Here is a 56354-nt window from a genome sequence, read left to right as displayed (position 1 = left end):
GCCGGAATGAGCGTCAGCATTCGTCCTAGCGGGTTGCGTCACATGGGGGATTGGCGGTGAAGCGGCCGCGCAAGCGCGCTAGCAGCGTCGCCGTCATCGATATCGGTTCGAACTCGGTTCGTCTCGTCGTCTATGAAACGATGGCGCGCAGCCTCGTCACGATCTTCAACGAGAAGGCGCTGTGCGGGCTCGGCCGCGAGGTCCAGACCACCGGGTTGCTGGCGACCGACGCCGTCGCCAAGGCATTGACCGCGCTGCGGCGGTTTCGCGCGTTGTGCAAAATCCAGAAGGTCGGCCGCGTCTATGCGATCGCCACGGCGGCCTGCCGCGACGCCTCCAACGGCCCCGATTTCATCGCCAAGGCCGAGCGCATCTGCGGCGCCCGCATTCAAATCCTGTCGGGACCGCGCGAGGCCAAATTGTCGGCGCTAGGCGTCGTCTCCGGCGTGCACAATCCCGACGGCATCGTCGGCGATCTCGGCGGCGGTTCGCTCGAACTGATCGACGTGCACCGCAACCGCGTCCGCAGCGGCGTCACGCTGCCGCTCGGCAGCCTGGCGCTGCAGGATCTGTCGGACAAATCGCTGAAGCGAGCCGAGCGAATCGTCTCCGACGAACTGTCCGACGTCGCCCAGCTCACGGCCGGCCGCGGCCGCACTTTCTATGCGGTCGGCGGCACCTGGCGTGCGCTGGCGCGCATCCACATCATCCAGAGCGACTACCCGCTGCGGGTGATGCACGGCTATTCGATCCCGGCGGCGGACGCGCTCGACTTCGCGCAGCGGCTGCGGCGGCTGGTTGCGGCCAACATGCTGGCCAATATCGAGATGATCTCCGACGCGCGGCGGCCGCTGCTGACCTACGCGGCGCTGGTGCTCGAACACATCATTCGCGTTGCCAAGCCCAAGACCATCGTGTTCTCGACCTTCGGCGTGCGCGAGGGGCTATTGTACGAAAAGCTGCCGCCATCCGAGCGCACCCTCGATGGATTCATCTGCGCCGCGCAGACGCTGAACCAGCTGTTGTCGCGCTCCGCCCGCCATGCCGAAGAACTGGTCTCGTGGACCGATCGTCTGGTCAGGGTCGTTAAGCTGCGCGAAACGCCCGAGGAACGCCGGCTGCGCCACGCCGCATGCCTGCTGTCCGACATCGGCTGGCGGGTGCATCCGGACCATCGCGGCGAAGAGACGTTGAGCCTGATCACCAACGGCAATTTCGGCTCGATCAGTCACCAGGGCCGCGCCTTTGTCGCGCTGTCGGTGTTTTACCGCTACGCGGGTCTCAGCGAGGAAAACGAACCGCCGGCGCGGATCCGCGAACTGGTGCCACCCGCCATGGACGAGCGCGCCAGAATGCTCGGCGCCGCGTTCCGCGTTGCGCATCTGATCTCGGCGGCGCGAACCGGTGTGCTGCCCGCGACGCACTTCCGCAGCCAGGGCCGCAAGCTGATGCTGGTGTTCGAGCACCGGATGGTCGATCTCGTCGCCGACCGGGTCGGCAGCCGTTTCAAGCAACTGGCCCGGCTGGTCGGACGCTCCGGATCGATCGTGCGGCGGTAAAGACAGAACTAGTCTAGAGTCCCTGTCTCATTGCACAACGGCCCCAAGCATGGACGCGACGGATCGCCGAGAGCTCAGGCTCAAAAAACGCCCGGAAGATTCCCGGGCGTTTCCGTGTCGCGATGCGAGCAGTTCGCTACGCGTTCCGCTGTGTGAACCCCTACGCCGCCTTGGCGGCGTGCTCGGCGGCGTGTTTTTCCTGGGCGCGTCTGCGCCACGTCGATCCTATCATCAGCACGATCGCGATGCCGATCAGGCCGCACACCACCTCGGCACCATGACCGCCATTGGCGAAGTGCAAGCCGATCGGGCCGAAAACGCGGTCGAGCGAAACGCCGACCGGGCCATCGGAAAGCGTACGCAAATAGGGAACGACGGCAGGATCGGTGGCCATGACCTCGCCGGCGACCCAGCCGAGCAGGCCTGCACCGGCCCACACCAGAGCGGGCATGCGCGTCAGCAGCGCCATGATCAGCGCCGCACCGGCAACGATCAGGGGAACGCTGATCGCAAGGCCGATCACCAGCAGCGGAATGCTGCCATTGGCGGCGGCCGCAACCGCAATCACGTTGTCGAGGCTCATCACGATATCGGCGATCGCCACGATCCGCACGGCGGCCCACAGATGCGCCGCCGCGTGAACGTCGCCCTCGCCTTCATGTTCGGGCACGAGCAGCTTGGCCGCGATGTAGAGCAGCGCCAGGCCGCCGACCAGCTTGAGGAACGGCAGCGCCATCAGCGACACGACGATGCCGGTGAAGATGATGCGCAGCCCAACGGCGACGCCGGCGCCGAGGATCATGCCCCAGAACCGCTGGCGCGGCGGCAGCCCGCGGCACGCCATCGCGATGACGAGCGCATTGTCGCCCGACAGCAGGATGTTGATCCACATGATCTTGCCGAGCGCGACCCAGAAGGCGGGCTGCTGCATCTCGGCCTGGAACTGCGTGAAGAAGGTCGAGATCGTCGCCGGATCGAAAATTTGCAGCACCCAGTTCACAGCATTTCCCCCCGGCGCGTGGCCGTCCTTGGGCGGCGCTCGCGCGCCGCTCGTTTTGAATTAGCCGACGATTTCGTTGCCGGAGAAGAACTGCGCGATTTCGATCGCGGCCGTTTCCGTCGCGTCCGAACCATGCACCGAGTTCTCGCCGATCGACTTGGCGTGAACCTTGCGGATCGTGCCCTCGGCCGCCTTCGATGGATCGGTCGCGCCCATCACGTCACGATACTTCAGCACCGCGCCCTCGCCCTCCAGCACCTGCACCACGACCGGGCCCGACGTCATGAAGTCGACCAGTTCGCCGAAGAACGGACGCGCCTTGTGGACCGCGTAGAAGGTCTCGGCCTGGTCGCGCGTCATGCGAATGCGCTTCTGGGCCACGATCCGAAGACCCGCCTTCTCGATCAACGCGTTGACGGCGCCGGTCAGATTGCGCTCGGTCGCGTCGGGTTTGATGATCGAGAAAGTGCGTTCCATCGCCATGATTACGTCCTTACAAAACGCTGATTGAGAGTTGGGGGCTTATATCGGCGCAGTCCTGCGACGGCAAGCGACCAATGCCGCGTTTTTGACGCGATTTCGCTGGTCAGCCCCTGCCGCCCCGGATCGTCATCCGGGCCGGGCCTTCGGCCGAAAGCGCTTCGAGCCCTTTACTGCAGCCATTTCACGCCGGCCCGAGGGCGTTCCGCACGTTAGCCTTTCAGGCACTCGGGCGTCGTGGACCGATCCGAAGCGACCTCGCGGATGGCGCCATCCGCGCCGAACCCTCGATCACGCTTCGCAATCGGACGATCGTGTTTCGCAATCGATCGCTTGGCATTGCCGCGGCTTCTCCGAAATTGGCCGAGCCCTCTTCGTCGGCCTCGCTATTGCCCCCGTCGATGCAGGGAACCGGCGGACAGCGTTTCCCCGGCTCGCTTCTGATGCGCGCATACGAGCTCTGCAACCCCGAAACAAATTGCAGTCTCATGACTTTATCCTGCAGCAACTTACTCAGATTTACTCAAAAGCGATGCTGGAACTCGCCATGGATAGCCGAATCAATCCCGTTTTCGAGCAGATCGATCATCGGACTTCGCGATCGATCTGCGATGCCGTCGGCGAACGGTTGCAGCAGTATATGCGTCCGGAAACCGAACTCTCGCCCCGCTTGCAGCAGTTGATCAATGAACTCCACCGGCGCGAGAACGAGCGGTATTAACCTGTATCGAGAGCTTCAGGAGACCCTGTTTCTCAGATAAATCGGTTGCGTTTGGCGGCGGGTCCGGTGACAAGGCCGCATGCTTTCAATCACCGACATCTCGATCCGGATCGCCGGACGGCTTTTGATCGACGACAGCTCCGTGCAAATCGTGCCCGGCGCACGCGTCGGCTTCGTCGGCCGCAACGGCGTCGGGAAATCGACGCTGTTTCACGCGATTCGCGGTGATCTGCCGACCGAATCCGGCAGCATCTCGATACCTCCGCGCTGGCGCATCGGCAGCCTTGCTCAGGAAGCCCCCGACGGGCCGGAAAGCCTCATCAACGTCGTGCTGAAGGCCGACCTGGAACGCGACGCATTGTTGCAGGAAGCCGAGACCGCCGACGATCCGCACCGGATCGCCGAGATCCAGACCCGGCTGGTCGATATCGATGCGCATTCGGCACCCGCCCGGGCTGCTGCGATCCTCTCGGGCCTCGGCTTCTCGACCGCGGATCAGGCCCGCCCCTGTTCGGAATTCTCCGGTGGCTGGCGCATGCGCGTCGCACTCGCCGCGACGCTGTTCGCGGCGCCCGATTTGCTGCTGCTCGACGAGCCCACCAACTATCTCGACCTCGAAGGCACGCTCTGGCTGGAAGACCATCTCGCGAATTATCCGCGCACGGTGATCGTGATCAGCCATGATCGCGATTTGCTGGACACGTCGGTCGACCAGATCCTGCATCTCGATCGCGGCAAGCTGACGCTCTACAAGGGCACCTATTCGTCGTTCGAGGAGCAGCGCGCCACGCGCGAGATGCTCGACGCCAAGCATGCCAAGCGGCAGATGGACGAGCGCAAGCGGCTGCAGGCCTTCGTCGACCGTTTCAAGGCGAAAGCATCCAAGGCGCGCCAGGCCCAGTCGCGCGTGAAAATGCTGGAGCGGATGAAGCCGGTCACGGCGCTGGTGACGCAGGACGTGCGCGAGATTTCATTCCCGACGCCTGAAAAGATGCTGTCGCCGCCGATCATCGCGGTCGATGACGTCTCGGTCGGCTATGATCCCAAAAAGCCCGTGCTCAACCGCGTCACGCTGCGGATCGACACCGAGGATCGCATTGCACTCCTGGGATCGAACGGCAACGGCAAATCGACACTTGTAAAACTGCTGGCGAACAAGCTGCCGCCATTCTCGGGGCGGATCACGCGCGCGGAAAAACTGTCGGTCGGCTATTTCGCGCAGCATCAGGTCGACGAACTCAACCTCGATGGCTCGCCCTACGACCATGTCCGCAAGCTGATGCCCGAGACGCCCGAGAGCAAGGTGCGGGCGCGGGTCGGCGCCATCGGATTTTCCGGCAAGGCCGGCGACACCCTGGTGAAAAGCCTGTCGGGCGGCGAAAAGGCGCGGCTGCTGCTCGGCCTCGCGACGTTCTACGGCCCCAACATGATCATCCTGGACGAGCCGACCAACCATCTGGACATCGACAGCCGCGCCGCCCTCGCCGAAGCGATCAATGAATTTCCCGGCGCCGTCATCATGGTCTCGCATGACCGCTATCTGATCGAAGCCTGCGCCGATCAATTGTGGGTGGTCGCCAACCAGACCGTGACGACCTATGACGGCGATCTCGACGAGTACCGCAAAATGGTGCTGTCGATCCGCGACGTCAGACCCGCTTCGCGCGACCGTGGCAATGAGCGTGCGAAGGAAAACGCAAAGCCCGAACGCTCTCGAGGCGAAAAGCGCACGCCGCTGCGGCAAAAAATCGCCGAGGCCGAGGCCGAGATCGCGCGCATCAACGGCATCATCGCCAAGATCGACACCGCGCTGGCGCTGCCGGACCTGTTCACGCGCGATCCGAAGCAGGCCGCCCAGCTCAGCAAGGCCCGCGCCGGTGCCGCAAGCGCACTACAGCGCGCGGAAGAAAACTGGCTGGAAGCAAGTTCGCAATATGACGAGGCGACGGGCTGAAAGCGATCTTGGGCAAACCGCCCCCGCACCTGCGGAGCCGAGAATGGCGCAGAACATCTACGACAATCCCGAGTTTTTTGCCGGTTACGGCAAGTTGCGCCGCTCAGTGCACGGGCTCGACGGCGCTCCGGAATGGCCCGCGATACGCGCGCTGCTTCCGAATCTCAACGGCAAGCGGATCGTCGATCTCGGCTGCGGCTTCGGCTGGTTCGCCCGGTGGGCAAAGATGCATGGCGCAGCGCATATCCTCGCGCTGGATATTTCCGAGAACATGATTGCTCGAGCCACCGCCGATACAAGCGATCCGGACATCGAATATGCGATCGCTGACCTCGATCATCTCGATCTACCCGAAGCCTCTTTCGATCTGGCTTATAGTTCGCTTGCGTTTCACTATGTGCAGGATTTCGAAAGACTGGTTCGGACGGTGCATCGCTCGCTCACGTCAGGCGCGCACCTCGTCTTCACTATCGAGCATCCAATCTACATGGCGCCGACCCGTCCGGGCTGGTCGGTTGATGGTGATGGCCGCAGGACGTGGCCGGTCAATCAATATTCCGTCGAGGGTCCCCGAACGACAGATTGGCTCGCGAAAGACGTGCTGAAATATCACCGGACGATCGGAACAACGCTAAACATCCTGATCGGTGCCAACTTCACTATCCGACATGTTCAGGAGTGGAGTCCCGCAGACGATGAGGTTGCCAGCAACCCTGATCTGGCTGAAGAACTGGAGCGGCCGATGATGTTGTTGGTGGTCGCTCAACGCTGAGCGGATGCCACCTCCCCGAGCGGGTTGATGATCCGAACTTCCACCATTCCGGCTTACGTCGCCGCCGGCTTTCGCTTCGGCTTGGCGCCCCTCGGCTGTTGCACCGGCTCGGGCCCGCGCTCGATCGACGACAGACGTCCAGCGGTGAAGGTGTAGATGCCGGCGCGCTGGCCGCGCGAATAGGTGACGATCGCAACGCGATCGCCGCGGGGATTATTCGAGAAGTTGACGCTGTCGGGCGCGCCGATGCCGCGCACCACATCGCATTCGGTATGGCCAAGCGCGACGCTACCGGTCGTCGAGGGCGGCGTACCAGCCTGCGCATTGGCGTCGGCAGCGCCTGATGGCGGCGCCATTCCCGGACAGGCGCCGTCGGCGGAGACGAGCTCTTCTGCCGTGACCGGCTTGTCCGGCGTCAGCGGCGGCGTCTCGATCGAAATGCTCTTGATGAAAACGCGGCCGGGACGCGAGAACCAATCGGCATCCTTCGAAAGCAGGTCAGGCGCGCTGCTGCAGCCCGCGATCACGGGACCGAGCAGAAGCAACGCCACCAATGGCTTTCGATTGAACGTTCCGTCTCGCACGCTGGACCCAGGCTCCCCCGCCCTTGATATGTAACTACTTGTCCCAACATCACTTTGCGGCACGACCATGGCTACCCACAAGTCTGCCGGAAGAAACTTCAAATTATCATTAATTGTCTTATATCGCTATTGCCGGCGCTGCCAGCGGCCCCGCTCGTCGGCCTGCCAATAGGTCACCTCGAAGCCGCGGGACTTGCAATCGGTCCAGACGCCACGCGCCGCGGTCAGCGCGTCGGCATCGTCGCCGTTGAACACCAGCACCAGGCGCTCGTAGCTGTCGGAATCCGCAGGGAGTGCGGCATTGTCGATCAGGAACCTGACATTGGCGCGATTCGGATTGCCCTCCTCAGTCGAAAGGATGATGGGCTGATCCGGCGCATCTGCGGCGCGCCAGGTGGCGTGCGGCAGGAACGAATCGTCGCTGTAGGTCCACAGATGCGCATCGAGCGCATCGGTGCGTTCCTGCGAGGTCGATTGCACGACCACGCGCCAGCCCCGCTCCAGCGACTTTTCCAACAGCGGCGGCAGGACGCTTTCGAGCGACATGTTCTGCAAATGGTAGAACAGGACTTCCGTCATGCAGGTTTCTGCTCTTCCGCTAATATTGCGCTGCTATTTCTTGGCTTCGTAATATTCCGAGACCAGCCGGTCGAGCAATCGCACGCCGTAGCCGGAGCCCCAACTTTGATTGATGTCGGTTTTCGGCGCGCCCATCGCGGTTCCCGCGATGTCGAGATGCGCCCACGGCGTATCGTCGACGAAACGCTGCAGGAACTGGGCGGCGGTGATCGAGCCGCCGTACCGTGCACCGGCATTCTTCATGTCGGCAAATTGCGAATCCATCAGCTTGTCGTATTCCGGACCGAGCGGCAGTCGCCAGACTTTCTCGCCAGTCTCGAGGCCGACCTTGCTCAGCCGTTCCGATAACTCGTCATTGTTGGAGAACAGGCCGGCATGTTCGGTGCCGAGCGCGACCATGATCGCGCCGGTCAGCGTGGCCAGATCGACCATGAATTTCGGCTTGAACTTCTTGTTGACGTGCCAGAGCACGTCGGCCAGCACGAGCCGGCCTTCGGCATCGGTGTTGATGATTTCGATGGTCTGCCCCGACATCGAGGTCACGATGTCGCCGGGACGCTGGGCGTTGCCGTCAGGCATGTTCTCGACGAGGCCGATGGCGCCGACCACGTTGATCCTGGCCTTGCGCGCCGCCAGCGCATGCATCAGGCCGACGACGCAGGCGGCTCCCCCCATGTCGCCTTTCATGTCTTCCATGCTGGCGGCGCCCTTGATGGAAATGCCGCCGGTGTCGAAGCAAACGCCCTTGCCGATGAAGGCAACCGGCTGCTCGCCCTTCTTGCCGCCGTTCCAGCGCATGATCACGGTGCGGCTGGGCCGGGTCGAGCCCTGGCCGACGCCGAGCAGCGCACCCATGCCGAGCCTGGTCATCGCCTTGACGTCGAGCACCTCGACATTGACGCCGACCTTCTTGAGCTGACTGGCGCGGCGTGCGAATTCGATCGGGAAAAGCACGTTCGGCGGCTCGTTGACGAGCTCGCGCGCGATGATCACGCCGTCGACGACGTGGGATTCCGGCGCGAAGGCTTTTCGCGCAGCATTAGCGTCGGCCACTGCAATCGAAACATCTGATCGCAAGGCGCCGTTTTCGTCCTTTTTCTTGGTCTTGTAGCGGTCGAATTTATAGGCGCGCAGCCGGACGCCCGCCGCGATGGCGGCGGCCTGATCGGGCTGCATCGCGCCATCCGGCAGTTCGGCGATGATGGTAACGGCGTCACTGGCGGCATTGAGCTTGCCGGCGGTGACGCCGCCGAATTTGAGAAAATCCTTCTCCTTCAGCGCCGACGATTTCCCGAGACCGACGACGATCAGCCGCGGCGCCTTGATTCCCTCCGGCGCCAGGATGTCGAGCGCCGCGCCGCTTTTGCCCTTGAACTGGTTGGCCGCCGCGGCCCGCTTGACGGTGTCGGCCGCTGATCCCAGCGCCTTGCGGGTCGCCGCGCCGAACTTCAGCGCATCGTCGCAAAACACCACCAGAATGCCGCGAACCGCCGCGGAAAACGGGATAAAGCCGACCTTGACGGCGTCGGACATAGGCAATTCCTCCAGAATTCAGGGGCTGATTTCGGGACCGGAAGCGGTCCCAAGGATACGCGGAGCGGTATTCAGAATGGTCTCGTCGGTGGCGGTCCCGATCGGCCGGGACCTCGGTTTGCCGCACTATGGCCTGTCAGCCGCGGCGCTGCCAAGCGCCTGCGTGGCCGCAAGGCCACAGGGGCCGAATAATTAACCATATCCTAGGGGTGCCACGGCCCGGCCATTTTGTTGACGGATCAAAGGGATGGTAGTGAGAGCGTAGATGGCTGAAAGGCTGGCGGCGCGACCTTGGGGATCCCGGTTTTCGGGATTGGTCGCAAGCCGCTCTTTTGGCACGCTAGGTGGGATCGTGCGGTAAACGATGGGGTCGATCGACAAGTATATCTTCCGCACGACGCTTGCGTCGTTTGCGCTGGTCCTGGTCAGCCTGACGGGCGTGATCTGGATTACGCAGGCGTTGCGCGGCATCGACCTGATGACCAGCCAGGGTCAGACCATCATCACCTTCCTCGGCATCACCAGCCTGGTGATTCCCGCGCTGGTTCTGATCATCGCACCGATCGCGCTGATGATCGCGGTCTCCCACACGCTGAACAAGCTCGCCACCGATTCGGAAATCATCGTGATGAACGCCGCCGGATTTTCGCCGTTCCGGCTGTTCCGTCCCTTCTTCTACGCCACCTGCGTGGTGGCGCTGATGGTCGCCTTCATCGGCGCCTACCTCGCTCCCGACGGCATGCGCCGGATCAAGCAATGGGACGCCGAGATCACCGCCGACGTGCTGACCAACATCCTGCAGCCCGGTCGTTTCGCCCAGCTCGACCAGAACCTGACGATTCGCATCCGCGAACGCCTGCCGGGCGGCGTGCTCGCCGGCATCTTCGTCGACGATCGCCGCGATCCGAAGGAGCGCGTCACCATCATCGCCGATCACGGCACGGTGCTGAAGAACGAGAACGGCTCGTATCTCGTGCTGGAAGACGGCAACCTCGAGCGATTCGAAGCCGGCAAGCGCGACCCCGCACTGGTGGCGTTCGGGCGCTACGCATTCGACATGTCCAAATTCTCCAATCAGCGCGACACGATACTGGGGATTCGCGAACGCTACCTCTGGGAACTGGCTTCGCCGGATGAAAACGACCCGGTGTTCAAGAAACTGGGTGGGCAATTTTACGCCGAATTGCACGACCGCTTGATGGCGCCGGTGTATCCGTTCGCGTTCGCGGTCCTGACGTTCGCGTTCCTGGGCACGCCGCGCACCACGCGGCAGAGCCGCAATTTTTCGATCGGCGGTTCGATTATCGCGGTGTTCGGCCTGCGCATGGCCGGATTCGCCTGCTCCGTCATGGCGGTGAAGAATCCCACCGCCGCGCTGGTCCAGTATGTGATGCTGTTCGCATCGATCGGCGTCGGCCTGTGGATGATCGTCGGCGGCGTGGTGGTGGAACCGCCGGCCGGCCTGATCGAGGCGATCAACAAATCGAATACGCGCCTCGCGCGGCTCTTTGGACGGCCGGCCACAGCATGAGCATGTTGACCAATACGCTCGGGCGATACTTCGCCGGCCGCTTCCTGGTCGCGGCAGTGGGCGTGTTTGCGAGCATCTTCGTGCTGCTGGTGCTGGTCGACTACATCGAAATGGTGCGCAAGACCTCGGGGCTGGCGTCGGCGTCGGCGATCACGGTCGCGCAGACGTCGCTGTACCGCGTGCCGCAGCTGCTCGAAAAGCTGATGCCGTTCTGCGTCCTGATCGGCGCGATGACCTGCTACCTTGCGCTGTCGCGGCGGCTCGAACTCGTGGTCGCGCGCGCCGCCGGCGTATCGGCCTGGCAGTTCATCTCGCCGGCGCTGGCCAGCGCGATCATCCTCGGGACCATCGCCACGGTCGCCTACAACCCGATGTCGGCCAACCTGCGCGAACTTTCCAAGCGGATGGAGGCCGAACTGTTCGGCTCGGCACCTGGCGGCGGCATCCAGGACGCGTCCGGATTCTGGCTCAACCAGATCAACAGCGAGGGTCAGACCATCATCAACGCCGCCCGCAGCGAGCGGCAGGGCGTGCGGCTGACCGGTCTCACGGTGTTCCGATTCGATACAGACCTGCAGTTCAAGGAACGAATCGAGGCCCGCGAGGCGTCGCTGGAAGAAGGCCGCTGGGTGTTCAAATCGGTGCGCCGATACTCCCTCGACAAGCCGCCGATCGAGCAGGAAAACCTGTACATCACAACCACCCTGACGCCGGCCCAGATTCGCAACAGTTTCTCGACCCCGGAAACTGTGTCTTTTTGGCAACTCCCCGGCTATATCCGATCTTCGGAGAGCTCGGGATTTGCGACCGCCGGCTACCGTTTGCAGTATCACAAGCTCATCGCACAGCCGTTTTTGCTGGCTGCAATGGTGATGTTGGCGGCGTCGGTCAGCCTTCGCTTCTTCCGGATGGGCGGCGTGCAAAAGATGGTTTTGAGTGGCGTGGGTGCGGGCTTTCTGCTCTACGTTCTGTCGAAAGTAACTGAGGATTTGAGCAAGGCTGAGTTGATGCATCCCATCGCTGCGGCGTGGTTGCCCGTATGCGTGGGCGGCCTCACCGGTTTTTTGGCCTTGCTGTACCAGGAGGACGGGTAGTGGCCGTTGTCGCCGCCCGCCAGTTGAGGTCGCCTGCGTTCAGGCGGTGCAGCCCGCTGCGCCGCTATCGGAACCGCTTGGCCACCGTTAGCGTCCCGATGATCGCCCTGCTCGCCGGCTTTGCCCTCGCAGGCGTGATCGGGCTTGCCTCGACGGCACCCGCCTCCGCGCAAGGCTTCACCTACAATCCGCGGCCGCCCAAAGCGCCGCCACGGCCCGTCAACAACAACGGGCAAATGCTCGTGCAGGCCGTCGAGGTCGACTACGACTACAACAACCAGCGTGTGTCGGCGGTCGGCAACGTGCAGATGTTCTACAACGGCACCAGCGTCGAGGCCGACAAGGTCATCTACGACCAGAAGACCAAGCGCCTGCATGCCGAGGGCAACATCCGCCTGACGGACGCCGAAGGCAAAGTCACCTACGCCAACATCATGGATCTGAGCGACGACTACCGTGACGGTTTCGTCGATTCGCTGCGCGTCGACACCGAGGATGCGACGCGGATGGCGGCAACCCGTGCCGACCGGACCAGCGGCAATTATACCGTGTTCGAAAACGGCGTGTATACCGCCTGCGCGCCCTGCAAGGACGATCCGAAGAAGCCACCTTTGTGGCAGGTCAAGGGTGCGCGCATCATCCACGACCAGACCGAGAAGATGCTGTATTTCGAGAACGCCCAGCTCGAATTCTTCGGTGTGCCGATGGCGTACCTGCCGTATTTTTCGACGCCCGATCCTACCGTGAAGCGCAAGACCGGCTTCCTGATGCCGTTCCTCAGCTCGTACACGCCCTACGGCTACGGCGTGGAAACGCCGTTCTATTGGGCGATTGCGCCGGACTACGACGCGACCTTCAATCCGCGTATCACGACCCGGCAAGGCGTGCTGTTTCAGGGCGAATTCCGCCAGCGCCTGATCAACGGCTCGTATGCGATCCGCGCCTATGGCATCAACCAGCTCGATCGCAGCGCCTTCGCCGGCCAGCCCGGCGACCGCGATCTCCGCGGCGGCGTCGAAACCAAGGGCCAGTTCGCCATCAACGACAAATGGACCTGGGGTTGGGACGGCGTGCTGCTGTCCGACTACTTCTTCATGTCCGACTACCGGCTGGCCCAGTACAGGGATGCGCTGGGATCTTTCCTGAGCCTGCCGACCGAAGCGATCTCGCAGCTCTATCTGACCGGCGTCGGCAATCGCAGCTTCTTCGACGCGCGCACGATCTACTACCTCAGCTTCTCCGGCAGCCAGGAGAAGGTTCCGGTCATCCATCCGGTGATCGACTATTCCAACGTGATCAACAGTCCGATCTTCGGCGGTGAGGTCAGCTACAAGACCAACTTCACCAGCTTGTCGCGCTCGACCGCGGCGTTCGACCCGATCACGACGCTCGCAAACACCACCGGGCTCTGCACCACCGCGTCCGCCGATCCGCTCGCGCGGGTCCCCTCGCAGTGTCTGCTGCGCGGCATCCCCGGCACCTACACAAGGTTCACCGCGGAAGCGCAGTGGCGGCGGTCGTACACCGACCCCTATGGTCAAATCTGGACGCCGTTCGCGATCGCCCGCGTCGATGCCGTCGATGCCTCGATTTCGAATCAGCCAGGGGTCTCGAATTTCCTGCCCGTCGGCGACACCACCGCGCTGCGCGTGATGCCGACCGTCGGCCTCGAATATCGCTATCCCTTCATCAACGTTCAGCCCTGGGGCACCACCACGATCGAGCCGATCGCGCAGGTCATCATCCGCCCCAACGAGACCTTTGCCGGCAGGCTGCCCAACGAAGACGCGCAGAGCATGGTGTTCGACGCCAGCAATTTGTTCGCGGTGGACAAGTTCTCGGGCTACGACCGCATCGAGGGCGGCGGCCGCGCCAATGTCGGCGTGCAGGCGACCACGCAGTTCGACCGCGGCGGCAGCATCAACGTGCTGTTCGGTCAATCCTATCAGCTGTTCGGCATGAACTCGTTCGCGGTCGCCGACCTGACCAATACCGGGGTCGATTCCGGCCTGCAGAACACGCGCTCCGACTATGTCGCCCGCGTCAATTATTCGCCCAACCGGACCTATACGTTCAGCGTGCGCGGGCGCATGGACGAAGCGACGCTCAACCTCAACCGTTTCGAGGCCGAGGGCCGCGCGTCGTTCGACCGCTGGTCGGTCAGCCTGCTGTACGGCAATTATGCGGAGCAGCCGGCCCTTGGGTACCTGACCCGGCGCGAGGGCCTGCTCGGCAGCGCATCGGTCAAGCTGGCGACGAACTGGGTGGTGTCGGGTTCCGCGCGGTGGGATCTTGAAGCCAACAAGCTCAATCAGTACATCATCGGCGCAGGCTATGTGGACGACTGCTTCGTACTCGCTGCCAATTATGTGACGTCCTACACCTATTCCGCCGGCACCACGCCGCCGGTCCTCAGTCACGGGTTCATGCTTCAGATCGGACTGCGGACCATCGCGAATTCGTCCACGTCGGCCACCGGCGCCGGCGGCCTTCAGTAGCGTGGGCGAAGCCTTGTCGAACAGTTCCCGGCGTATTGCGGATCGAATTGGTTGATGCGCCTGACATGAGCATGACGACTATCAAGCCTCGACATCATCGCCTCCGGTCCCGGATCGCAGGCTGCTCGGTTGCGCTCGCCATGCTCACCAGCAGCGGCACTCACCTGCACGCGCAATCGATCGCCTGTATGGTCACTGGCGAGCCCATCACCAATCTCGATATCGAGCAGCGCACCAAGCTGAACTTCCTGACGACCCGCAAGCAGATGCCCCGCCAGGAAGTGATCGACCAGCTGATCGACGAAAAGGTGAAGATCCGGGAAGCCAAGAAATTCGGCGTCGACCCCACGGCGAGCGATGTCGATCAGTCCTACGCCCAGATGGGTTCGCGGATGCGAATCTCGACTGAGCAGCTGACAAAATCACTGGAAAGTCAGGGCATCCGGCCGGAGACCCTGAAGGCCCGCCTCAAGGCCGAGATGGTTTGGACCAGCCTGGTGCGCGGCCGCTATAAGGAGAGCCTCCAGGTCGGCGAAAAGGAAGTCAACGCCGCCGCCCAGGAAGGCGGCGAAGCGACGAAGGTCGAAGCCTTCGAATACAAGATGCAGCCGATCGTGCTGCTGGTGCCGCGGGGCTCCCCGCCGAGCGCGATCGAAGCGCGGAAAAAGGAAGCCGAAGTCCTGCGCGAGCGCGTCCAGAGCTGCGAGGCGGCCAACTCCTATTTCAAGGCGATGCAGAACGGCACGATCCGCGATTCCGTCACGAAAACATCGACCGAGCTTGCTCCCCCGTTGCGTGAGCTGCTCGACAAGACTCCGATCGGCCATCTGACCCCGCCGGAGATTACCAAGCAGGGCGTGGAAATGGTTGCCCTGTGCAGCAGGAAGCCCACCACCGTCGATTCGCCGAAGAAGCGGGAAATCCGCGAAAAGATGTATACCGAGAAGTTCGAGGCGAAGCAGAAAGCCTATCTGGCCGAGATCCGCAAAGCCGCAATGATCGAATGTCGTTGACGCATGGCAAAGCCCCTCGCGCTGACATCCGGCGAGCCTGCGGGCATCGGTCCCGACATCGCCATTGCAGCGTGGCTCCGGCGTAACGAACTCGGCCTGCCGCCGTTCTATCTGCTCGGCGATCGCAACTGCTTCGCCGAGCGGGCGAAGATTCTCGGATTGAAAATCGAACTTGCGGACACCAGTCCGGAGGATGCGGCCACAGCTTTTGCCGGCGCATTGCCTGTCGTGGCGACGGGCGAAGTCGCAACCGCGGCGCCGGGCCGGCCGGACAGCACCAGCGCAAGCGCCGCACTCGCTTCCATCCGTCAGGCCGTCGACCATGTCCGGGCCGGACGGGCCAGCGCCGTTGTCACCAACCCGATCGCCAAGAGCGTGCTGTACCGCGCCGGCTTCCGTCATCCCGGCCATACCGAATTTCTCGCCGAGCTTGCCGCCAATGGCGGGGCGGCACCGCAGCCGGTAATGATGCTGTGGTCGCCGGCGCTCGCGGTGGTGCCGGTGACGATCCATCTATCGGTGCGCGACGCGCTCGCGCAGCTTTCGACCGATCTGATCGTGACGACGGCCCGCATCGCGGTGGCCGACCTGAAAGCCCGCTTTGGCCTCGCCAGCCCGCGTCTGGCCGTATCAGGCCTCAATCCGCATGCCGGCGAAGACGGCTCGCTCGGCATGGAAGACATCGAGGTGGTGGCGCCGGCCGTCGACATCCTGCGGCGCGACGGCATCGAGGTCCGGGGGCCGTTGCCCGCCGACACCATGTTTCACGAGGCCGCGCGGAAAACCTACGACTGCGCGATCTGCATGTATCACGATCAGGCGCTGATCCCGATCAAGACCATCGCCTTCGAGGACGCCGTCAACGTCACGCTGGGATTGCCGTTCATCCGCACCTCGCCCGATCACGGCACCGCGTTCGACATCGCCGGCACCGGGCGCGCCAATCCGTCGAGCCTCGTCGCGGCGTTGCGGCTCGCCGCGCGCATGGCGGCGGCCAGGGCGTTTTCCAGCGAAGTGGATACCGGTTCGCGTCAAGAAAACGCGTCAAATCAAAAAGGCTCCACCCCTGAATGAGCGCGATCGACGATCTGCCGCCGCTGCGCGACGTCATCCGCGAACACTCCCTGTCGGCCCGCAAATCGCTCGGCCAGAATTTTCTGCTCGACCTCAACCTCACGGCACGGATCGCGCGCGCCGCGGGTCCGCTCGAGGGCGCCACCATCATCGAGGTCGGCCCCGGCCCCGGCGGGCTGACGCGCGCGTTGCTGGCACTGGGCGCGCGTCGCGTCATCGCGGTCGAGCGCGACGAACGCGCGCTGGCGCCGCTCGACTATATCGCCAGGCGCTACCCGGGACGGCTGGAGATCGTGCATGCCGACGCGCAGCATTTCGATCCCCGCCCCCTGCTCGGCGGCGAGCCAGCCAAGATCGTCGCCAACCTGCCCTACAACATCGCCACGCAATTATTGGTGGACTGGCTCTCGATCGAACCGTGGCCGCCCTGGTACGACATGATGGTGCTGATGTTTCAGCGCGAGGTCGCCGAGCGGATCGTCGCGAAAGAAGACGACGAGGCCTATGGACGGCTCGCCGTGCTGGCCAACTGGCGCGCCGAGACCAAGATCCTGTTCGACATATCGCCGGCCGCCTTCGTGCCGCAGCCAAAGGTTACGTCGTCGGTGGTGCGGCTGGTGCCGCGCGGCGCGCCGGAGCCGTGCGACCGCCGCGCGCTCGAGCAGGTGGCAGCTGCAGCCTTCGGCCAGCGCCGGAAAATGCTGCGCCAGAGCCTCAAATCGCTGTCGGTCGATCCGGCCCGGCTGGCCGCCGCCGCCGGCGTCGATGCGACCCGGCGCGCCGAGACGATCCCGGTATCCGGCTTTGTTGCCATGGCCCGTGAATTGACCAATATACGAACCACCAAATCAAACGTTCCCTGAGGAGAAAATGCCATGGCGCTGATGCGTCGCCAATCGCTGGTCAAATTCGATGCGCCCCTGTGCGAAACCATCGTCGACACGCCCAAGCCTCAAGGCAACGAAGTCCTGGTCCGCATCGAACGTTGCGGGCTGTGCCACTCGGACCTGCATATCCAGGACGGCTACGCCGATCTCGGCGGCGGCAAGAGGCTCGATACCACGCGCGGCATGACGCTGCCGTTCACGCTCGGCCATGAGATTGCCGGCGTCGTCGAGGAAGTCGGCCCCGATGCGCCGAAGGACCTGATCGGAAAGAAGCAGGCGGTATTTCCCTGGATCGGTTGCGGCCAGTGCCGCGACTGCGCGAACGGCGACGAGAACCTCTGCGTCAAGCAGCGTTTCCTCGGCGTCTCCATCGACGGCGGCTTTGCCAGCCACGTGCTGGTGCCCGACGCGAAATATTTGCTGGATTACGATCCGCTGCCGGTCAACCAGGCCGCGACGCTGATGTGCTCCGGCGTCACCGCCTATGGCGCGCTCAAGCGCCTGGTCGATCGTCCGCGGCAGCGCAATCTGCTGCTGATCGGGCTCGGCGGCGTCGGCATGATGGGACTGTCATTCGCGCAGGCGATGTTCACGCAGAAGATCGCGGTAGCGGATTTAAGCTCGGCTGCGCGCGAGAGCGCCTTGAAAAATGGCGCCGCTGTCGCTTACGACCCGGCAGAGCCCGACGTGGTCAAGCGCATGATCAAGGAGACCGAGGGCGGCTTCGACGAGATCGTCGACTTTGCCGGCAATGAAAAATCGATGGCCTTTGCGGTCTCGGTCGTGGCGCGCGGCGGCAAGATCGTGGTCTCCGGCCTGATGGGCGGAAATTTCAGCCTGCCGATGGTGCAATGGGTCTACAAGCGCATGACCATCGAAGGATTCATGGTGGGCACCCTGGCCGAGGGCAAGGAATTGATGGCGCTGGCGCGCGCCGGCAAGATCAAGCCGACGCCGATGAAGGAAGAACCGATGACCGACGTCCAGAAATGGATCGACGAGTTGCGCGCCGGCAAGGTGGTCGGGCGTATCGTTCTGAAGAACTGAGGCGATGCAGGCGCGCAGCGTTGCCATGAATTGCGGCAACAGCGACGCTGTCGCGTCTTCCGAGGCATTACCGGTAAGTTAGTTGCACCGTCACCGTAGTTCCACGGAATCGTTGGCGGTGTTACTCCTGATCTTTCTTCCTCTATTCAACCAGCCAAAGCGAATCTTGTCCGGTCGTTGAATAACAGGCTTGAGGTCAAGCAAGGTATCCTAGGCCGCTTGCGCTTGCCATCGCTTGAAGGTGCTGCGCGTTTTCGAATCGAGATCGATCTTCATGGGCAGCATGCTGCAGCCGAGCGACCCGCAGGTGCCTCGTCGATGTGCACGCGATGATGCGGTCGCGATACCGAAACGCAACAGACGACCGCAATCAGATGTCGCGCGCGGAATTGTAATGAAGGAACCAAGCGGACTCAGGTTAGATTCCATGCAGTTGGAATTTGGCAGGGGGCTCTAATGCCATACTTCAATTTTGATCTCGTCGTCGGTGCTGAGTTTAAAAACCAGGGCGGCATGATCCTCGAGAACACAGATTACGCGATCGATAAAGCAGATAGCCTTGCGAACGAGCTTTGCATCGTTCGTCCCGAGCTGTGTTCGACAGGATGTGCCGTGCGCGTTACTGACGGGGACAGCAACGAGCTCTACCGCACTCCGCTCGAGACTATCGGCCGCGGATGAAATCGTCCGGTCGTGCACGATGAGCGCATGATCTTGCGAATTGCTGCGATGCGTCCATTGAGTGCACTGTCACCGTAGACATGACGACTGAAAGACAAGTCGTCACGCACCGGCGAGCTGAATCAACTTGCGACCGATCGGCTTGGGCTGCTCGCTGCGCAGGACCAGCGACGTCGTCACAGCGCCGTGCCTGGCCACAGCGTCCACGATCGTTTCCAGTTGTTGCGGGGACGGCACGAAAACCTTGAGGATGAAACAATCCTCTCCGGTCAGTCGCAGCACCTCCAGGACGTGAGGCATTTCGGAGAACTGCTTCAGGCAGGATTGAATATGTTCGTGGGTCGTGCGCACGCGGATTACGGCCATCATTCGGAGGCCCAGCGCGGCAGGGTTAATTCGAGCGCCATAGCCGGTAATGACGCCGCGCTCCTCCAGTCGCTTGACCCGTTCGGACGTCGCGGGCTGAGAAAGTCCGACCCTCCGGCCAAGCTCTGACATCGCGATACGTCCATCCTCCTGCATGGCTTCGATGATCGCGATGTCTGTGGGATCGAGGGCTACGACGTTGTTTTCTCGGGATGACATGGGGTGAACCTTAAATCCATCGGTGCGCACGCTTCTTTTCCGATCATTTCCCATTCCCGATCGCAACGGAAGACGTCAACTTTGTCCCGTCACAAGGATAACGGAGCGGACATGGTTGAGATCATTATGGTGCCGGGAATCGGAGGATCGGATGAGTTGCACTGGCAAACCCGCTGGGAAGACGCAAACCCGCGATGGCACCGCCTTCAACCCTCGGACTGGAATCAGCCTGAACTCGATGACTGGATCGCGGCGCTTGATCGCGCGGTGGGTGCAGCCCGGCAGGCGCCGCTTCTCGTCGCTCACAGCCTGGGGTGCCTCTTGGTGGCGCATTGGCAGCAAGTTTCAACGGCACCGGTGGCTGGCGCATTTCTCGTCGCCGTTCCGAACCCGGAAGCGCAGGCCTTCCCCGTCGAGGCCGCCAGTTTTGCCAATCCGCCACGGACGGAATTCAGGTTTCCCTCCCTCATCGTCGCGAGCGCGAATGACCCCTACGGCACGGTCGAATATGCCCGAGAGAGAGCGAACCAGTGGGGAGGCAGTATCGTCGAGGTCGGACAACTCGGACACATCAACGAGACCAGCAAGCTTGAGGACTGGCCGCAGGGAAAGGCATTGTTCGCGGCTTTCGCCGCCGGAACCGCGAACTGACGGCGAGGCAGTTAGAGCACCCGCCTCCAGATCGGATCGAGATTTCTCGCCCGCCTCATCGCGCGCAGACGAAGCTGGCTGCGCTCTTGGAATCGCCCGCCTTGTATTGCGGCCAGGCCGGCCATTGGCACAGCGGCAGTGAGCGTTCGACGGTGATCGGCAGCGCGGGCTGCTGTTCGACGACGACGAGATCGCCAGGTGCGCGGCCTTTTTCGACCCAGTCGACGAGAACCGACAGCATGTCGACGCTCGACGGTGCGCCGCTGCCGACGTGGTCGACGCCGGGCGCGGCATAGAGACGAGCAAATTCGGCGGTCGCCGCCTCACCCATCCGCTTCTGCACCTGTTCGAAATAGCCGATCCCCGCGTAGGGGCTCTGCGCGTAGTCGGCCATGTATTCGAGCATGATGAGCTTGCCGCCACGGGTCTTGAACGCGCTGAGGTCAGGATTGGTCGAATCCATCAGCGCGGAAACCTCGCGCACCCGCTCTGCGAAATCCTCCACCCGGTATTTGCGGACATCGAAATTCGGATCGCGCGCGAAGATGTGCGCGATGCCGCCTGCACCGTAGACCCAGGCGATGCCGTTGGCGGGCACCGGTGGCAACGCCGGAGGCGCGGAGCCCAGCCACCACGCACTCCATCCGCCGGTCGGGCCGTAGGATTTCGTCGCTTCGCCGGAAACGCCCCAGCCCGGATATTCGGTGATGCCGTTGGCGATCGCGAACGGGAATTTATAGGGTGCAAGCAGCGTGCGAATGGCGTTGACCTGCGCTTCGCTGAGGCACGTGTCGCCGCCAGCCCCGCTGGCGCAGAGCAGTTTCGCCGGGTCGAAGCGCGCCTTGCAGCCGACCGCATCTCCCACCAGGGCGTCGGCGACGCCGTCCTGCGCATCGCAGGCCGCGAGCACCGCGTCGTGCACAAGCTTGACCTGCGCCGGGCGAATCCAGCCCTCGCCCATCGTCGCAAGGCCGGCGCGGGTGCCGGCATGCTGCAGCCCGACCCAGTTAATTACGGGAACGCGGGCGAAGATGCCGTCGAAATCTGCGGGATAACGCTGCGCCATCGTGAGGCCCTCGCGTCCGCCTTCCGAACTGCCGACGAAATACATCCGCTCGGGCTTCGCGCCGTAGGCCCGCTCCATCAGCATGGCGGCAGCGTCGCGCACTTTCTTGTAGGAGGCATGTGCAAAATTGACGAAGGCCTCGTCGTTCGCAGCAAACAGCTGAGGCGGTTCGCCCGGCTTGGTCTCGTGACCGGAGTCAGTGCCGTAGGTCGCAAACCCCCGCGCCAGCGGCGAGGCGCTGTCGAACGGGGCGGCCGGCGGCAGGCTGAGGGCGGTGATCAACACGCCGTTGAATCCGCCGCCGCCATACTGCACCGAGCGGCCGTTCCATTGCAGCGGCAGATTGAGCTGAAAGCGGATCGGCGGCGCCTTCGGATCGGTCGGATCGATATGACCCAGCACGCGGCAGAATTGCGGGGTCGCGGGACTGATGCGGGCGGCGGGGGTTGGTCCGCCCGGCGCGACGGTCAGCGGCTTCGGCTCGGTCAGCGCGGCCGCGTCGACCTTGATCGCACCGCTGCCCGCACCCGACAATGCGGCGCATGCCGCGACCGGGTCGGCGCCGAGAGGCCGCTCGGCCGCAGCGGCCAAGGCTGGCAGTGCGATGAGGCCGGATAGAAATACCGTCGTCGTGATTGCGCGCGATGCGGCGAACTTCGTGATCATGCGATCCCCCCGCGGACTTCACTTTTTGGGTCCTGTCAGGCGAAACTGCCACAAAGCCTGACCGGCGTCACGCCTCGGCCCTGCAGCGACGCACCGCACCGCGCAGCGACGCTGTCGAAACATTACGCCGCACCGATCGGACATCCGGCCCGCTTTTCCCGGGCCACGCAGGCTGGTATCCTGCCGGCATATTGCGGGGAATTATTGGAAATGCGCGGGGCTTTCGACGGCAAAGTCTGGGCGTTTGCAGCGTTGGCGATTCTGCTGTCGCTGATGTCAACCGCGCCCGCCGCTGCCGAGAAACGTATCGCGCTGGTCGTGGGCAACTCCGCCTATCAAAACGTTCCCCGGCTCGACAATCCCCGCAACGACGCGGCGCTGATGGCAAACACGCTCGCCGGTCTCGGTTTTACCCTGGTCGGCGGCCGCGCCCAGCTCGATCTCGACAAATCGGCCATGGACACTGCCGTGCAGAATTTCGGCCGCCAGGTCCAGGGCGCCGATGTCGCGCTGTTCTACTACGCCGGCCACGGCGTTCAGGTGGCGGGTTCGAACTATCTGGTTCCAGTCGGCGCCAATCCGACGCGCGAGGCCGATGTCGATTTCCAGATGGTGGACGTCAACCTCGTGCTGCGCCAGATGCAGGGCTCGGGCACGCGGCTCAACATGGTGATCCTTGATGCCTGCCGTAACAATCCGTTCGGCGCGCGCGGCCTGCGCGCCTCCGACGGCGGGCTCGCCCAGATGCGCGCGCCGGAAGGCACGCTGATTTCCTACGCGACGCAGCCCGGCAACGTCGCGCAGGACGGCACCGGCGGCAACAGCCCCTACACCAAGGCGCTGGCGGCGACGATCAAGCAATCCGGGCTCGATATTTTCCAGACCTTCAACCAGGTCGGCCTCGCGGTGAAGCGCGAGACCGGCGGCGCGCAGCAGCCCTGGGTGTCGTCTTCGCCGATCGACGGCACGTTTTACTTTGTCGCGCCGAGTTCGCCCGCCTCGCCGCAAGTCGCAGTCGCACCGCAGCCGGCGCCGCAGCTCTCCAGCACGCTACGCCCCGATCCCGACCGGATCCCGATCAAGGACGTGGCGCTGCTCAGGGAATTGAGCGACCGGCTCTACGAGCTCAATTTCGATCCGGAGCCGCTCGACAGCAAGAACGGCATGCGGCTGGCGATCAGCCAGTTTCAGGCCAAGAGCAGCATGACGCCGACCGGTGAGGCCACCGAGGGCGTGCTGACGCGGCTGCGCAAGATGGACGATCTCAAGCCCTGGGGCTCGATCGTCTACGGCCCCGACAGCAACAAATGGGGCATCTCCTGGAATCACGCGTCACGGCGCGCGGCGGTCGACGATGCGCTCAAGAATTGCGGATCGAGCAAATGTCCGCTCGAGCTCAGCTTCTATGGATCGCGCTGCGGCGCGTTTGCGATTTCGGGGAATTCTTACTCGCTGGTTCAGCGCGACACGGTCCAGCGCGCCAAGGAGGCCGCGCTTGGCGAGTGCAACAAGGCTGGCAAGTCCTGCCGCGTCATCGGTGCGGTCTGCGCCGATGGATCCGGCCGCTAGATTTTACATTCGAGACATTGAAAGCACCGGTTTATGCAAAACGCTGTTCAACGTTCGATCAAGGTTGGTGTGCTCTGCCTTTTGATGTCGGTTGGGTTCGGAACGACCAGCTTCGCGCAATCCGGCAGTGCCGGCGGCAGCATCGGCAATGACGAGAAATCGCTGTCGGGATCGCGCACGACGCCGCGGGCGGTTGAGACCGAAAAACCTGCACGACGCAGCAAACCGAGCCCCGAACCCGAGGAATCGCGTCGCGCTTCGCGGAAGAGCGGTGGCGGTGGTGGTGGCAATTTCGACGGCACATGGGTTGCCCAATCCCAAGGCTGCGGCAACAGCACCGAGCGGTTCGTGATCAGCGGCGGCAGGATCTCGGGTGAACTGAGTTCCGGTCAGGTCAGTTCAAGTGGCTCGACGACGTCAGGCGGATCCGTCTCGGGTTTGAGTTGGCGCAGCTCCGGCCGTTTCTCGGGCCGCAGCGGCTCCGGAACGTTCAGGCGATCGGACGGCTGTTCCGGAACGTGGACAGCGTCGAAACAGTAACATCGCACTTGGCTCGCGCTCGTCTCAGTTAAGGCCGGCATTACATTCGAAGAATTGAAGGCACCTGCTTATGCAAAACGCCGCCGGTCAACGCTCGGTCAGGATTGCTTTGTTCTCCCTGTTGATGTCAGCCGCATTCGGAGCAAGCGCCAGCCTGGCGCAATCCGGCAGCGCCGGCGGCAGCATCGGCAATGACGAGAAATCATGTCCGGATCTCGCGCCACGCCGCGCGCGATTGAGACGGAGAAGCCCGCACGGCGCAGCAAGCCCGAAGCCGAGAGCCCACGCCGCGCCTCGCGCAGTGGTGGCGGTAGCGGCGGCAATTTCGACGGCGCGTGGATGGTTACATCGGTCGGTTGCGGCGGCACTACGACTGGCGCGGTGGTCGTGACCAGCGGCAGGATCATCGCCCAAGGCGTCAGTGGCAGCGTCAGCGGCAACGGTTCCGCCCGCACGGTCGGCAATTTCAACGGCGTCACGGTCACCAGTTCCGGCCGTCTCTCCGGCCGCAGTGGTTCCGGAACGTTCCGGCAATCGACCGGTTGCGGTGGAACGTGGACGGCCAGCAAACAGTAGCGTTCGCGCCTGTTTTCTAGGCTTCCGCCCGCTTCGCATATTGGGCTGGCGAGCCCCAATTATGCCCTACCCGCTCCGAAATTGCGGCCCATTACGACCCAAGTCTTTAACGAAAACTTGAGACGTAAGTGTCGCGTAAGCGTCGCGTATCATTATCGGGGATGGCCATGTCAAAGCGTTCAGCGAAATTCATCTCGGCGTTCTTCGCCAGTATTCTGGCGGGAACCAGTTTCGCTGCCGTTGCTCAGGACGCCGCCAAAGATAACAGCAAGGAGAACAGCGCGAAAACGGCGGACACCTGCCTGACGCGTCCAAAAGGGGCTTTGCCGGCAGGCGGTCATTGGTATTACCGGACCGATCACGCCACCAAACGCAATTGCTGGTACATCGGCGAAGCGAAGAACAAGACTGCGCGCGCCGCGCCGAAGGAATCTTCATCCGCGCCTGCAGCATCGGACTCCGCACCGGCGGAAACGGCCGATGCCGTTTCGCCGCAGCAGAGCATCAATGCGCGCAAATCGATCGCCAACGCGCGCGCCGAACTGACCGCGCCGCAAGCACGCGTCGAGGATCTGATCGAACCAAAGAGCACGGGCGCCGTGCCCGTTGCCAGCATCGCAAATAGCCAACTTGCGGCCACACCAACCGCACCGGACGCGCCGCCATCATCCATCGCATCGCGCTGGCCGGAATCCTCGGGCGTCACCTCTTCGAGCGGTCCGCGCCTTGCCGCGGCCGAGCCAGCGCAAAGCCAGCAGGCTCAACCCCCGCAGACCCAGAGCCTCCAAACCCAGAGCCTGCAAACCCAGGACGTTCAAACCCAAAGCCTTCAAACCAATCCCGCAACGGCGCCGCCGCCCGCCGTCGCCCCGGTTGCGCTCGCTGTCGCTGACGCATCGCAGGAAAGACGGTCGGCATCGATGCAGATGCTGCTGCTGGTAATGGCTGGTGCACTCGCGCTGGCAGGAATTACAGCAAGTCTGGTTTACCGGTTCGGCCGCGCGCAGGCGATCCCGCTGGAAGCGCGCAGTGATCGCCGAGCGATCTGGGATTCGGTCCCGACCGAACGGACCTCGCCATCGATGTTCCCGGACGAGACGCCGGTCTGGCGCAGCAATACTACCCGCAACGTTGCCCCCCAAGACCTTCCCCGCGATCCGCGCGCACCGGACGATCCGGAGCGGCGGGTGACCGAGATGCTGGCGCGATTGGCGCGCAGCGCGCACACGTAACGCCGGGCGCAGCGTCATCCGGATACGGACTCGGCCCGCTATTTTTCGAGCTGGCGCTGCAGGCCGCGAACGAATTCCGTCAGTCCGGTGCGGCGCTCGCGCTTGAGCCGCTCGGCCTTGAGGATCGACTGCACCTCGGCGAAGGCATGGTCGACGTCCTGGTTGATGACGATGTAGTCGTATTCCGCCCAATGGCTCAGTTCGTGGGTGGCACGGTCCATCCTTCCGCGAATGACCTCGTCTGAATCCTGGGCGCGGGTGTGCAGGCGCTTTTCGAGGTCGGCAGCCGACGGCGGCAGGATGAACACGCTGACCACGTCGGCGCGGGCTTTCTCGCGCAATTGTTGCGTGCCCTGCCAGTCGATATCGAACAGTACGTCCTGCCCGGCCGACAGCGCGGCCTCGACCGGCGCGCGCGGCGTTCCATAGCGATTGTCGAACACGGTGGCCCATTCGAGCAACTCGCCCTTCTTGGCCATTGCTTCGAATTTCGGTTTGTCGACGAAGAAATAGTCGCGCCCGTCGACCTCTCCCGGCCGCATCGGCCGCGTGGTCGCCGACACCGACATCTTTAGACCAGGCATCTTGTCGATCAGCATCCGCGACAGCGTGGTCTTGCCCGCGCCGGATGGCGAGGACAGCACGAACATCAGTCCGCGCCGCTCAACCCCGTCGAAACCACCAGCCGTCATCACTCACTCCAGATTCTGGACTTGCTCGCGGAACTGCTCCACCACGTTTTTCATCTCGAGCCCGGTATTGGTCAACTCCAGATCGTTGGATTTCGAGCAGCAGGTGTTGACCTCGCGGTTGAACTCCTGGGCGAGAAAATCCAGCCGGCGCCCCACCGGGCCGCCCTTACCGATCATCTCGCGGGCCTGGGCAACGTGGGAGGCGATGCGGTCGAGCTCCTCGCGGATGTCGGCCCTGGCCGCGATCATGATCGCCTCCTGATTGAGCCGGTCAGGATCGAAACGATCTGACGTTTCCAGCAGCGCTGCGACCTGTTCGGCCAACCGCGCCCTGATCGCCTCGGGCTTGCGGCCGGGCGCGGCCTCGGCCCTCTTCGCGAGCTTCTCGATCTCATCCATGCGCTGGTTGAGAATGTGCCCGAGCGTGACGCCCTCGCGGCGGCGCATCTCGACCAGATTGGCCAGTGCCTGCTCGAAGGCTAAAGCCGCGGCGTCTTTCGCCGCCTTGTCTTCGGCCTCATCGCTTTCGGGTTCAACCACCTCGATGACGCCCTTGATGCCGAGCAGACCATCGATGCTGGGCGCCACCGCGTCGATCTTGCCGGCGAGCACACCGGCCACCTTTACGATCGAGTTGAGCACGTCCTCATTGATGCGGATGGTCGAGACCGCATTGGCCCGCTTGACGTTGAGATTGGCGTAGACCGTGCCCCGCGACAGCACCTCGCCGGCGCGCTTCTTGGCGAAAGCCTCGAGTTCGTCCCATCCGGGCGGCAGCCGCAACCGCAGGTCAAAGCCCTTGGCATTGACCGACTTCAGTTCCCACTCGAACGTGTACGGCCCGCTGGCGCCGTTGCTCCGGGCAAAACCGGTCATGCTCGATAGCGCCATCGCGTAAAACTTTCCGAAACAGGGAGATGCGAGACTCGGGGTGCGGCGCGAGCTTAAAACGAATTCACGCCTGATGGAATTGCGTTAGCGCTGAACCACCGGCGCCGTGGTGGGCGATTGCGCCGCGCCCTGGCGGGCGCCGGGGGCGGCCGCAGGCGCCGCCGGACGTGCGGGCTGCCGCTTCGTTCCCGTGGGCTTCGGTGTCGTCGCCGTCGGGTTGGTGTCGGCCGCCGGCGCACCAGCCGCCGCAGGCGGTGCGGCCTCTTCGGCCGGTTCGACGGTGTCGTTCTGGATCTGCTTTTCCAGCACCCGCAGCTTGGCGACGTTCTTCTGGTGCTGGTCGTAGGTCTCGGTAAAGGTGTGTCCGCCGCTGCCATCGGCGACGAAGAACAGGTCGCGGGTCCGCGCCGGGTTGGCGACCGCCTCGAGCGAGGCGCGGCCGGGATTGGCGATCGGGCCCGGCGGCAAGCCCTCGATCACATAGGTGTTGTAGGGCGACGGCTGGGTGATCTCGGAGCGTTTGATCGGCCGGCCGAGCGTACCCTTGCCGCCCACCAGCCCGTAGATGATGGTCGGATCGGACTGCAGCTTCATCTTCTGTCGCAGCCGGTTGGTGAAGACGGCGGCGACCCGGCTGCGCTCGTCGGCGCGGCCGGTTTCCTTCTCGACGATCGAGGCAAGCGTGATCAATGCCTCCGGCGACTTGACCGGAATGTCCGGATTGCGGCGTTCCCAGATTTCCGCAAGCATCCGCTTCTGCGTCTGCTGCATGCGCTGGACCACCTGGTCGCGGCTGGTGCCGCGCGGGAATTTATAGGTTTCCGGCAGCAGTGTGCCCTCGCGCGGCATTTCCTTCAGCGAGCCCGAGAACAGATCGTTGTCGGTGAGGCGCGCCACGATCTGCTCGGAAGTCAGGCCTTCGGGAATGGTGACGCTGTGCTGCACCACCTTGCCTTCGACGATGGTGGCGATGACATCGCGCAGGCTGGCGCGCTTCTGGAACGAATATTCGCCGGGCTTGAGATCGGAACTCGCCTTCAGCGCAAACACGCTGCCGATGAACAGCCACGGATTGACGTTGATCACGCCCTCGCGCTGGAGCGCGTCGGCGATGTCCCTTTTGCCGGCGCGCGCCGGAATGTTGACGATCTTGTCTTCCAGCAGCGGACCCGGCGTCTCCAAAAGCTGGCGGCCGTAATAATACGCGGTCCCCGCGCCGATCATCAAAATGATCAGAATGGTGATGATGGCATTGCCGATCACGACAAACGGATTGCGGGCACGCTCGGACCGCTTCGGCGGCGGCGGTACCTGCTCGGGCTCCAGCGCAGCGCGCGGGCTCCGGGGGGAAATGGGCGGCCTTTCACTCATCGATGCAACCTGAATCCTGCCGGTTCAATCGTGGCCTGACAAACCCCTGCCCGGCCAATAGCATACGCCCACGTCTAGGAGTCATCGCCGAATACGGCAAAACGGTGGAGTCGCTCTAAACACTTGCTAACTAACTACGCGCCGAACGATGACGGAGGCGTTGGTACCTCCGAAACCGAAAGAATTCGACAGCGCGACGTTGATCTCGCGTTGGCGCGCCGCTTGAGGCACGAGATCGATCGCCGTCTCCACCGACGGATTTTCCAGATTGATGGTGGGCGGGGCGACGTTGTCGCGAATCGCAAGGATGCTGAAAATCGCCTCGATCGCGCCGGCCGCGCCGAGCAGATGCCCGGTCGACGACTTGGTCGACGACATCGACACCTTGGACGTTGCATTGCCGAGCAACCGCTCCACCGCACCGAGTTCGATCTCGTCGCCGATCTGCGTCGAGGTGCCGTGCGCGTTGATGTAGTCGATATCGGAAGCGCTGATCCCAGCGCGCTTCAACGCCGCACTCATGCTGCGGAAGGCACCATCGCCGTCCGGCGCCGGCGAGGTGATGTGATAGGCGTCACCGGACAGGCCGTAGCCGATCACCTCGGCGTAGATTTTCGCGCCGCGCTTTTTGGCGTGCTCATATTCCTCGAGCACCACGATGCCGGCGCCCTCGCCCATCACGAAGCCGTCGCGATCCTTGTCGTAGGGACGCGAAGCCCGTTCCGGCGTGTCATTGAAGGCGGTCGACAGCGCACGCGCCGCGCAGAAGCCCGCCATCGCCAGCCGGCAGATCGGCGATTCGGTTCCGCCCGCCACCATCACCTCGGCATCGCCGAGCGCGATCAGGCGGCTGGCGTCGCCGATCGCGTGCGCACCGGTCGAACACGCGGTGACGACGGAATGGTTGGGTCCCTTGAGGCCGTGCTCGATCGAGACGTAGCCGGAAGCGAGATTGATCAGCCGCCCTGGAATGAAGAACGGCGAGACCTTGCGCGGGCCGCGCTCCTTGAGCAGCAGCGCGGTATCGGCGATGCCGGACAGGCCGCCGATTCCGGACCCGATCAGGGTGCCGGTCGCGCATTTGTCTTCTTCGCTCTCGGGATGCCAACCGGCGTCGTCGAGCGCCTGGCGCGCGGCGGCCATCGCAAAGATGATGAAATCATCGACCTTGCGCTGGTCCTTTGGCTCCATCCACTGGTCCGGATTGAAGGTGCCGCCGCTGCCGTCGCCGCGTGGAATCACGCAGGCGATCTGGCTGGAGAGATCGGCAACCTCGAAGGTCTCGATTCGCCTGGCGCCGCTCCGGCCGGCGAGGATACGCGTCCACGTTGCGTCAACGCCGCAGCCGAGTGGCGTAACCATGCCCAGCCCCGTGACGACAACCCGCCTCATATCAAAAACTCCGGCCCGAAACTGGCGGTCCATAACAAGAAACCGGGGGACCGTTCGACAACGGCCCGTCCGGCTCTATGCGCACCGCGCGGGGGCGTCAGCTTTTCGCGTTCTTTTCGAGAAATTTTGTCGCGTCGCCGACGGTCAAGATCGTCTCCGCGGCGTCATCAGGAATCTCGCAACCGAACTCTTCTTCAAATGCCATCACAAGCTCGACGGTGTCGAGGCTGTCAGCGCCAAGGTCATCGATGAAACTTGCCGCATCGACCACCTTCTCGGGTTCAACACCGAGGTGCTCGACCACAATCTTCTTAACCCGCTCGCCAATCTCACTCATCGTTCAACCTCGTGCTTGTTCCATTGGACCCGACCCCAAGATACCGCAAGACGATACGAGCCATCGTGGTCGTTAAACTTCCTTCGCAATCGCGCATAGTCTTGATTCGGCACGGTGGTAGCCGATAAAGGCCCGGCGAACGGCAGGCGTCGCCACGCCAATATACAGGGTTTCAAAATCCTGCAATGGCCTTGTTTGCCCATCCGTCGGTGGTTCGGTTATCATACTTCCCTACCGTTGACTACAAGCCCTCGGCCGGCCGCCCGAAACGGCCCTTGGCCGCATCGATCGGGCCGTTAAGCGGCTCAAATCATGGCCATTCCGCCGTTGACGTGGATGGTTTGCCCGGTGACGTAAGCCGCCTCGTTCGAACTGAGATAAACCGCCGCCGCGGCGATGTCCTCGGGCGTTCCCAGCCGTGCTGCAGGAACCTTCGACAGGATGGTCTCGCGCTGCTTGTCGTTGAGCGCATCCGTCATCGGCGTCTTGATGAAACCGGGCGCGATGCAATTGGCGGTCACGTTGCGCTTGGCGTATTCGCCGCCCAGCGTCTTGATCAGGCCGATGATTCCCGCCTTCGACGCGGTGTAATTGGCCTGTCCGGGATTACCGGTCACACCGACGATCGAGGTGATGGCAATGATGCGGCCGAAGCGCTTGCGCATCATCAATTTGGTCGCGGCGCGCGCCAGGCGGAAGGTCGCCGTCAGGTTGACGTTGATGACGTCGTCCCAATCCTCGTCGCGCAATTGCACGAACAGGTTGTCGCGGGTGATGCCGGCATTGGCGATGAGGATATCGACCTGCCCCATCGCCGCTTCCGCCGCGGGCACCAGGGCCTCGACTTCCGCGCTGTCGGAAAGATTGCACGGCAGCACGTGGACGCGCTCGCCGAGCTTGGCGGCGAAGGCATCCAGCACTTCGCGGCGCGTGCCCGAGATCGCCACCGTCGCGCCCTGCGCATGCAGTGCCTGCGCGATGGCGTTGCCAATACCGCCGGTCGCGCCGGTCACCAGCGCCGTTCTGCCCGTCAAATCGAACATCGAAATCTCCTTGGTTCGGCAAGCTTACTTCGAAGCCGCCAATGCATCCTTGGCGGCGGCAATGTCGCCGGGCCCGCCGACGGATACGCCAACGGCACCGTCGGCGATGCGCTTGACCAGCCCGCTCAGCACCTTGCCGGCGCCGATCTCGAAAAACCGCGTGACACCGTGACCCGCCATGTAGGCGACCGACTCGCGCCACCGCACGGTGCCGGTGACCTGCTCGATCAGGCGGCGCCTGATCTCGTCGGGATCGGTGATCGGCGCGGCCAGCACGTTCGACACCAGCGGCGAAACCGGCGCCTTGATCGTCACATCGGCCAGCGCCTTCGCCATGGCGTCGGCCGCGGGCTGCATCAGCGTGCAATGGAACGGCGCGGACACCGGCAGCAGCATCGCGCGCTTGGCGCCCTTTGTCTTTGCGATTTCAAGCGCGCGTTCGACCGCGGCCTTGTCGCCGGAGACCACCACCTGCCCGCCGCCATTGTCATTGGCGGCCTGGCAGACCTGACCTTGCGCAGCTTCAGCCGCTACAGCCACCGCCGCCTCATAATCGAGGCCGAGCAATGCCGCCATGGCGCCGACGCCGACCGGCACGGCCTTTTGCATCGCAAGGCCGCGGGTGCGGAGCAGACGCGCGGTATCGCTGATACTGAGGCTGCCGGCCGTGGCCAGCGCCGAATATTCGCCGAGCGAGTGACCGGCCACGAAGGCAGCGTCCCGCCCGACCGAGAATCCGGCCTCGCTCTCCAGCACCCGCAAGGTCGCGATCGAGACCGCCATCAGCGCCGGCTGGGCATTTTCGGTGAGCTGAAGGGTTTCGGCAGGCCCCTCCCAGATGATCGCGGTCAGCTTTTCGCCAAGCGCCGCATCGACCTCGTCGAATACCGCCCGCGCGGCCGGAAAGGCTTCCGCCAGGGCCTTGCCCATGCCGACCGCTTGGGAACCCTGCCCCGGAAATGTAAATGCAGCCGTCATCGGCACTCCCTCATCAAGATGGGGCCGTAAGACACTGACCGAGCCCGGGATGTCAAGCCGCGTTGCGGAATCGCAAGGCCCTTCAACGGCCTTTCGTACGCTTTGGGCTAGAAGCCGCCGGCCTTCTGATCGCCGCCGACCTCGGCTCCGGCCCGCGCGCGGCGTGCGCTGCTCACCAGCTGGCCCGGGCGATCCTGCTGGTTCGGCTTCGCGGTCGCAAGGCGCAGCACCGCAGTATAGTTCGGCTGCACCTCCATGCGATCGGCATGCCGGCTTTGGCTGAGAATGCGGTGGACGCGCGGCAGGTTGTAGCAGGGCACGTAGAACAGCAGATGATGCTCAAGGTGATAGTTCACGTAATAGGGCGCGATGAACAGCCGCTCGAGGAAACCTGCATGGGTGGTGCGGGTGTTGCGCAAGGGATCGCTGCTGTCGGGCACCACGGCATGCTCGGCGATATTGCGGATGCGGGTGATCACCATCTGCCAGGTCAAGAGCGGCAGGAGCCATAACAGCGGATAGGCCCACCACACGCCGGCGACGGCGAGCCCTGCGAACATCGCCGCATTGACCGCGCATTGCGGGCCTAGTTTCTCCCAAAAGTGCGCAGCGCGCTGCGCCAGCGCCCATTCCTTTGGACCCAACGCGTTGAGCAGTTGCGCCTTGCGCTGCTGATAGCCGGTCTGCCCGGTGATATCGCGCAGGAATTTGCGGCGATAGCTCATCTTCGTAATCGGAAACGGCGCCGACAGAATGAGGTCGGGATCATCCTCCTGCTGGGTGCGCGCATGATGCTGCAGATGATAGCGGCGATAGGCGCGGGTCTCGGCAAAGACCGGATAGGCGCAGAACCACTGGCTCAGGGTCAGATTGGCTTTCTCGTCGGCCGACAGACAGCCATGCGCGCCGTCATGCATCAGGATCGCAAGCCCGAGCTGGCGCGAGCCGATGATGCCGACCGCCAGCAGAAAGGTCAGCGGATTGGGCCACCAGGCCACCAGCGCGATCGAGCCGATGATCAATGCCCAGGCATGCGCGATCAGGGCGACGCCTTTCCATGTCGAGCGCCGGCGCACGGCGATCAATTCATCTTCGCTTAGGAAATCACGGGCACGCATGCGAAGCGCTGTCATGACGGTGTCTCCCCTTCGGGTGAATCTGAAGCTGATGTGGGATTGCCGACGAGGCGCAGGCGGCCGCCGTCGCCGGCCGATTTCGTGGTCGCCTGCTCGCCCAGCACGCGCAGCATCTCGGCGGATAATTCGTCGGCCGAACGGCCCATGGCATAGCCCTCGACCATCACGCCGATCGCGACCGCCCAGAATCGCCGCGAGGTCGCGTCGGGATCGCGCAGCGTGCTCCAGCCGTGCCGTTCGATCTGGTTCGAATAGGCCCGCAGCCCCTCGCCGTGCAGCCGTTCGATGGTGCGCTCGACCAATGGCGCGAGATCCTGGCGGCGGCGCGTCAGCGTCAGCGCCTCGGCAAAGAAGGCGACCGAATCCGTTGACGTCACGCTCTCGACCAGCGCGCGCGTGTAGTCGCGCGGCGTGTGCGCCGACAGCGCCGCCTGCTCGGCCGCACGGGCGACATAGAGCATGTCGCGGCAGGCGGCCTCGACGAACAGCGCTTCCTTGGTGCGGAAGTAGTAGGTGATCTGGCTTGGAAACGCGTCGGCAGCGGCGGCAATGTCCGAGATCGAGGTGCCTGACAGGCCCCGTTCCTTGAACAGGCGGCTGGCGCCGTCCAGCAGGCGGGAACGCATCTGGCGTCCGGCCGAACGCGTGGCGCGGACGGCGTGCTTGGGATCGCCGGCCAATGCCTGAGCGGTTTCGACGGGATCGGAAACCATTTTGGGAGCCATTTTGCCCTCTTGTCCGTTATTTGTATGATATACAAACAAATATGTCAATGAGGCCCTTGGAGGCGGCGGTCGGCCAGGGCATCAACCCGGCCAAATCCCCGCATCAACGCTTGCCAGCGGGCTCAAAATCTCTATAAACCGCGCATCCGTGGATCCCGGCCGGGAGCTGAACGGACGGTCTCAACAATCTCACCTTTCGGCGATGTTGATGTGGCAGGGCTAGTTGGCCCGTCGTCCCGTGCTTCCGCCTTCTGAGCATTATCGAGTCCTTTCCGAAGGTCTCGAAGGGCTTGCCGCCGGGAACTGCGCCAACACAGGAAAGGACCCCCATGCCTCTTTATGAGCATGTTTTTCTCGCGCGTCAGGATGCGAGCACCCAGCAGGTCGAAGAGCTGACCACCCAGATGACGGGCATCGTCGAAGGGCTCGGCGGCAAGATCACCAAGACCGAGAACTGGGGCGTGCGCTCCCTCACCTATCGCATGAACAAGAATCGCAAAGCACATTTCGTGCTGATGAACATCGATGCGCCCTCTGCTGCGGTCACCGAGATCGAGCGGCAGGAGCGGATCAGCGAAGACGTCATCCGCTATCTCACCGTCCGCGTCGAAGAGCACGAGGAAGGTCCGTCGGCCATGATGCGCAAGGCTGATCGTGACCGCGAGCGCGACGATCGTGGTGGTGGTGGTTTCCGTGGTGACCGCGAAGGCGGCTTCCGTGGCGATCGCGAAGGCGGTGGCTTCCGGGGCGACCGCGGGCCGCGCCGTCCGCGCGATGAAGACGCAGCGGTAGAGGAGTAAGAATCATGGCTGAAGCTGGTGCACGCCGTCCGTTTTTCCGCCGCCGCAAGACCTGCCCGTTCACGGGTCCGAATGCGCCGAAGATCGACTACAAGGATTCCAAGCTGCTGATGCGTTACGTTTCCGAGCGCGGCAAGATCGTGCCGAGCCGCATCACGGCCGTCTCCGCCAAGAAGCAGCGTGAACTCGCCCGCGCCATCAAGCGCTCGCGGTTCCTCGGCTTGCTGCCTTACGTTATTCGCTAAGACGATTTCGATCGGCGGCATCTGTGCCGCCGATCGCGACTTTTCATAAGGCTTCCGGGTCGTCCGGTCGCCGATGGTTGGGGTCCAAAGACCTCTAACCGCTCGAAAGGAGCGGGACAGCTGATGATCGTGATCATACTCATTGCGCTTGCGGCCGGCTCTGCGTCGGCGCTGATGTTCGCCTCGATCATCTCGGGCGCGCTGATCTCATTGCTGTTGTTCTATCTGGCCCCGCTGCCGCTGATGGTAGCAGCGCTTGGATGGGGACCGCTTGCGGCCACGATCGGCGGCATCGCCGCGGCCTCGGGCCTCGGTCTGATGTTCGGCCTGCCCTATTGCATCGCCTTTGTCATCACCGTCGCCCTGCCCGCCTGGTGGCTCGGCCATCTCGCGCTGCTCGGACGGCCGCTGCCCGCCGAGGAAGCCGGCAATGACGCCCCGCCTGCCGCGCCTGCGATGGAATGGTATCCGGTCGGCCGCATCCTGCTGTGGATTGCAGGCTTTGCGATGCTGACCACGATCACCGCCATGCTGACGCTCGGCAGCGACGCCGAGGCGATCACGGCGTCACTGAAACGCGGCCTGATGCGAATTCTGACGCCCCGCAATGCCGCGCCATCAGGTGACACCGAGCGGTGGGTTAGTGCGCTCGCAATCATCGCGCCGCCGGCAGCCGCCATCGTTGCCATGATGACGCTGACGCTCAATCTCTGGCTCGCCGGCAAGATCACCGCGACCTCCGGCCGCCTGCACCGGCCGTGGCCGGACCTGAAGAGCGCGGAGTTGCCGCCAATGACGCTGGTCGCGCTGTCGGTCGCACTGGCGTTCTGTTTCGTCGGCGGACTCCTAGCGTTGTTCGCGCAGATCACGGCCACCGCCTTGTTGATGGCTTACGCCATCATCGGCTTTGCCGTGCTGCACACGCTGACACTGGCGCTGAATGGCCGCGCGTTCTGGCTGTCCTGCGCCTATGCCGTCGTCGTGGTGTTCGGCTGGCCGGTACTGGCGTTGGTCGTGCTTGGCCTCGCCGACGCGGTATTCGGATTTCGCCAACGCTTCATGCGCGGCAGACCGCCGCCGGTGCCTGCAGCCTAACCATTCCACCCATCCACTCAAACCGGATCATCACCACTTCAAAAGGAGAACGAATATGGAAGTCATTTTGCTGGAACGCGTCGCCAAGCTTGGTCAGATGGGCGAAGTCGTCAAAGTCAGGGACGGATTTGCCCGCAACTTTCTGCTCAAGCGCGGCAAGGCGCTGCGCGCCACGTCGGACAATCGCGCCAAGTTCGACGGCATGAAAGCCGAACTCGAGGCCAACAACCTCAAGGCCAAGGGCGAAGCCACCAAGGTCGCGGAGAAGATCAACGACCGCAACGTGGTCGTGCTGCGCCAGGCCTCCGAAACCGGCCAGTTGTTCGGTTCGGTCAGCGTGCGCGACATCATCGCCTCCTTCGAGGCCGACGGCGTCATCATCAGCCGCAGCCAGGTCATGCTGGACGCGCCGATCAAGACCATCGGCAAGCACTCGATCGCCATTGCCGTGCACCCCGAAGTCGAAGTCAGCGTCAGCGTCACGGTTGCACGCAGCGCCGATGAAGCCGAGCGCATCAACCGCGGCGAGGACATCTCGAGCCGTCAGGAAGATCAGGACGCCGCCGCCGAGGCGCTGGCCGCCGCCGGCGAGTTCTTCGATCCGGAAGCCCAGCACGACGACGAGGCGCCGGCCCCGGCCGCGACCGAGAAGTAACGCGCGGCTTTCTTTATCGCGCGTCTGTTTATGTGAGAACCAAGCCCGGCCGATCAGGCCGGGCTTGGGATTCGTGCCGCCGCTTTCTCGTCGAGCATCGCGATCGAGGCCAGCGCCGTTGCGGTGTGCTTTTCGACGCCGTGGGTGAGGCAATAGACATCGGCCGCGACCACCGCGACCTGACGTCCGGGCTTGATCACCCGCGCCCGGCAGATCAGCCGCTCGCCCACCGCCGGCGACAACAGATTCAATTTATACTCCGCTGTGAGCGCCGCCTGGCCGCGTGAGGTTGCAGCCGCGATGGTGGTCGCATTGTCGACCAGAAAGGCGGTGACGCCGCCATGAAACAGGCCGTGCTGCTGCAACAGCTCGGGCCGCCGGTCGACCTCGAGCGTGCAGGAACCGCGCGTCAGTTCGGACAGTTCGGCGCCGACATGGGTCATAAAACCCTGGCGGCCGACATTATCGCGGATGCGTGTGGCGATCGGCGCGAACTCCGGATCGGTATTGGCGATCATGGGGTCTCTCCTGTCCTGTGGCCGGCATCAATGGCGACCACCGCACGGGTGGCGCAGGCGATCAGAGTGTCGGCGTGGTCCCTGGGATCGGCGTGGTCGCGGCCCGACAACCAGGCGCGACAGAATATCTGCGCAGGACCGATGATCTGACTGAAGAACAAGGTCGCCGTCATCGGCAGCAATTCGCCGCGCGCGATCAGCGGCGCGCGCCAGCGCTCGACGGCCTCGGCGAGACGCGAATTCTGCGCGCGCTGCGCACCACGGATTTCTTCGGTCCATTCGCTGCGCGAAATCTCGAACAGATAACGCGCCTCGCGCCGGTTGTTCACGACCCAGTCAAGATGCGCATGAATCAGCCGCGCCACGCCTTGCCTGGCACCGCAGGATTCGTCGATTCCAGCGAGTACCGCGGCGTGATAGCGGCCGAGGATTTCCAAGAACAGCGTGCCGGCCAGTTCCTTCTTCGATCCGAAGAAATGGAAGAAACTGCCGTTGGACGCGCGCGCACGGGTTCGAATGGCGGCCACGGTTGCGCCCTCAAAGCCGTCGCGGTCGAACACCGCCAATCCCGCCGCCAGCAGATCCTCGCGCGCCGTGGTCACTACGCCAACCCCCGCATTCCGAGTAGACCAATACTCTAGAGTATCACTCTAGAATAGATCGAGCAAGATCAGCGAGGAAAATTGGGTCGGTAGACTATTGAGAAATGGGTGGTGCGGGCGGCCCGGCCGGCGCAATCGGCGGTGGAGGCGGCGGCGCAGATGCCGTCACTTCGGACGGAGTGGCCGGCGCAGTTGCTGCGGCAGGCGCCGATGGGCTTGGGATCGCGGCTGGCTCTTTCGGGATCGCGGCTGGTTCTGATGTACCGCTCGGGGTCGGTGCGGCGGCCGCTGGCGCGGGCGTGACCGGCGGGACTGGATCAGGCCGCAGCGGCGTTGATTCGCTGCCGCCGGTTTCCCTGGACGCATCGACCTTGGCGGTCTCGGACTTGGCTGCTTCAGGCTTGCTCGCTTCAGACTTGCTTGCTTCTGCTTCAGATTTGCCTGTTTCAGGTTTGCCCGTTTCAGACTTGCTCGGGTCAGAGATGCCCTCGCCCACCGGCTTGGCGGCTTCAGGCTTTTCGCCGGCATCCACCTTGGCGGTTTCGTGCTTGGCTTCTTCCTTGGCCGCCTCGTCCGGTTTCGGCGGCTCTTCGGCAGGTTTGCCACGCTTGCCGAGCTTCTGCTTGGCGCCCGTTTTGCTGTCGGTCGCGGCCTGCGGCGTCTGGCCATCGGCAGGCCTTGCGGCATCGGGCGGCTGCTGGCCCGGCCGTCGCTTGCCGTCGCGTCCGGGGCCTTGCGGCGTGAGGCCATCGGCGTCGGGCCGGGACGCCTCTTGCGTCGCGGCGGGATGTTGCCGACGGCCGGGCTGATCCGGCCGGGCAGCCTCTTGCTTGGCGCCCTTTGCCGCATCGGTCTTCGGCTGATCCTTACTCTGAAAGCGCGCGTCGGCCGCGCCATTCGATATCAGGAACGAAGCGAGCACCCCGGCCATCTCGCCGCTGGTGGTGTAGTGCTGGCGCAGGAAGCCGGGCAGCGACGACGGCGACACGTTCTTCAACAGGCCGCGAGGGCTCTTGTGGCAGGCGGCGCAGGTGCCTGAGAAGAGCTGGGAAGGGGTCTTGCCGGAGTCCAGGTTTTCAGCCCCCGCCGTGAGACAGCCGACCAGAAGCGTCACCGTCGCCAGACTGAGCGCTCGGCTCAACATTCCCTGCTTCTCCAATTGGAATCGCTTCCAGCGTCGCACAACACCGCCGGCGGCGGTCCACCTTTTAGCCGATTATCCTACGAATGGAAGCTCACTTGTGACGCAACTGCGTGATCTCCACATTTGGGAATATCCGCTTTGACTCCAAGGCCCTAGCGCGTCGGGCTGATCACAACTATGATCTGATTGACGCACATTGGAACCTTTGTTCCCGCCGTGCGTCGGTTGTAACGGGCCGGTCGTTCCATTGGTGCTTTGATGGATCGTTTGTTGCGTTATTTCCTGGGACAGTTCATCCGCCGCGGCACGATGACATTCACGGCCGCGAGCGGGACCACATTTACCTGCGGCGACGGCACCGGGCGGCCGGTATCGGCCCGGTTTCTGAGCCGGCGCACCGAACGGCGGATCCTCCTCAATCCCGAACTGGCGCTGGGCGAAGCCTATATGGACGGCACGTTCGTGGTCGAAAATGGCTCGATCGCAGACGCGCTAGCGATCCTGCTCGATCAGCCGGCCATGGTGCCGCAATGGGCACGGCTGCAATGGTGGATGCGCTATCTCGCCCGGCACATCAGTCAGCTCAACTGGCGCGGCAGGTCACGAAACAATGTCGCGCATCATTATGATCTCGACGGGCGGCTCTACTCGCTCTTCCTGGACGCCGACAAACAATATAGCTGCGCCTACTTCGAGACGCCGGATGCCATGCTGGATGATGCCCAGTTGGCCAAGAAGCGCCACCTCGCCGCCAAGCTCCGAATCGGGCGCGGCGACCGCGTGCTCGACATCGGCGCGGGCTGGGGCGGCCTTGGGCTCTATCTGGCCGAGATGACCGGCGCCGATGTTACCGGCATCACGCTCTCGACCGAGCAATTGCAGGTCGCGAACGCCCGCGCCGGGGAGAAAAAGCTGGGCCATCAGGCGAAATTCCTGCTCAGCGACTACCGCGACATTCCCGGTCCTTTCGACCGGATCGTGTCGGTCGGGATGTTCGAGCATGTCGGCGTCGGGTTTTATGAAACCTTCTTCAAGCGATGCGCCGAGTTACTCAGCGACGACGGGATCATCGTGCTGCACTCGATCGGCCGCTCGACCGGCCCCGACGTGACCAGCCCCTGGATCACCAAGTATATTTTCCCGGGCGGCTACATCCCCGCGATGTCCGAAGTGATGCCGGCGATCGAGAGCGCCGGGCTTCTGGTCTGTGATATCGAAATCCTTCGGCTGCACTATGCGGAGACGCTGAAAGCCTGGCGCGAGCGCTTCATGGCGCGGCGCGAAGAGGCTGTACGGCTTTACGACGAACGCTTCGCCCGAATGTGGGAATTCTACCTGGCCGCGTCGGAGATGTCGTTCCGCAAGCAGAACCTGATGAATTTCCAGATCCAGCTCACCAAGCGCCAGGGCATCGTCCCGATGACGCGCGACTACATCGCGCGTGAAGAGGCGCGGCTGCGCGGGATCGAAACGGGAAAGCAGCCGCGGCTGCAAATCGCGGGCGAGTAGGCCGATTTTGAGCTGAATGTCTTAGTTTCGGAGGCTGTAGCCCGAGCCGTAGGCTATTCCGGCAGTTGCCGGGCGCGCGAGTTGCGCACGCAAAGCGTCCAATACGTCGATATCGCAGGGCACAGCACGCGATTCCGGGCGCGAGACAAGTTCCATGGTGTCGATCAGCATCGACAACCAAGCGCGCTGGTCGCCTCCTGATCGCCATGTACCGAGCTGTTGACCCATCGTCTTGTCCTTGATCCCGTGTCTTAACCAACCCGAAAGCCTAAAACCCGTTCCCGAATTCCTCGACCAGGATGCCGGCCAGAAAGTCCCGCGGATGTGATCTGGTTCACAGAGTTCGCCGGCCGGTTGCCGTAAAACTACTGAATGGCCCAGAAAACCTACTCAACCTCGCTCGTCCCTCGCGCCGATCTCATCGTCGATTACGCCTTGATCGCGACCGGCATAGGCTCGGCGCTGATCGCGTTGATCTTTCTCATCCTGGCTTGATCAATCGCTAAAATCGCGGCCCGGATGACCTCCGCAGCCTGGTTAGGTCTGTCCAACTGGCGACAAGGTTCAGGCGACCCTAACAGCTTTCCAAACATTTTCGTGAATGCGGCGGTACCGAGCGGCCGTCGCACGGCTTTGGCCAAAATCCGTCAAGTGCAATGCCGCTACGACCGACGGGGATTCACATCTCGCTTGTGTGAATCGGGCATAAGGCATGTAGGTACTTCCGCTCGGCACGAGGGGAGCGCTTTATCGCCACCCCAATCCGGCATCCCAAATACCGACCCAAATCCGAAGAACAATTCCGAGCATGGCGCTGACTGATTCGAACATTCTGAAACTCGCCCCCGACGCGGGAACTCCGGCCTATCGGAGTGCGCCGCACAATATCGAAGCCGAACAGAGTCTGCTGGGCGCGATCCTGGTGAACAACGACGCGTTCTACCGGGTTTCGGACTTCCTTGAGCCGAAGCATTTCTTCGAACCGATCCATCAGGCGATTTACGAGACCGCCAGCAGCCTGATCCGGATGGGAAAGGTTGCGACGCCCGTAACCTTGAAAACCTTCCTGCCTGCCGAGACCGACATTGGCGGCATGACGGTTGGGCAATACCTCGCCCGTGTCGCGGCCGAGGCCACCACCATCATCAACGCGCAGGACTACGGCCGAACGATCTATGACATGTCTCTGCGCCGCGATCTGATTCGGATCGGCGAGGACATGGTCAACGTCGCGTTCGACGCGCCGGTGGATTTTGCCCCGCGCGCGCAGATCGAGGACGCCGAACGCCAGCTCTACGAGCTGGCGGAGTCCGGCCGTTACGACGGCGGCTTCCAGCGTTTCGCGCAGGCGATGAAGACCGCGCTCGATATGGCGGCCAACGCCTATCAGCGCGACGGAAAATTGTCCGGCATTTCAACTGGCCTCCGCGATCTCGACTCCAAGATGGGCGGCCTGCAGCGGTCGGACTTGATCATCGTCGCCGGACGTCCCGGCATGGGCAAGACCGCGCTTGCGACCAACATCGCCTATAACATTGCCGAGGCGTACCAGCCGGAAGTCCAGGCCGACGGCACCATGAAGGCGGTCAATGGCGGAGTTGTCGGCTTCTTCTCCTGCGAAATGTCCGCCGAACAGCTCGCCACCCGTATTCTGGCCGAACAAACCGGCATTGCGTCCAGCATGATCCGCCGCGGCGGGATCAAACAGGACGAATTCGACAGGATCCGCGACTACACCATCAAGCTCGAGCACTTGCCGCTGTTCGTCGACGAAACGGGCGGCCTTTCGATCTCGCAATTGACGGCGCGCGCGCGGCGGCTGAAGCGGCAGAAGGGCCTCGACATCATCGTGGTCGACTACATCCAGCTGCTGCAGGGCTCCGGCAAGAAAGGCAATGACAACCGCGTCCAGGAAGTCACGGAAATCACCACCAGCCTGAAGGCGCTCGCCAAGGAGCTCAATATCCCCGTGATCGCGCTGTCGCAGCTCTCGCGCCAGGTCGAAAGCCGCGACGACAAGCACCCGCAACTGGCCGACTTGCGCGAATCCGGTTCGATCGAACAGGACGCCGACGTCGTGATTTTCGTGTACCGCGAAGAATACTATTTGCAGAACAAAGAACCCAAAATCGGCACACCCGAGCACGAGAAATGGAAGCTCGACATGGAGCTTGCGCACGGCAAGGCCGAGGTCATCATCGCCAAGCAGCGCCACGGCCCGACGGGTACGGTCCAACTGCAATTCGAAGGGCAGTTCACGCGGTTTAGCGATTTCGCCGAAGGGGATAATCTACCCTACCGCGGGCCCTAAGCGCGGTTTCCAGCGAAGCATCGGACCTGATCCGGGGTGCTGCTGGGTTCGCGTGAAGAAAACACGTCAAAACAAGAATCTGGAGCGCGATCGGTTCTGATCAATCAGGACCGACCAGTGCCCCAGTCCCGCCTTCTGCGCGGTTGAACCATGGCGTTCGCCCGCGTAAAATGCGGCATGAACATCGCATCCGACCCCAAATCCATCCCGGCCAGCACCCTTCTCTCGCCCGAGGCGAACCAGGCTGCCGCGCTGGCGAGCGCCACCGGCGTGCTGACCGTCGATCTCGACGCCATCGTCGCCAACTGGCGCAAGCTCGAAAAGACCGCGGTGCCGGCCGAATGCGCCGGCGTGGTGAAAGCGGACGCCTATGGCTGCGGCGCCGAACAGGTTGGGCGCGCGCTGGCCAACGCCGGCTGCAAGACGTTTTTCGTCGCAACCCTCGATGAAGCGCGCGTGCTCCGCGCGGCTCTGCCCACCGCAACAATTTATACGCTCGACGGCTTCTTCCAGAACACCGGCGACGCCTACGCCAAGCTCGATTGCAAGCCCGTGATCGGCGATCTCAACGAACTCGCCGAATGGGACGTGTTCTGCCGCCGCTCCGGCTGGTCCGGGGGGGCGGCCATCCACATCGACACCGGCATGAACCGGCTCGGCCTGACCGTGACCGAGGCGCAGGGTATCATTCCGCGCATCAATGCCGGCGATCACGGCATCACGCTTGTGATGAGCCACCTCGCCTCCGCCGAACTCCTCAACAACCCGCTCAACGCCAAGCAGCTCACGACCTTCCGCGAAATCGCGAGCCTTTTTGCCGGTGTGCCGGCGTCGCTGGCGAATTCTTCCGGCGTGTTCCTAGGCCCCCAGTTCCAGTTCGAACTGGTGCGGCCGGGTGCCGCCGTCTACGGCATCAACCCGACACCGGAAGCCGACAATCCGATGCAGCCGGTCGTCGAATTGAAAGCGCGCATCGTGCAGATCCGCAATCTGGAAAAGGGCGAGACCGTCGGTTATGGCGGCACCTGGACCGCGCGACGGCCGACGCGGGTCGCGATCGTCTCCGCAGGCTATGCCGACGGCTATTTCCGCGCCGCCAGCTCGAATGACGGCAGCCGCGGCGCCGAGGTGGTGGTCGCCGGCAAGCGCTGCCCGATCGCAGGTCGCGTGTCGATGGACCTGATGGCGGTCGATGTCACCGATCTGGAAAAGAACGCCGTACGCCGTGGCCACATGGTGACGCTGATTGGCGAAGGCATCACGGTCGATGAACTCGCCCATCATTTCGGCACCATCGGCTATGAAGTGCTGACCAGCCTCGGCAAGCGTTACGCGCGGATTTACAAGGGCGGCGACGCAAAGGCCGAGCCGCCGTCGGTAACGGCGCCAACACCACCGGCAATCGAACCAGTGCCCGCGACCGCTGAAACCGCCGCCGCGCCAGCCCAGGCCCCGCCTCCTCTGCCGACCTGACAATTCCTGTCAGGCATGAAGATCGCGACCTTCAACATCAACAACGTCAATCGCCGCCTGCCAAACTTGCTGCGCTGGCTGCGTTCGGCAAAACCCGATGTCGTGGCGTTGCAGGAGTTGAAAGCGGCCGACGCCGATTTTCCGGCTGCTGCGATCGAGAAGGCCGGCTATGGCGCGGTGTGGCGCGGCCAGAAGACCTGGAACGGCGTCGCCATCCTGGCGCGCAACGCCGAGCCGGTGCTGACGCGGACCGCCCTGCCCGGCGGCCCCGGGGATAACGAGGCGCGCTACATCGAAGCGGCCGTGAGCGGCATCATCGTCACCAGTCTCTATCTGCCGAACGGCAATCCGCAGCCCGGGCCGAAATTCGACTACAAGCTCGACTGGTTCAAACGGTTGCGCTCGCACGCCGCGAAATTCATCAGGCAGGATATCCCGTGGTGCTGGCCGGCGACTACAATGTCGCGCCGACCGAACTGGATATCTATCCGACCAAATCGTGGGACAAGGACGCGCTGATCCAGCCGAAAAGCCGCGCCGCGTTCAAGGCGCTGACGGCGCAAGGCTGGACCGACGCAATCCGCACCCTGCACCCGTCAAGTCAGATGTTCACGTTCTGGGACTACAAGCGCAACCGCTGGCCGCGCGACGCCGGGCTGCGGCTCGATCATCTGCTGCTGAGCCCGGTGCTGGCGCCGCGCTTGATGAAAGCCGGCGTCGACCGCGCCATTCGCGGCGAGGAAGGCGCCAGCGATCATGCGCCGGCGTGGATCGTGCTGAAGTAGCCGGCGGGAAACAAAAACCGCGAAAACAACCCCATGCAAAGAACGGAACCTCTTGCAGTAGCTGCTGAATTTTCGGCGCAGCATGACGCCGAGGTCGTCCCAAAGCAGCCCGCGGTCGCCGGCATGGCCGCGAAAGCCTTTTGACACGTCGGGCAAATCACCGGCACAGAGCCATCATCCCCCATTCTGCAAACGCCCTCGGCCGACGATCGCCCGCGCATCGCTCGCAATGTCCACTATTCCCTCAACAACGGACCTTTCGCGACGCTGCGGTCATGTCAGCTTTGTGCCAACAGCTGAGACGTGGTCATTGTCATTCGAGTATTTCGTGAGCACGGAATGTCAAAGAGGATGGAAAACAATATTAAGCGATTTTGCCGTCTTGAGATTAGAGACAAATGTGGTGGGTTGCTGAACGGGCAAATCGGCAGGCTTCGGCGCGAAGCGTCCCTATATGAGGGCGTCACGCCGGCTGCAAAAGAGCTCTGTTTTTAGGAGCTGCCAATGTGATTTCGGAAAAAAGGCATTCCAGCCCCGCGAGCCGGGCGTGCGGCAAATGGCTATAAGTTCTCTTGGATGAAATGTGGACTGAGATGTACGTCAAGCTGCACCAACGGCGAATCGCCGATCGCTTTGAAACTGTGAATCTCCCCGGCCTTAATGACAAAGATGTCGCCAGCACGGCCTTCGAAAGTCTTGCCACCGACGGTCCACACTCCGCGACCTTCACGAATGAACTGAATCTCGTCATAAGGATGCCGATGCGGGCCCGGCCCGGAACCCGGCTCCCCGTGGAACAGAAAGACCGACACTCCGGTGTCGCCCTGATCGGCGCCGACAAATTGATGGGTACTGCCGGCACGGGGCAGGTTCTCTTGACGAACGTGATGCATTTCCATTCCTCCTTTGCGATCTGAATAAGCCTTTCGGCAGCAGCGTTTTGAAGGGCCCGCAATTCAGCAGCGTCGATGTCCCTCATCGTAACGCCGTGTTCTGGCGGGTACTGGTTGGCAGATAGGGCGAAGAGCCCACGTCAACAGGCGCTGAAATCGAAAGGGCTCCTTCCGAAGTTTGGCAGGCCCAGACCGAACGTCTACGGCTGAGCCGTCGTGCACGAGTGAAGCCGGGCCCACGAGGGCAGACCCGGTCCCCTTTGGGCCCGCTCCCTCAATGGGCTCGCGGCGTCATGCCGATACCGACCTGCCCGCGAAGACTCGCTTCAGCCGCGGCGCTGCAAAGTCCAGGAAAGCGCGTATTTTGATCGGCAGAAACCGGTCGGCGACATACAAGAGATTGATCGGCACTGCCGGCGGCTGGAATTCATCCAGCACGGTTGTCAAGACTCCTTCCTCTTGCGTAGCCGCGAGTTGATAAGCAAAGGCGATGGAAATTCCGAGGCCGGCGCGGGCCGCGGCATAACCCGCTTCAGAGCTGCCGACGACCAGCCGCGTATTCACCGGCACCGCTATGGTCGTCTTGTCTCTGACGACTGTCCAGATATCGGGTAGCGTAAAACCGGTAAGATTGATGCAATCATGCCCGGCTAAATCTTCCGGCGTGCGAGGCGTTCCGCGAGCGGCCAGATAGGCGGGACTGGCGCAGAACACTCGGCGCGTCATGCCGAGCCGTACTGCAACCAAACTCGAATCCGGCAACTCGCCGATGCGTACCGCGACGTCGATTTGCTCCTGAGCCAGATTCAGCCTCTGATTGGTCGGGATCATTCTAATTTTGATATCCGGATAGGTTTTGAGGAAGTCCGTGATGATCGGCATGAGAATGACGCGCCCAAGGCCCAATGGGGTCGTCACAGTCAGTTCGCCTGTCGGTGACGTGTACTCACCGGACGCCATACGCTCAGCTTCGGTCACATCAGCAAGAATGCGTTTGCAGGCGGCAAGGTAGGAAGTACCTGCGTCCGTTAGTACCAGTTGCCGGTTGGATCGGTTGAAAAGCTTCGCCCGCAGGTAAGACTCGAGCTCCGATACGTTGCGGCTGACTGTTGTGAGTGGCGTTTTCAATCGCCGCGCCGCGGCGGACAAGCTGCCCTGCTCGACCACGGTCAGAAAGGTCGACATAGCTTCTAGGCGATCCATCTGATTTCCTTCCATGATCCGGAAAATATTTGGATTTTGGCACTTCACTCCAAATCGCGAAAGACCCAGTCCGCGTCGAAGCGAGCAGACGTGCCCGTGACCGACCTCCCGCTGTCCGGAAATATGCCTTCCGATTCCACCCCCTATTGAAGCGTTCCCTCATGGTCCATCTCCTTCGATGAGGGTGTGCCAAGCATGGCCTCAGGCACCAACGAGGAGAGTTCAATGACCAAACGGATCGAATCTTACCGCCACGAACTTCTGCATATCGATGACGCCGACTTCGTCGCGTATCGACGCAGGTCGAGTAATGGCGCTTGGCGCACGGTCTCCACGTGGATGTTTCCGCAATCGGCGGCCCGCTGGCGGCCCGCTAGTGCCTAAAACCCGACTGATTGGAAGGTGACATGAAAGACGTTTTGAGCCTCACCGTGTTCGCCGGCAAAGTGCTGTGTCTCGTGATGTTCGTGGCCCGGCCCGAAGTCCGCCAACATTGGCGCAGTTCGGACGCCGGCGAAACCCGCCAATTGCAAAATCGCACGGTCGGGACTGCCGGGATGCGGGCTGACCCTCCTTGCAGCGGTTTCAGCAGCCGATGTTCGGCCGTGCAATGCACATCCGCGCTTCGCTCACTGCTGAAACGACACATCGCGCTCAACGATGCCGAGCGAAAAGATCTCGTTTCCGGAAGTACCGCGACGGTCGAAGTGCCTGGAACAGTTCCGCGCAAACACGAAGGAAAACAGCTGTGGACGAACCGTTCCACAGGCTGCCGCGTAGCGCCAGCCGCAATTGGATGCTCGCCATCGTATGGGCTAGCGTCCTCGATCAAAAGGTTCTGAGAAAATGGTGGTAGCGTTTCTGACAATAGTAAGCGCCGGTATTTTTGCCGTCCATATTCTCGATGCGCTGCTCGGTGGCGCGCAGGACTCCCCGAGACCCGACTCTCATCCGGATTGGAGAACCAGCCCTGATAACGAGCAGGTGTGCGAATGAGACGATCGACGATGCAAGAGTCCTAATCGACGACTTGCGTCTCGATGATTTTGACGGTTTGCGAGAGGAGGGCTTTCTCGGAGTCGCCGAACTCCTGTCGCTTCATGTTTTCGCTGGCGCTGGTGTTCAAGGAGCGGAGCTGGGCCGACGCACGCCCAGCGCCCCCAAGTCCGCTTTGAGTCATTTTTAGAACTCGGCACTCGCAATGGCGATGTCCGATCTAACATCGTGAACGCAAATTGTCAGATCAGCCGCGCTGGTTGGATAAGAGGACTAGTCTACCCGCCGAATTTCTTGTGCAGCATGACGCCGAGAATATTGGAGTAATCGTCGGTCCACAGCGCGCTCGACCGGTCCGGCTGCAACGGCGTCCAGCTTTCGGCAATGCTGCCGGTGGCGGCCGCATCGCGCGCCAGGACGACGAGGCGTGCATTGGCTTTCATCGTGGTCAGCAGATCGCCGGCGCTGGTATCTTCCCGCAGATAGGCGACAAGCCCAAGGGAGTGCGCGACGTTACCCACAACGGGCGCGAGATCGAAGTACCGGTTGGAGATATGCACCACGATCACACCATGCGGCGTGAGCTTTGAAAGATAACCCGCAACCGCTTCGCGCGTCAGCAGATGCACCGGAATCGCATCCGACGAGAATGCATCGAGCACGATCAGATCATAGCGGTCGGTTGATGCCTCCAGCGTCAGGCGCGCGTCGCCGGCGACAATCGGCGCATCGGGGGCGCATTTCGACAGGAACTCGAAGCGACGCGGATCGCGCGCGATCCGGATCACTTCGGGATCGATCTCGAAGAAGGTCCAGCGCTCCCTGCCCTTGCGATGACAGGCCAGCGTGCCGGTACCGAGGCCCACGACGGCCACATGGTCGAGGCTGCCCCGCGCGGCACGGGCAGCGTCAATGGCTTGTGCGTACGGACCGCCCGGATAGTAATAGGTCTGCGGCAAGAGCGGGCCGGTGACCGGCGTGCCATCATCGTTGCGCAACCGCTGCGCGCCGTGAATGGTGGTGCCGTGGTAGAGCAAGCGGGCACTGCCGCCGTTGATCTCCGCGACCTTGTGGACGCCGAAGAAACTGCGCGCGGTTTCGATCGGCGCAATGCCGGGCCGCCACAGGGCGGTCACCGCAAAACTCAGGACCACGAGCCCGACGAAGCGCATCGGCCGTTGCCGCTGAAACAGCATCGCCGCTGCCAGCAGCGCCAGCAGAACCTGGAAAGCCAGTTCAAATGTTGCCGGCGGCTGATAGCGCGTGACGTACCAGACCAGCGCCAGCGCTCCGCTGATCGCAAGCCATGGCAACGCTCCGGTCAGCACCTTGCGGACGCCGCCGGTAAAAATGCCAGGCGTGCACAACAGCGCGAGCGCGATCAGGATCGGATATTCGTAATTGCCATTGAAGATCTGCGGCGCGACGAGCCCCGCAAAGGCGCCACCGATCACCCCGCCAAGGGACGTGCAGAGATAGAACTCCGTCAACCGCCGCGGGCTCGGCCGCCGCGCGTAAAGTTCGCCGTGGCACATCAGCGTCAGCAGCGCGAAGACGACGAGGTTGAGGGCGATGGTCGTCAGCCAGAACACCTTCTCACCGCCGATCAGGCTGACCGCGAGCGGCGCCACCGCGAACGGAACGAAGCGCACCACATTGGCGTGGGCGATCCATGGCCGCTCGCGGAACACGGCGACGAAAGTCAGCAGGTAGATCGCAAGCGGCACCACCCACAGGAATGGTGCGGCGGCGATATCGGTCGTCAGATAGGCAGTGACCGCGATGACGAGCCCCGATGGCACGGCGGCGAGAGCGATCCACCGCATCCGTTCGCCGGTACTGGCGCCGATATCGTCGGAAACCTCGACCTTTGCGGCGACAGGCTTCGCGCGCGACGTCAATACCGCGACCAGGCTCAGGAGCATGGCGAGCAGCGCAAATCCGATCGACCACGCCGCCGCCTGCGTCTTCAACGTGAGAAACGGTTCGATGACAACGGGATAGGCGAACAGTGCCGCGAACGAACCGAGGTTGGACGCGGCGTAGAGAACGTAGGGATTGCCGGCCCGGCTGTGCCCGCTGCCTGCGAACCAGCTTTGCAGCAGCGGCGCGCTGGCCGACAGCGTGAAGAATGGCAGGCCGATCGAGACCGCGAACAGGCCGAACAGCCAGAGCGCCGTCCCATCCGATGGCGGAACACCCCATCCAGGGGCGATCGCGATCGGCAGCATCGTCGCGGTTGCGCCGAGCAGCGCAAGGTGGAACATTGCAGCCCAACGCGGCGCAAGCACGTGGTTCAGCAGATGCGCGTAGGCATAGCCGCTGAGCAGCACGGTCTGGAAAAACACCATCGCCACCGACCACACCGCGGGAGCGCCGCCGAGTTTCGGCAACACCATCTTGGCGAACATCGGCTGGATCGAGAACAACAGCAGCGCCGAGACGAACAGCGTCGCGACATACAGCAGCGGCGTCAGCCGGACCACCATCGCCTGCCGATCGCAGTCGGGCGCAATCCGATCGGAAGCATTGAAAAGCGACATAGTCCCCCTGGCACACCGGCAATTTGTGGTTGCACGGTAGCCAATCAGTCCTGAGCAAAGTCTTAACCCGGTAGCCGGGAATCGCTAACCTGCGCCATGGTAAAGGCCGCCTTGACGGACGCCGCGGCGGAACCCTCGCTCCCAACTAAAATATCGAAAACAACCCCATGCAAAGTAGCCGGTGATCGTCGGCGTGGGGGCTCCGAGAACGCGCGCAAGCACGGCCTCTTCACAAAGGTCGCAACTGCCGAGCGCAAGCGGATTGAGGCCCTTTTGGCCGCTGCACGCAAGATGCTGCAAGAGCTGAAACGATTTCGCGCCGCCGGACCCTGAGTGTCTGACTCAAAATGCGATCAATAAAACAACGCCATGTACGGCACATCGTCGTGCCCGGCCTTGCCGCCTCCGCTAAAGCTTCGGCGAGCCGACCATTCGTGGCCTCGTCGGAGCCTTGGCGGAGACGGGTGCCGGGCATCCACGTCTTGCCTTCCATCAAGCAAGAAAGACGTGGGTGGCCGGGCATAGGCGAGCGGAAGCGACGCCGTCCTACAGACGGCTATGCCCGGCCATGACGAAATAAAGAATCTCTTTCAGACAGGTAGCAGGTAGGAAGGGTCCGAAAATGCGGGCTGCTCTTTCGATCAGGTTCTAAGTTCTGCGTCAGCCCTTTTTCGTGTGACCCCAGATCTGGTCCCAGTCCTCGCCCGCGGCGTCGACGACACGGCCGTCGGCCTCGAAGAACTTGTTCGGGACCTGGAAGATCGCGAGCATCAGCCCGCCCTCTGGGCACCAGGCGACGTGACGGCTGCCCTGCTCGCGCCAGATGTATTCGCCGGCCTTGCATTCGATGCCCTTTGCCGGCCCCTCCTTGTCGACCAGGCTGCCTTCGAGCACGTAGGTCTGCTCGATGTTGACATGCTCGTGGTCGGGCAGCACCGCGCCGGGTTGAAACCGCATCAGCGCGGTCATGAGGCCGGTCTTGCGATCGAACAGCAGCGTCTTGGCTTCGCAACCGGGGAAACGGGTCTTCTGCCACTCCATGTCGGCCGGCCGAACGAGATGCGAATGCGTGTCTGCGGTCTCTGGGCCTTTCGGCGCAACGGCGTCCATGGCGATCCTCCGTCTTGTTGATTTGAGATGATCCTAGAGCCTTTTCCGTTCCGATGAAATCGGAACGGGGCTCTAAATTCTCGATTTGACGCGTTTTCTTGACGCGAACCGGTTGCCCACTTCGCTGGAAAACGCTCTGCCAGCTTTGCCCGCAACCGCCAGCCGGGTGCGGCACGCAGGAAACCCGCATCCTGCCTTGCTGGTGTCCGCCCCCAATTGTAGGATCAACAGACCTGCCACTCCTGCGACGCATGGTGAACGATGGCGGCGCTGCAACATTCGCGTTTCTGCAAGGGCTGCTGGGAGCAGATGCACATGCCCGTGCCGCTCCGCGGGATCATCTCGGTGCCGTTCCGGGCATTTGGCGTTCGCCCGAGCCGAATGAACCCCAACACCTGCACGATCTGCGAGCTGATGTTCACGAAGGTGATGCGAGCGCGCAAGATCACCATCGACGCAACCGTGATGTTTGCCGATCTGCGCGGCTATACCAGCCTGTCCCAGTCGAAATCACCGGAGGCCGTCTCGGGCCTGCTCGACGCGTTCTACGATGAATGTGCGGGCGCGATCTGGGCGCATGAGGGCCTCCTCAACAAGACGATCGGCGACGCCGTCATGGCCGTGTTCAATTTTCCGTTGCGGCGCGACGACCATGTCCGCAATGCCCTGCTTGCGGCGCGCGATATTCAGAACAACTGGCGCGAACGGCGCGACGGTCTTGCGGCCGCGCTCGGCCTGAACGCCGGCGACCTTGGGATTGGTATCGGCATTCACGCCGGCGAACTCAGTTTTGGCGAGTTCGGCCGGTCGCATCGCGACCTCACCGCCATCGGCAACGTCGTCAACACCGCCTCCCGCGCGCAGTCGGTCGCCAAAGCCGACCAGATTCTCGTGACGCAGGAGGTCTATCAGCGCGCCCGGCCGGATTTGCAGGACAGTCATTCGAAGACCTTCCAGCTCAAGGGATTCGATGCCCCGATCGAGCTTTACGCGGCATAGCCCTGCCTCTCTTCCAGAGCTCCTTGCTCACCAGAGGTTCTTGCCGTCGATAACCGTCACCGGCACGGCGTCGAGATCGACGTCGTCGAACAGCCGGGCATTGACGCCAACCTTGGGATTTTCAAAGTCCGGCTTGCCGGTCGACCAATCAGGCGATTCCCCATAGGTCCCGCAGCCGCAATTGGCGCTGAAATGCTGTTTGATGGTTCGGCTGCCCCACTGGTAAGTGGAGACGTTTTCCGGCGGCGAAGTCAGGCGAAATTGCGCCGGCGTGTAATAGGCCCATAGTGCGCCGCGCTTCGAACATAGCGAACAGGTGCAGCGGGTCACGTCGGCCGGCATCTCGTCCACCTCGAATTGCGTCTGGCCGCAATGGCAGCTTCCCTTGATCGGCATCATCTGTTCCTTTCGAATATTCCGACACGGCGGCAGCGTTCATAACCGGTACCTGCTGCCAGCATGCTGTCAGCATCCGGCAACCCCCTTCACGCGAATGTCATGGGCCGCGCCGGGACCTCGCCGCAACCTTCGGACGAACCAATGGCGACGGCGTTGGCGCGGCTTGGTTATCCGCAGGCCTTCAAGCCGCGGTCATGTGGCTGTCAAGGAGGCCGCCTAAAGCTCCGGCATGAGCTACGAACCCGCCACCATCGCAACGCTTCGGCGCGCGCTCGACGAGGTCATCAAGGACAACCGCTTCCGTCAGCGGAAGTCGCACTCGGCCCTCGAGGTTGCCGAACATCTTTTGGCCCTGGCGGCTGTCGGCGAGCGCGACCTGGAACGATTGAAGGCGTCCGCCTTTCAGAAACTGATTTCAACCGCCGAGCGGCTTCCGAACAAGGCCGCTTGAGTCGGACGACGCCTGGGTCCGGTGATTGCATTGCAAGCGACGGTCGGCCTCACCGGCCAGGCGATCGAGGGGGAAGAAAATGAAACGCCGCGTTGCGATCGTTCTCTCACTTTGCACGCTGGCGATCGTCGCCTACTTCACCGCCAGCAAATGGCTTATTCGCCACGAGACGCTGATGTCGCACGACATCCTGCGCGACAGCCGGCGGGTTGCCGTCGACGTCGCGGTGCGGCGCGACCGGGCCATGCAGGCAGCCGCCGAAATGATCGAACTGCCGGTCGTGATCATCAGCCACGGCAACACCGTCAAGCACACGGAGTACTCGTTCCTCGCCAACACCTTTGCCGCCCGGGGCTATCTGGTCGGCAGCATCCAGCACGACATCGAAACCGACGAACCGATGGTGACCAGGATCGGCGAGGAGTATGTCGGCCGCCGGCCGCAATATAATCGCGGCATTTTCAACATCATGTTCGCGATCGAGGAAATGAAGAAGGCGTATCCGAATGCGGATTACCGACGCCTGACCCTGGTCGGTCATTCCAATGGCGGCGATATCTCGATGTACTTCGCCAGCCGGCGTCCCGAACTGGTCAAGAAAGTGGTGACGTTGGACAATCTGCGGGTGCCGTTCATTACCGACGGCAACATCAAGATCCTGTCATTCCGATCCACCGATCCGCATTTCAAACCCGACCCGGGCGTCATCCCGGATGACGAGATGTGCCGGAAGGCCGGTATCACCGTGGTGAACACGGCGTTTCAGCACAACGAACTGAGCGATCGCGGTTCCGACCGCGTCAAGTCAACGATTCAGGCGCTGGTCCACAAATTCCTCGATGACGACGGCTCGTTGAAACCGGGACTGATCAAGCCCGAGGATTCCCCGAACGATCCGTTTGCGATGGTGACGGCGTCCGTGCCGCGCTGAAACCGCTTCCGTCCGGATCCGCTGCCGGTGTGATCCAAAAATTGCTAGGCTTGCTGTTCCCGCCGCCACGAATCGCGGAGACAGCAGAGCTTGGGTTTCCTCTTCGTCCTCACCGTCGGGCTTCTCGCCGGCACCATCAGCGGCATCGTGGGCACCGGTTCCTCGATCATGCTGATGCCGGTTCTGGTCTATCAATACGGGCCAAAGGAGGCCGTGCCGATCATGGCGGTCGCCGCCGTGATGGCGAACCTGTCGCGTATCCTGGCCTGGTGGCGTGAGGTCGACTGGCGCGCCTGCCTCGCCTACTCGGTCACCGGAATTCCGGCTGCGGCACTCGGCGCACGGACGCTGCTGGCCTTGCCGTCGCACGCCGTCGATATCGCGATCGGGCTGTTTCTGATCGCGATGGTGCCGGTGCGGCATTGGCTTGACCGCCACCAGCTTAAAGCGCGCCTCTGGCATCTCGCCGTCGGTGGCGCTGTTATCGGCTATCTCACCGGCATTGTGGTGTCGACCGGGCCGCTCAGCGTACCGCTGTTTCTGTTTTACGGGCTGAACAAGGGCGCGTTCCTCGCCACCGAGGCCGCAAGCTCGCTCGGGCTTTACTTGAGCAAATCAGTCACCTTCGAACGCTTCGGCGCACTGACGCCGGATGTTGCGCTGAAGGGCCTGATCGCGGGCTCCTCCCTGATGTTCGGGGCCTTCATCGCCAAGCGCTTCGTGCTGCACCTTCAACCCCAGATGTTTCGCCTGCTGATGGACGGCATCATGCTGGTGGCCGGGCTTTCCCTGCTTTGGTCGGCTCTATCAGCCTGAAATCCGTTCCTTCCGACGTGAACCAACCTCGCGGTCCAGGAGACGAAGTGACGTGCATCACATCCAATTCCGGGTGAGGCCTTAGACGTTGCGTGGCTTGAACAGTGATTTTCAGCCACAGGAGATTTTGAAATGAACAGGGGCATTATCGGCGCCGTCGCGGCCGTCATTGTCATCGGCCTCATTGCAGCCGGAAGCTGGTACACCGTCGATCAGACCGAGCGCGGCGTGCTGCTGCGCTATGGCGCTGTTATCGGTACCGCACAGCCGGGCCTCGGCTTCAAGATCCCGCTGATCGACAGCGTCGAGAAGGTGAGCGTCAAGACCACGACCTTCTCCTGGGACAAGATGAATTCCTATTCCTACGACCAGCAGCCCGCCGATCTCAAGATCAGTGTCACGTTGCGGGCATCGCCGGA

The 56354-nt window shown here is 63.0% G+C and carries 56 protein-coding genes and 2 pseudogenes (2 of these 58 cut by a window edge); 33 read left to right on the top strand and 25 right to left on the bottom strand.

The annotated features are described in order from the left end of the window. Together JQ558_RS18460 and ppx are read left to right on the top strand one after the other, a co-directional pair. On the top strand, positions 1-29 hold the 3' end of the coding sequence (locus JQ558_RS18460) for an RNA degradosome polyphosphate kinase (protein ID WP_212294473.1). Its footprint begins 2170 nt before the window's first position; the window shows 29 of its 2199 coding nt (coding positions 2171-2199); its start codon lies beyond the left edge, outside the window; it ends in the stop codon at positions 27-29. 27 nt (positions 30-56) lie between these two features. Further along, the gene (gene ppx / locus JQ558_RS18455; RefSeq protein ID WP_212294472.1) at positions 57-1559 is read left to right on the top strand and encodes an exopolyphosphatase; all 1503 of its coding nucleotides are present in this window, start codon (positions 57-59) and stop codon (positions 1557-1559) included. 160 nt (positions 1560-1719) lie between these two features. Here the strand turns inward: ppx and JQ558_RS18450 are convergent, their stop codons facing one another. Both JQ558_RS18450 and ndk read right to left on the bottom strand, forming a co-directional pair. Continuing rightward, positions 1720-2559 carry a TerC family protein gene (locus tag JQ558_RS18450; protein ID WP_212208010.1) on the bottom strand — a complete coding sequence of 280 codons (840 nt, stop codon included), beginning with the start codon at positions 2557-2559 and terminating at the stop codon, positions 1720-1722. A 60-nt stretch (positions 2560-2619) separates the two neighbouring features. Further along, positions 2620-3042, bottom strand: coding sequence for a nucleoside-diphosphate kinase (gene ndk, locus JQ558_RS18445; RefSeq protein ID WP_212272445.1), 423 nt, complete (start codon positions 3040-3042; stop codon positions 2620-2622). A gap of 31 nt (positions 3043-3073) precedes the next feature. Here ndk and JQ558_RS18440 point away from each other — a divergent pair, with 31 nt between their 5' ends. From JQ558_RS18440 to JQ558_RS18430, 3 genes are all read left to right on the top strand, one after another. Next, positions 3074-3760 (top strand): hypothetical protein, encoded by a 687-nt coding sequence (locus JQ558_RS18440; RefSeq protein WP_212294489.1) that lies wholly within the window; start codon positions 3074-3076, stop codon positions 3758-3760. Positions 3761-3839: 79 nt separating this feature from the next. Further along, the gene (locus tag JQ558_RS18435; RefSeq protein ID WP_212272447.1) at positions 3840-5714 is read left to right on the top strand and encodes an ABC-F family ATP-binding cassette domain-containing protein; all 1875 of its coding nucleotides are present in this window, start codon (positions 3840-3842) and stop codon (positions 5712-5714) included. A gap of 43 nt (positions 5715-5757) precedes the next feature. Further along, complete coding sequence (locus JQ558_RS18430; RefSeq protein ID WP_212294471.1) at positions 5758-6486, top strand: class I SAM-dependent methyltransferase; 729 nt, start codon at positions 5758-5760, stop codon at positions 6484-6486. Between the two features lie 53 nt (positions 6487-6539). Here the strand turns inward: JQ558_RS18430 and JQ558_RS18425 are convergent, their stop codons facing one another. The 3 genes from JQ558_RS18425 to JQ558_RS18415 form a co-directional block, all read right to left on the bottom strand. Further along, positions 6540-7031: a hypothetical protein gene (locus JQ558_RS18425; protein WP_409363387.1), complete on the bottom strand. Its 492-nt coding sequence runs from the start codon at positions 7029-7031 to the stop codon at positions 6540-6542. 165 nt (positions 7032-7196) lie between these two features. Further along, the gene (locus JQ558_RS18420; protein ID WP_212294470.1) at positions 7197-7649 is read right to left on the bottom strand and encodes a DNA polymerase III subunit chi; all 453 of its coding nucleotides are present in this window, start codon (positions 7647-7649) and stop codon (positions 7197-7199) included. 33 nt (positions 7650-7682) lie between these two features. Next, positions 7683-9182, bottom strand: a complete 1500-nt coding sequence (locus JQ558_RS18415) for a leucyl aminopeptidase (protein ID WP_212294469.1) — start codon at positions 9180-9182, stop codon at positions 7683-7685. A 364-nt stretch (positions 9183-9546) separates the two neighbouring features. On the opposite strand from JQ558_RS18415, the gene lptF reads away from it, so the two are divergent. The 8 genes and pseudogenes from lptF (at position 9547) to JQ558_RS18375 (ending at position 19007) form a co-directional block, all read left to right on the top strand. Beyond that, complete coding sequence (gene lptF, locus JQ558_RS18410) at positions 9547-10713, top strand: LPS export ABC transporter permease LptF (RefSeq protein WP_212294468.1); 1167 nt, start codon at positions 9547-9549, stop codon at positions 10711-10713. Then, positions 10710-11807 carry an LPS export ABC transporter permease LptG gene (lptG, locus tag JQ558_RS18405; RefSeq protein WP_212208004.1) on the top strand — a complete coding sequence of 366 codons (1098 nt, stop codon included), beginning with the start codon at positions 10710-10712 and terminating at the stop codon, positions 11805-11807. Before lptF ends, lptG begins: the two co-directional genes overlap by 4 nt. Before the next feature lie 98 nt (positions 11808-11905). Further along, positions 11906-14305, top strand: a complete 2400-nt coding sequence (locus tag JQ558_RS18400; protein ID WP_212272764.1) for an LPS-assembly protein LptD — start codon at positions 11906-11908, stop codon at positions 14303-14305. Between the two features lie 65 nt (positions 14306-14370). Continuing rightward, on the top strand, positions 14371-15318 hold the full coding sequence (locus JQ558_RS18395; protein ID WP_409363385.1) for a SurA N-terminal domain-containing protein: 948 nt from the start codon (positions 14371-14373) through the stop codon (positions 15316-15318). A 3-nt stretch (positions 15319-15321) separates the two neighbouring features. Beyond that, a pseudogene (pdxA, locus tag JQ558_RS18390) lies at positions 15322-16317 on the top strand (4-hydroxythreonine-4-phosphate dehydrogenase PdxA); the annotation flags it as partial. A gap of 71 nt (positions 16318-16388) precedes the next feature. Then, positions 16389-17255, top strand: coding sequence for a 16S rRNA (adenine(1518)-N(6)/adenine(1519)-N(6))-dimethyltransferase RsmA (rsmA, locus tag JQ558_RS18385; RefSeq protein WP_212208002.1), 867 nt, complete (start codon positions 16389-16391; stop codon positions 17253-17255). A 12-nt stretch (positions 17256-17267) separates the two neighbouring features. Continuing rightward, on the top strand, positions 17268-18326 hold the full coding sequence (locus JQ558_RS18380; RefSeq protein WP_212294467.1) for an alcohol dehydrogenase: 1059 nt from the start codon (positions 17268-17270) through the stop codon (positions 18324-18326). Positions 18327-18782: 456 nt separating this feature from the next. Beyond that, entirely contained in the window at positions 18783-19007 is a 225-nt protein-coding gene (locus tag JQ558_RS18375; RefSeq protein WP_192740718.1) for a hypothetical protein, read from the top strand. Between the two features lie 102 nt (positions 19008-19109). On the opposite strand, the gene JQ558_RS18370 is transcribed toward JQ558_RS18375, so the two are convergent. Next, positions 19110-19592 carry an Lrp/AsnC family transcriptional regulator gene (locus JQ558_RS18370; RefSeq protein WP_212208000.1) on the bottom strand — a complete coding sequence of 161 codons (483 nt, stop codon included), beginning with the start codon at positions 19590-19592 and terminating at the stop codon, positions 19110-19112. 111 nt (positions 19593-19703) lie between these two features. Here JQ558_RS18370 and JQ558_RS18365 point away from each other — a divergent pair, with 111 nt between their 5' ends. Continuing rightward, a complete protein-coding gene (locus JQ558_RS18365; protein WP_212294466.1) occupies positions 19704-20243 on the top strand; it encodes an alpha/beta hydrolase in 540 nt (179 codons plus the stop codon). A 55-nt stretch (positions 20244-20298) separates the two neighbouring features. Here the strand turns inward: JQ558_RS18365 and JQ558_RS18360 are convergent, their stop codons facing one another. Next, positions 20299-21975 carry a tannase/feruloyl esterase family alpha/beta hydrolase gene (locus JQ558_RS18360; RefSeq protein WP_212294465.1) on the bottom strand — a complete coding sequence of 559 codons (1677 nt, stop codon included), beginning with the start codon at positions 21973-21975 and terminating at the stop codon, positions 20299-20301. A gap of 273 nt (positions 21976-22248) precedes the next feature. Here JQ558_RS18360 and JQ558_RS18355 point away from each other — a divergent pair, with 273 nt between their 5' ends. Beyond that, the gene (locus JQ558_RS18355) at positions 22249-23544 is read left to right on the top strand and encodes a caspase family protein (protein WP_249119203.1); all 1296 of its coding nucleotides are present in this window, start codon (positions 22249-22251) and stop codon (positions 23542-23544) included. Between the two features lie 47 nt (positions 23545-23591). Here the strand turns inward: JQ558_RS18355 and JQ558_RS38140 are convergent, their stop codons facing one another. Beyond that, the gene (locus tag JQ558_RS38140; protein ID WP_212207996.1) at positions 23592-23882 is read right to left on the bottom strand and encodes a hypothetical protein; all 291 of its coding nucleotides are present in this window, start codon (positions 23880-23882) and stop codon (positions 23592-23594) included. 406 nt (positions 23883-24288) lie between these two features. On the opposite strand from JQ558_RS38140, the gene JQ558_RS18345 reads away from it, so the two are divergent. Further along, a complete protein-coding gene (locus JQ558_RS18345; protein ID WP_312014998.1) occupies positions 24289-24660 on the top strand; it encodes a hypothetical protein in 372 nt (123 codons plus the stop codon). A 167-nt stretch (positions 24661-24827) separates the two neighbouring features. After that, positions 24828-25892 carry a hypothetical protein gene (locus tag JQ558_RS18340; RefSeq protein WP_212207994.1) on the top strand — a complete coding sequence of 355 codons (1065 nt, stop codon included), beginning with the start codon at positions 24828-24830 and terminating at the stop codon, positions 25890-25892. Positions 25893-25930: 38 nt separating this feature from the next. On the opposite strand, the gene gmk is transcribed toward JQ558_RS18340, so the two are convergent. The 9 genes from gmk to JQ558_RS18295 all read right to left on the bottom strand — a co-directional run bounded on the left by gmk (position 25931) and on the right by JQ558_RS18295 (position 34457). Continuing rightward, positions 25931-26584, bottom strand: coding sequence for a guanylate kinase (gmk, locus tag JQ558_RS18335; RefSeq protein WP_192740726.1), 654 nt, complete (start codon positions 26582-26584; stop codon positions 25931-25933). Between the two features lie 3 nt (positions 26585-26587). Further along, positions 26588-27475 (bottom strand): YicC/YloC family endoribonuclease, encoded by an 888-nt coding sequence (locus JQ558_RS18330; RefSeq protein WP_212207993.1) that lies wholly within the window; start codon positions 27473-27475, stop codon positions 26588-26590. Between the two features lie 84 nt (positions 27476-27559). Then, a complete protein-coding gene (mltG, locus tag JQ558_RS18325) occupies positions 27560-28846 on the bottom strand; it encodes an endolytic transglycosylase MltG (RefSeq protein ID WP_212207992.1) in 1287 nt (428 codons plus the stop codon). A gap of 126 nt (positions 28847-28972) precedes the next feature. Then, positions 28973-30238, bottom strand: coding sequence for a beta-ketoacyl-ACP synthase II (fabF, locus tag JQ558_RS18320; RefSeq protein ID WP_212294464.1), 1266 nt, complete (start codon positions 30236-30238; stop codon positions 28973-28975). A gap of 97 nt (positions 30239-30335) precedes the next feature. Continuing rightward, on the bottom strand, positions 30336-30575 hold the full coding sequence (locus JQ558_RS18315) for an acyl carrier protein (RefSeq protein ID WP_006020277.1): 240 nt from the start codon (positions 30573-30575) through the stop codon (positions 30336-30338). Positions 30576-30880: 305 nt separating this feature from the next. Further along, the gene (gene fabG / locus JQ558_RS18310; protein WP_212272473.1) at positions 30881-31618 is read right to left on the bottom strand and encodes a 3-oxoacyl-[acyl-carrier-protein] reductase; all 738 of its coding nucleotides are present in this window, start codon (positions 31616-31618) and stop codon (positions 30881-30883) included. A gap of 24 nt (positions 31619-31642) precedes the next feature. Next, a complete protein-coding gene (gene fabD, locus JQ558_RS18305; protein ID WP_212294463.1) occupies positions 31643-32596 on the bottom strand; it encodes an ACP S-malonyltransferase in 954 nt (317 codons plus the stop codon). Positions 32597-32703: 107 nt separating this feature from the next. Continuing rightward, entirely contained in the window at positions 32704-33729 is a 1026-nt protein-coding gene (locus tag JQ558_RS18300) for a fatty acid desaturase family protein (protein WP_212294462.1), read from the bottom strand. Further along, positions 33726-34457: a TetR/AcrR family transcriptional regulator C-terminal domain-containing protein gene (locus tag JQ558_RS18295; RefSeq protein WP_212207987.1), complete on the bottom strand. Its 732-nt coding sequence runs from the start codon at positions 34455-34457 to the stop codon at positions 33726-33728. Before JQ558_RS18295 ends, JQ558_RS18300 begins: the two co-directional genes overlap by 4 nt. A 329-nt stretch (positions 34458-34786) precedes the next feature. On the opposite strand from JQ558_RS18295, the gene rpsF reads away from it, so the two are divergent. From rpsF to rplI, 4 genes are all read left to right on the top strand, one after another. Continuing rightward, positions 34787-35257 (top strand): 30S ribosomal protein S6, encoded by a 471-nt coding sequence (rpsF, locus tag JQ558_RS18290; RefSeq protein WP_211994594.1) that lies wholly within the window; start codon positions 34787-34789, stop codon positions 35255-35257. A 5-nt stretch (positions 35258-35262) separates the two neighbouring features. Next, complete coding sequence (gene rpsR, locus JQ558_RS18285; protein ID WP_002711478.1) at positions 35263-35502, top strand: 30S ribosomal protein S18; 240 nt, start codon at positions 35263-35265, stop codon at positions 35500-35502. Positions 35503-35625: 123 nt separating this feature from the next. Then, the gene (locus JQ558_RS18280) at positions 35626-36597 is read left to right on the top strand and encodes a hypothetical protein (RefSeq protein WP_212207985.1); all 972 of its coding nucleotides are present in this window, start codon (positions 35626-35628) and stop codon (positions 36595-36597) included. Positions 36598-36652: 55 nt separating this feature from the next. After that, entirely contained in the window at positions 36653-37252 is a 600-nt protein-coding gene (rplI, locus tag JQ558_RS18275) for a 50S ribosomal protein L9 (protein ID WP_212207984.1), read from the top strand. Positions 37253-37305: 53 nt separating this feature from the next. On the opposite strand, the gene JQ558_RS18270 is transcribed toward rplI, so the two are convergent. The 3 genes from JQ558_RS18270 to JQ558_RS38360 all read right to left on the bottom strand — a co-directional run bounded on the left by JQ558_RS18270 (position 37306) and on the right by JQ558_RS38360 (position 38900). Continuing rightward, complete coding sequence (locus JQ558_RS18270) at positions 37306-37770, bottom strand: PaaI family thioesterase (protein WP_212294461.1); 465 nt, start codon at positions 37768-37770, stop codon at positions 37306-37308. Further along, positions 37767-38372, bottom strand: a complete 606-nt coding sequence (locus JQ558_RS18265) for a TetR/AcrR family transcriptional regulator (RefSeq protein ID WP_212294460.1) — start codon at positions 38370-38372, stop codon at positions 37767-37769. Before JQ558_RS18265 ends, JQ558_RS18270 begins: the two co-directional genes overlap by 4 nt. A 165-nt stretch (positions 38373-38537) precedes the next feature. Further along, positions 38538-38900: a pentapeptide repeat-containing protein gene (locus JQ558_RS38360; RefSeq protein WP_212294459.1), complete on the bottom strand. Its 363-nt coding sequence runs from the start codon at positions 38898-38900 to the stop codon at positions 38538-38540. A gap of 16 nt (positions 38901-38916) precedes the next feature. Here JQ558_RS38360 and JQ558_RS38355 point away from each other — a divergent pair, with 16 nt between their 5' ends. The 6 genes and pseudogenes from JQ558_RS38355 to JQ558_RS38350 all read left to right on the top strand — a co-directional run bounded on the left by JQ558_RS38355 (position 38917) and on the right by JQ558_RS38350 (position 45594). Then, a complete protein-coding gene (locus JQ558_RS38355; protein ID WP_212294458.1) occupies positions 38917-39411 on the top strand; it encodes a hypothetical protein in 495 nt (164 codons plus the stop codon). A gap of 363 nt (positions 39412-39774) precedes the next feature. Beyond that, positions 39775-41025 (top strand): cyclopropane-fatty-acyl-phospholipid synthase family protein, encoded by a 1251-nt coding sequence (locus JQ558_RS18250; RefSeq protein ID WP_212294457.1) that lies wholly within the window; start codon positions 39775-39777, stop codon positions 41023-41025. A 372-nt stretch (positions 41026-41397) separates the two neighbouring features. Then, complete coding sequence (locus JQ558_RS37880; protein ID WP_283813416.1) at positions 41398-41520, top strand: hypothetical protein; 123 nt, start codon at positions 41398-41400, stop codon at positions 41518-41520. 313 nt (positions 41521-41833) lie between these two features. After that, positions 41834-43336, top strand: coding sequence for a replicative DNA helicase (locus JQ558_RS18245; protein WP_212207978.1), 1503 nt, complete (start codon positions 41834-41836; stop codon positions 43334-43336). Between the two features lie 177 nt (positions 43337-43513). Next, entirely contained in the window at positions 43514-44809 is a 1296-nt protein-coding gene (gene alr / locus JQ558_RS18240; RefSeq protein WP_249127704.1) for an alanine racemase, read from the top strand. Positions 44810-44824: 15 nt separating this feature from the next. After that, positions 44825-45594 (top strand): annotated as a pseudogene (locus tag JQ558_RS38350) (exodeoxyribonuclease III). Between the two features lie 560 nt (positions 45595-46154). On the opposite strand, the gene JQ558_RS18230 reads toward JQ558_RS38350, so the two are convergent. Both JQ558_RS18230 and JQ558_RS18225 read right to left on the bottom strand, forming a co-directional pair. Next, complete coding sequence (locus tag JQ558_RS18230; protein WP_212294456.1) at positions 46155-46487, bottom strand: cupin domain-containing protein; 333 nt, start codon at positions 46485-46487, stop codon at positions 46155-46157. Between the two features lie 291 nt (positions 46488-46778). Beyond that, positions 46779-47690, bottom strand: coding sequence for a LysR substrate-binding domain-containing protein (locus JQ558_RS18225; protein ID WP_212294455.1), 912 nt, complete (start codon positions 47688-47690; stop codon positions 46779-46781). A 407-nt stretch (positions 47691-48097) separates the two neighbouring features. Here JQ558_RS18225 and JQ558_RS18220 point away from each other — a divergent pair, with 407 nt between their 5' ends. Beyond that, positions 48098-48532, top strand: a complete 435-nt coding sequence (locus JQ558_RS18220; RefSeq protein WP_212294454.1) for a hypothetical protein — start codon at positions 48098-48100, stop codon at positions 48530-48532. Between the two features lie 432 nt (positions 48533-48964). Here the strand turns inward: JQ558_RS18220 and JQ558_RS18215 are convergent, their stop codons facing one another. Then, entirely contained in the window at positions 48965-51229 is a 2265-nt protein-coding gene (locus JQ558_RS18215) for a fused MFS/spermidine synthase (RefSeq protein WP_212294453.1), read from the bottom strand. Positions 51230-51889: 660 nt separating this feature from the next. Further along, the gene (locus JQ558_RS18210; protein WP_212272493.1) at positions 51890-52339 is read right to left on the bottom strand and encodes a cupin domain-containing protein; all 450 of its coding nucleotides are present in this window, start codon (positions 52337-52339) and stop codon (positions 51890-51892) included. 270 nt (positions 52340-52609) lie between these two features. Between JQ558_RS18210 and JQ558_RS18205 the strand changes: the two genes are divergently transcribed. Beyond that, the gene (locus JQ558_RS18205) at positions 52610-53338 is read left to right on the top strand and encodes an adenylate/guanylate cyclase domain-containing protein (protein WP_212294488.1); all 729 of its coding nucleotides are present in this window, start codon (positions 52610-52612) and stop codon (positions 53336-53338) included. 27 nt (positions 53339-53365) lie between these two features. Here the strand turns inward: JQ558_RS18205 and JQ558_RS18200 are convergent, their stop codons facing one another. Continuing rightward, positions 53366-53734 (bottom strand): GFA family protein, encoded by a 369-nt coding sequence (locus JQ558_RS18200; RefSeq protein ID WP_212294452.1) that lies wholly within the window; start codon positions 53732-53734, stop codon positions 53366-53368. Between the two features lie 232 nt (positions 53735-53966). Here JQ558_RS18200 and JQ558_RS18195 point away from each other — a divergent pair, with 232 nt between their 5' ends. The 4 genes from JQ558_RS18195 to JQ558_RS18180 form a co-directional block, all read left to right on the top strand. After that, a complete protein-coding gene (locus JQ558_RS18195) occupies positions 53967-54188 on the top strand; it encodes a hypothetical protein (protein WP_212207971.1) in 222 nt (73 codons plus the stop codon). A gap of 79 nt (positions 54189-54267) precedes the next feature. Next, positions 54268-55119 carry an alpha/beta fold hydrolase gene (locus tag JQ558_RS18190; RefSeq protein ID WP_212207970.1) on the top strand — a complete coding sequence of 284 codons (852 nt, stop codon included), beginning with the start codon at positions 54268-54270 and terminating at the stop codon, positions 55117-55119. A gap of 90 nt (positions 55120-55209) precedes the next feature. After that, a complete protein-coding gene (locus JQ558_RS18185) occupies positions 55210-55935 on the top strand; it encodes a sulfite exporter TauE/SafE family protein (RefSeq protein WP_212207969.1) in 726 nt (241 codons plus the stop codon). Positions 55936-56067: 132 nt separating this feature from the next. Next, positions 56068-56354, top strand: the start of a protein-coding gene (locus tag JQ558_RS18180; RefSeq protein ID WP_212207968.1) for a prohibitin family protein. 598 nt of this gene lie beyond the right edge of the window; only the first 287 of its 885 coding nucleotides appear in the window; the start codon lies at positions 56068-56070; its stop codon lies beyond the right edge, outside the window.

It is taken from the genome of Bradyrhizobium sp. AUGA SZCCT0160 (assembly GCF_018130105.1).
In the GTDB taxonomy this organism is placed as follows: Bacteria; Pseudomonadota; Alphaproteobacteria; order Rhizobiales; family Xanthobacteraceae; genus Bradyrhizobium.
Note: the sequence above shows the minus strand (reverse complement) of the source record. Positions and strands in the feature narration are given on the sequence as shown.

Excerpts from the sequence above, each read along its gene's own strand:
- JQ558_RS18400 (WP_212272764.1), top strand. The coding sequence starts at position 11,906 with ATGATCGCCCTGCTCGCCGGCTTTGCCCTCGCAGGCGTGATCGGGCTT.
- rsmA (WP_212208002.1), top strand. The coding sequence starts at position 16,389 with ATGAGCGCGATCGACGATCTGCCGCCGCTGCGCGACGTCATCCGCGAA.
- JQ558_RS18375 (WP_192740718.1), top strand. The coding sequence starts at position 18,783 with ATGCCATACTTCAATTTTGATCTCGTCGTCGGTGCTGAGTTTAAAAAC.
- ndk (WP_212272445.1), bottom strand. The coding sequence starts at position 3,042 with ATGGCGATGGAACGCACTTTCTCGATCATCAAACCCGACGCGACCGAG.
- JQ558_RS18330 (WP_212207993.1), bottom strand. The coding sequence starts at position 27,475 with ATGGCGCTATCGAGCATGACCGGTTTTGCCCGGAGCAACGGCGCCAGC.
- fabG (WP_212272473.1), bottom strand. The coding sequence starts at position 31,618 with ATGTTCGATTTGACGGGCAGAACGGCGCTGGTGACCGGCGCGACCGGC.
- JQ558_RS18315 (WP_006020277.1), bottom strand. The coding sequence starts at position 30,575 with ATGAGTGAGATTGGCGAGCGGGTTAAGAAGATTGTGGTCGAGCACCTC.
- JQ558_RS18200 (WP_212294452.1), bottom strand. The coding sequence starts at position 53,734 with ATGCCGATCAAGGGAAGCTGCCATTGCGGCCAGACGCAATTCGAGGTG.
- JQ558_RS18250 (WP_212294457.1), top strand. The coding sequence starts at position 39,775 with ATGGATCGTTTGTTGCGTTATTTCCTGGGACAGTTCATCCGCCGCGGC.
- mltG (WP_212207992.1), bottom strand. The coding sequence starts at position 28,846 with ATGAGTGAAAGGCCGCCCATTTCCCCCCGGAGCCCGCGCGCTGCGCTG.
- JQ558_RS18430 (WP_212294471.1), top strand. The coding sequence starts at position 5,758 with ATGGCGCAGAACATCTACGACAATCCCGAGTTTTTTGCCGGTTACGGC.
- JQ558_RS18300 (WP_212294462.1), bottom strand. The coding sequence starts at position 33,729 with ATGACAGCGCTTCGCATGCGTGCCCGTGATTTCCTAAGCGAAGATGAA.
- JQ558_RS18395 (WP_409363385.1), top strand. The coding sequence starts at position 14,371 with ATGAGCATGACGACTATCAAGCCTCGACATCATCGCCTCCGGTCCCGG.
- JQ558_RS18245 (WP_212207978.1), top strand. The coding sequence starts at position 41,834 with ATGGCGCTGACTGATTCGAACATTCTGAAACTCGCCCCCGACGCGGGA.
- JQ558_RS18415 (WP_212294469.1), bottom strand. The coding sequence starts at position 9,182 with ATGTCCGACGCCGTCAAGGTCGGCTTTATCCCGTTTTCCGCGGCGGTT.
- JQ558_RS18190 (WP_212207970.1), top strand. The coding sequence starts at position 54,268 with ATGAAACGCCGCGTTGCGATCGTTCTCTCACTTTGCACGCTGGCGATC.
- rpsR (WP_002711478.1), top strand. The coding sequence starts at position 35,263 with ATGGCTGAAGCTGGTGCACGCCGTCCGTTTTTCCGCCGCCGCAAGACC.
- rplI (WP_212207984.1), top strand. The coding sequence starts at position 36,653 with ATGGAAGTCATTTTGCTGGAACGCGTCGCCAAGCTTGGTCAGATGGGC.
- JQ558_RS18435 (WP_212272447.1), top strand. The coding sequence starts at position 3,840 with ATGCTTTCAATCACCGACATCTCGATCCGGATCGCCGGACGGCTTTTG.
- JQ558_RS18370 (WP_212208000.1), bottom strand. The coding sequence starts at position 19,592 with ATGTCATCCCGAGAAAACAACGTCGTAGCCCTCGATCCCACAGACATC.
- JQ558_RS18340 (WP_212207994.1), top strand. The coding sequence starts at position 24,828 with ATGTCAAAGCGTTCAGCGAAATTCATCTCGGCGTTCTTCGCCAGTATT.
- alr (WP_249127704.1), top strand. The coding sequence starts at position 43,514 with ATGAACATCGCATCCGACCCCAAATCCATCCCGGCCAGCACCCTTCTC.
- JQ558_RS18270 (WP_212294461.1), bottom strand. The coding sequence starts at position 37,770 with ATGATCGCCAATACCGATCCGGAGTTCGCGCCGATCGCCACACGCATC.
- lptG (WP_212208004.1), top strand. The coding sequence starts at position 10,710 with ATGAGCATGTTGACCAATACGCTCGGGCGATACTTCGCCGGCCGCTTC.
- JQ558_RS18220 (WP_212294454.1), top strand. The coding sequence starts at position 48,098 with ATGAAAGACGTTTTGAGCCTCACCGTGTTCGCCGGCAAAGTGCTGTGT.
- JQ558_RS38360 (WP_212294459.1), bottom strand. The coding sequence starts at position 38,900 with ATGCCGGCGAAAAGCCTGAAGCCGCCAAGCCGGTGGGCGAGGGCATCT.
- JQ558_RS18355 (WP_249119203.1), top strand. The coding sequence starts at position 22,249 with ATGTCAACCGCGCCCGCCGCTGCCGAGAAACGTATCGCGCTGGTCGTG.
- JQ558_RS18365 (WP_212294466.1), top strand. The coding sequence starts at position 19,704 with ATGGTTGAGATCATTATGGTGCCGGGAATCGGAGGATCGGATGAGTTG.
- fabD (WP_212294463.1), bottom strand. The coding sequence starts at position 32,596 with ATGACGGCTGCATTTACATTTCCGGGGCAGGGTTCCCAAGCGGTCGGC.
- JQ558_RS18215 (WP_212294453.1), bottom strand. The coding sequence starts at position 51,229 with ATGTCGCTTTTCAATGCTTCCGATCGGATTGCGCCCGACTGCGATCGG.
- JQ558_RS18225 (WP_212294455.1), bottom strand. The coding sequence starts at position 47,690 with ATGGATCGCCTAGAAGCTATGTCGACCTTTCTGACCGTGGTCGAGCAG.
- JQ558_RS18380 (WP_212294467.1), top strand. The coding sequence starts at position 17,268 with ATGGCGCTGATGCGTCGCCAATCGCTGGTCAAATTCGATGCGCCCCTG.
- JQ558_RS18210 (WP_212272493.1), bottom strand. The coding sequence starts at position 52,339 with ATGGACGCCGTTGCGCCGAAAGGCCCAGAGACCGCAGACACGCATTCG.
- gmk (WP_192740726.1), bottom strand. The coding sequence starts at position 26,584 with ATGACGGCTGGTGGTTTCGACGGGGTTGAGCGGCGCGGACTGATGTTC.
- lptF (WP_212294468.1), top strand. The coding sequence starts at position 9,547 with ATGGGGTCGATCGACAAGTATATCTTCCGCACGACGCTTGCGTCGTTT.
- JQ558_RS18295 (WP_212207987.1), bottom strand. The coding sequence starts at position 34,457 with ATGGCTCCCAAAATGGTTTCCGATCCCGTCGAAACCGCTCAGGCATTG.
- JQ558_RS37880 (WP_283813416.1), top strand. The coding sequence starts at position 41,398 with ATGGCCCAGAAAACCTACTCAACCTCGCTCGTCCCTCGCGCCGATCTC.
- JQ558_RS18280 (WP_212207985.1), top strand. The coding sequence starts at position 35,626 with ATGATCGTGATCATACTCATTGCGCTTGCGGCCGGCTCTGCGTCGGCG.
- JQ558_RS18420 (WP_212294470.1), bottom strand. The coding sequence starts at position 7,649 with ATGACGGAAGTCCTGTTCTACCATTTGCAGAACATGTCGCTCGAAAGC.
- fabF (WP_212294464.1), bottom strand. The coding sequence starts at position 30,238 with ATGAGGCGGGTTGTCGTCACGGGGCTGGGCATGGTTACGCCACTCGGC.
- JQ558_RS18195 (WP_212207971.1), top strand. The coding sequence starts at position 53,967 with ATGAGCTACGAACCCGCCACCATCGCAACGCTTCGGCGCGCGCTCGAC.
- JQ558_RS18230 (WP_212294456.1), bottom strand. The coding sequence starts at position 46,487 with ATGCATCACGTTCGTCAAGAGAACCTGCCCCGTGCCGGCAGTACCCAT.
- JQ558_RS18345 (WP_312014998.1), top strand. The coding sequence starts at position 24,289 with ATGTCCGGATCTCGCGCCACGCCGCGCGCGATTGAGACGGAGAAGCCC.
- rpsF (WP_211994594.1), top strand. The coding sequence starts at position 34,787 with ATGCCTCTTTATGAGCATGTTTTTCTCGCGCGTCAGGATGCGAGCACC.
- JQ558_RS18360 (WP_212294465.1), bottom strand. The coding sequence starts at position 21,975 with ATGATCACGAAGTTCGCCGCATCGCGCGCAATCACGACGACGGTATTT.